The 57,671-nt window shown below is 46.7% G+C and carries 50 protein-coding genes, 3 tRNA genes and 2 pseudogenes; 26 read left to right on the forward strand and 29 right to left on the reverse strand.

Going from position 1 to position 57,671, the window contains the following annotated elements; genetic code table 11:
• Positions 1-95 precede the first annotated feature (95 nt).
• Positions 96-431: pseudogene (locus QUB52_RS09960) on the forward strand (M23 family metallopeptidase); the annotation flags it as partial.
• A gap of 62 nt (positions 432-493) precedes the next feature.
• On the opposite strand, the gene QUB52_RS09965 reads toward QUB52_RS09960, so the two are convergent.
• The 8 genes and pseudogenes from QUB52_RS09965 to QUB52_RS10000 form a co-directional block, all read right to left on the reverse strand.
• Positions 494-565 (reverse strand) — tRNA-Thr (locus tag QUB52_RS09965).
• 57 nt (positions 566-622) lie between these two features.
• Positions 623-707 (reverse strand) — tRNA-Tyr (locus QUB52_RS09970).
• Positions 708-997: 290 nt separating this feature from the next.
• Positions 998-1,984 (reverse strand): geranylgeranyl diphosphate synthase CrtE, encoded by a 987-nt coding sequence (gene crtE / locus QUB52_RS09975; protein ID WP_332973113.1) that lies wholly within the window; start codon positions 1,982-1,984, stop codon positions 998-1,000.
• 500 nt (positions 1,985-2,484) lie between these two features.
• Positions 2,485-3,891, reverse strand: coding sequence for a family 2B encapsulin nanocompartment shell protein (locus QUB52_RS09980; protein WP_332973083.1), 1,407 nt, complete (start codon positions 3,889-3,891; stop codon positions 2,485-2,487).
• A 148-nt stretch (positions 3,892-4,039) separates the two neighbouring features.
• Positions 4,040-5,449, reverse strand: coding sequence for a family 2B encapsulin nanocompartment shell protein (locus QUB52_RS09985; protein WP_265233250.1), 1,410 nt, complete (start codon positions 5,447-5,449; stop codon positions 4,040-4,042).
• Between the two features lie 86 nt (positions 5,450-5,535).
• The gene (locus tag QUB52_RS09990; protein WP_265233249.1) at positions 5,536-7,836 is read right to left on the reverse strand and encodes a family 2 encapsulin nanocompartment cargo protein terpene cyclase; all 2,301 of its coding nucleotides are present in this window, start codon (positions 7,834-7,836) and stop codon (positions 5,536-5,538) included.
• A gap of 131 nt (positions 7,837-7,967) precedes the next feature.
• Positions 7,968-8,125: pseudogene (locus tag QUB52_RS09995) on the reverse strand (IS1 family transposase); the annotation flags it as partial.
• A 38-nt stretch (positions 8,126-8,163) separates the two neighbouring features.
• Entirely contained in the window at positions 8,164-8,304 is a 141-nt protein-coding gene (locus tag QUB52_RS10000; protein ID WP_265233248.1) for a hypothetical protein, read from the reverse strand.
• 221 nt (positions 8,305-8,525) lie between these two features.
• On the opposite strand from QUB52_RS10000, the gene QUB52_RS10005 reads away from it, so the two are divergent.
• From QUB52_RS10005 to QUB52_RS10020, 4 genes are all read left to right on the forward strand, one after another.
• Positions 8,526-8,597, forward strand: a tRNA-Gly gene (locus tag QUB52_RS10005).
• A gap of 249 nt (positions 8,598-8,846) precedes the next feature.
• Entirely contained in the window at positions 8,847-9,251 is a 405-nt protein-coding gene (locus tag QUB52_RS10010; protein WP_265233247.1) for a hypothetical protein, read from the forward strand.
• A 4-nt stretch (positions 9,252-9,255) separates the two neighbouring features.
• Positions 9,256-10,521 carry a glutamate-5-semialdehyde dehydrogenase gene (locus QUB52_RS10015; RefSeq protein WP_332966231.1) on the forward strand — a complete coding sequence of 422 codons (1,266 nt, stop codon included), beginning with the start codon at positions 9,256-9,258 and terminating at the stop codon, positions 10,519-10,521.
• A gap of 529 nt (positions 10,522-11,050) precedes the next feature.
• Positions 11,051-12,163 (forward strand): fatty acid desaturase family protein, encoded by a 1,113-nt coding sequence (locus QUB52_RS10020; RefSeq protein ID WP_321161488.1) that lies wholly within the window; start codon positions 11,051-11,053, stop codon positions 12,161-12,163.
• Between the two features lie 177 nt (positions 12,164-12,340).
• Here QUB52_RS10020 and QUB52_RS10025 read toward each other — a convergent pair whose 3' ends face one another.
• On the reverse strand, positions 12,341-14,044 hold the full coding sequence (locus QUB52_RS10025) for a lipoxygenase family protein (RefSeq protein ID WP_265233244.1): 1,704 nt from the start codon (positions 14,042-14,044) through the stop codon (positions 12,341-12,343).
• 131 nt (positions 14,045-14,175) lie between these two features.
• Here QUB52_RS10025 and QUB52_RS10030 point away from each other — a divergent pair, with 131 nt between their 5' ends.
• A complete protein-coding gene (locus tag QUB52_RS10030) occupies positions 14,176-14,367 on the forward strand; it encodes a hypothetical protein (protein ID WP_332973084.1) in 192 nt (63 codons plus the stop codon).
• Between the two features lie 300 nt (positions 14,368-14,667).
• Here QUB52_RS10030 and QUB52_RS10035 read toward each other — a convergent pair whose 3' ends face one another.
• Positions 14,668-15,492, reverse strand: a complete 825-nt coding sequence (locus QUB52_RS10035) for an SWIM zinc finger family protein (protein WP_332973085.1) — start codon at positions 15,490-15,492, stop codon at positions 14,668-14,670.
• A 134-nt stretch (positions 15,493-15,626) separates the two neighbouring features.
• Positions 15,627-18,899, reverse strand: coding sequence for a DEAD/DEAH box helicase (locus tag QUB52_RS10040; RefSeq protein ID WP_332973086.1), 3,273 nt, complete (start codon positions 18,897-18,899; stop codon positions 15,627-15,629).
• Between the two features lie 325 nt (positions 18,900-19,224).
• Between QUB52_RS10040 and QUB52_RS10045 the strand changes: the two genes are divergently transcribed.
• Positions 19,225-20,142, forward strand: a complete 918-nt coding sequence (locus QUB52_RS10045; RefSeq protein ID WP_332973087.1) for a fructosamine kinase family protein — start codon at positions 19,225-19,227, stop codon at positions 20,140-20,142.
• Positions 20,143-20,177: 35 nt separating this feature from the next.
• Entirely contained in the window at positions 20,178-20,606 is a 429-nt protein-coding gene (locus QUB52_RS10050; protein ID WP_265233240.1) for a hypothetical protein, read from the forward strand.
• A gap of 281 nt (positions 20,607-20,887) precedes the next feature.
• Here the strand turns inward: QUB52_RS10050 and QUB52_RS10055 are convergent, their stop codons facing one another.
• From QUB52_RS10055 to QUB52_RS10075, 5 genes are all read right to left on the reverse strand, one after another.
• Entirely contained in the window at positions 20,888-22,588 is a 1,701-nt protein-coding gene (locus QUB52_RS10055) for an ABC-F family ATP-binding cassette domain-containing protein (protein ID WP_332973088.1), read from the reverse strand.
• A 294-nt stretch (positions 22,589-22,882) separates the two neighbouring features.
• The gene (locus tag QUB52_RS10060) at positions 22,883-23,179 is read right to left on the reverse strand and encodes a hypothetical protein (RefSeq protein WP_332973089.1); all 297 of its coding nucleotides are present in this window, start codon (positions 23,177-23,179) and stop codon (positions 22,883-22,885) included.
• The gene (locus QUB52_RS10065) at positions 23,166-23,459 is read right to left on the reverse strand and encodes a BrnT family toxin (RefSeq protein WP_332966239.1); all 294 of its coding nucleotides are present in this window, start codon (positions 23,457-23,459) and stop codon (positions 23,166-23,168) included. The genes QUB52_RS10060 and QUB52_RS10065 overlap by 14 nt, the downstream gene beginning before the upstream one ends.
• 34 nt (positions 23,460-23,493) lie before the next feature.
• Positions 23,494-23,700, reverse strand: a complete 207-nt coding sequence (locus QUB52_RS10070) for a hypothetical protein (protein WP_265233236.1) — start codon at positions 23,698-23,700, stop codon at positions 23,494-23,496.
• A complete protein-coding gene (locus QUB52_RS10075) occupies positions 23,697-23,831 on the reverse strand; it encodes a hypothetical protein (protein WP_332966240.1) in 135 nt (44 codons plus the stop codon). The genes QUB52_RS10070 and QUB52_RS10075 overlap by 4 nt, the downstream gene beginning before the upstream one ends.
• 99 nt (positions 23,832-23,930) lie before the next feature.
• Here QUB52_RS10075 and QUB52_RS10080 point away from each other — a divergent pair, with 99 nt between their 5' ends.
• Positions 23,931-24,101 (forward strand): hypothetical protein, encoded by a 171-nt coding sequence (locus QUB52_RS10080; protein WP_265233235.1) that lies wholly within the window; start codon positions 23,931-23,933, stop codon positions 24,099-24,101.
• 174 nt (positions 24,102-24,275) lie between these two features.
• Here the strand turns inward: QUB52_RS10080 and QUB52_RS10085 are convergent, their stop codons facing one another.
• The 3 genes from QUB52_RS10085 to QUB52_RS10095 form a co-directional block, all read right to left on the reverse strand.
• The gene (locus tag QUB52_RS10085) at positions 24,276-25,955 is read right to left on the reverse strand and encodes an ABC1 kinase family protein (protein ID WP_265233234.1); all 1,680 of its coding nucleotides are present in this window, start codon (positions 25,953-25,955) and stop codon (positions 24,276-24,278) included.
• A 298-nt stretch (positions 25,956-26,253) separates the two neighbouring features.
• Positions 26,254-28,476 carry a GAF domain-containing sensor histidine kinase gene (locus QUB52_RS10090; RefSeq protein ID WP_265233233.1) on the reverse strand — a complete coding sequence of 741 codons (2,223 nt, stop codon included), beginning with the start codon at positions 28,474-28,476 and terminating at the stop codon, positions 26,254-26,256.
• Positions 28,477-29,004: 528 nt separating this feature from the next.
• Positions 29,005-29,877 carry a hypothetical protein gene (locus QUB52_RS10095; RefSeq protein WP_265233232.1) on the reverse strand — a complete coding sequence of 291 codons (873 nt, stop codon included), beginning with the start codon at positions 29,875-29,877 and terminating at the stop codon, positions 29,005-29,007.
• A gap of 180 nt (positions 29,878-30,057) precedes the next feature.
• Between QUB52_RS10095 and QUB52_RS10100 the strand changes: the two genes are divergently transcribed.
• Positions 30,058-30,606, forward strand: a complete 549-nt coding sequence (locus QUB52_RS10100) for a LeuD/DmdB family oxidoreductase small subunit (protein ID WP_265233231.1) — start codon at positions 30,058-30,060, stop codon at positions 30,604-30,606.
• 59 nt (positions 30,607-30,665) lie between these two features.
• On the opposite strand, the gene QUB52_RS10105 is transcribed toward QUB52_RS10100, so the two are convergent.
• Positions 30,666-31,088, reverse strand: a complete 423-nt coding sequence (locus QUB52_RS10105; protein WP_332973090.1) for an NUDIX hydrolase — start codon at positions 31,086-31,088, stop codon at positions 30,666-30,668.
• Between the two features lie 142 nt (positions 31,089-31,230).
• Positions 31,231-31,662, reverse strand: a complete 432-nt coding sequence (locus tag QUB52_RS10110) for a DNA-binding protein (protein ID WP_265233229.1) — start codon at positions 31,660-31,662, stop codon at positions 31,231-31,233.
• 152 nt (positions 31,663-31,814) lie between these two features.
• Here QUB52_RS10110 and folD point away from each other — a divergent pair, with 152 nt between their 5' ends.
• Positions 31,815-32,690 (forward strand): bifunctional methylenetetrahydrofolate dehydrogenase/methenyltetrahydrofolate cyclohydrolase FolD, encoded by an 876-nt coding sequence (gene folD / locus QUB52_RS10115; RefSeq protein ID WP_332973091.1) that lies wholly within the window; start codon positions 31,815-31,817, stop codon positions 32,688-32,690.
• A gap of 145 nt (positions 32,691-32,835) precedes the next feature.
• Here folD and QUB52_RS10120 read toward each other — a convergent pair whose 3' ends face one another.
• Complete coding sequence (locus tag QUB52_RS10120; protein ID WP_332973092.1) at positions 32,836-33,600, reverse strand: class I SAM-dependent methyltransferase; 765 nt, start codon at positions 33,598-33,600, stop codon at positions 32,836-32,838.
• Between the two features lie 333 nt (positions 33,601-33,933).
• Between QUB52_RS10120 and QUB52_RS10125 the strand changes: the two genes are divergently transcribed.
• The 3 genes from QUB52_RS10125 (at position 33,934) to QUB52_RS10135 (ending at position 36,416) form a co-directional block, all read left to right on the forward strand.
• On the forward strand, positions 33,934-34,824 hold the full coding sequence (locus QUB52_RS10125) for a LysR substrate-binding domain-containing protein (protein WP_332973093.1): 891 nt from the start codon (positions 33,934-33,936) through the stop codon (positions 34,822-34,824).
• Positions 34,825-35,013: 189 nt separating this feature from the next.
• A complete protein-coding gene (gene crtE / locus QUB52_RS10130) occupies positions 35,014-35,943 on the forward strand; it encodes a geranylgeranyl diphosphate synthase CrtE (protein WP_332973094.1) in 930 nt (309 codons plus the stop codon).
• A 14-nt stretch (positions 35,944-35,957) separates the two neighbouring features.
• Positions 35,958-36,416, forward strand: a complete 459-nt coding sequence (locus QUB52_RS10135; RefSeq protein WP_265233224.1) for a divergent PAP2 family protein — start codon at positions 35,958-35,960, stop codon at positions 36,414-36,416.
• A gap of 95 nt (positions 36,417-36,511) precedes the next feature.
• Here QUB52_RS10135 and QUB52_RS10140 read toward each other — a convergent pair whose 3' ends face one another.
• Both QUB52_RS10140 and QUB52_RS10145 read right to left on the reverse strand, forming a co-directional pair.
• Complete coding sequence (locus QUB52_RS10140; RefSeq protein ID WP_265233223.1) at positions 36,512-37,015, reverse strand: YbjN domain-containing protein; 504 nt, start codon at positions 37,013-37,015, stop codon at positions 36,512-36,514.
• A gap of 183 nt (positions 37,016-37,198) precedes the next feature.
• Positions 37,199-38,104, reverse strand: a complete 906-nt coding sequence (locus QUB52_RS10145) for a ferritin-like domain-containing protein (protein ID WP_265233222.1) — start codon at positions 38,102-38,104, stop codon at positions 37,199-37,201.
• Between the two features lie 432 nt (positions 38,105-38,536).
• Here QUB52_RS10145 and QUB52_RS10150 point away from each other — a divergent pair, with 432 nt between their 5' ends.
• The 4 genes from QUB52_RS10150 to dtd all read left to right on the forward strand — a co-directional run bounded on the left by QUB52_RS10150 (position 38,537) and on the right by dtd (position 41,194).
• On the forward strand, positions 38,537-38,938 hold the full coding sequence (locus QUB52_RS10150; RefSeq protein ID WP_332973114.1) for a fasciclin domain-containing protein: 402 nt from the start codon (positions 38,537-38,539) through the stop codon (positions 38,936-38,938).
• 37 nt (positions 38,939-38,975) lie between these two features.
• Positions 38,976-39,116 (forward strand): hypothetical protein, encoded by a 141-nt coding sequence (locus tag QUB52_RS10155; protein ID WP_332973095.1) that lies wholly within the window; start codon positions 38,976-38,978, stop codon positions 39,114-39,116.
• Between the two features lie 321 nt (positions 39,117-39,437).
• Positions 39,438-40,607, forward strand: a complete 1,170-nt coding sequence (locus QUB52_RS10160) for a CobW family GTP-binding protein (protein WP_332973115.1) — start codon at positions 39,438-39,440, stop codon at positions 40,605-40,607.
• A 131-nt stretch (positions 40,608-40,738) separates the two neighbouring features.
• On the forward strand, positions 40,739-41,194 hold the full coding sequence (gene dtd, locus QUB52_RS10165) for a D-aminoacyl-tRNA deacylase (protein WP_332966246.1): 456 nt from the start codon (positions 40,739-40,741) through the stop codon (positions 41,192-41,194).
• Between the two features lie 74 nt (positions 41,195-41,268).
• Here dtd and QUB52_RS10170 read toward each other — a convergent pair whose 3' ends face one another.
• The gene (locus QUB52_RS10170; RefSeq protein WP_332973096.1) at positions 41,269-41,631 is read right to left on the reverse strand and encodes a DOPA 4,5-dioxygenase family protein; all 363 of its coding nucleotides are present in this window, start codon (positions 41,629-41,631) and stop codon (positions 41,269-41,271) included.
• A 71-nt stretch (positions 41,632-41,702) separates the two neighbouring features.
• Positions 41,703-41,879, reverse strand: a complete 177-nt coding sequence (locus tag QUB52_RS10175) for a hypothetical protein (protein WP_332966248.1) — start codon at positions 41,877-41,879, stop codon at positions 41,703-41,705.
• A 522-nt stretch (positions 41,880-42,401) separates the two neighbouring features.
• Here QUB52_RS10175 and QUB52_RS10180 point away from each other — a divergent pair.
• The 3 genes from QUB52_RS10180 to QUB52_RS10190 all read left to right on the forward strand — a co-directional run bounded on the left by QUB52_RS10180 (position 42,402) and on the right by QUB52_RS10190 (position 47,258).
• On the forward strand, positions 42,402-43,637 hold the full coding sequence (locus QUB52_RS10180) for a HetZ-related protein (protein ID WP_265233217.1): 1,236 nt from the start codon (positions 42,402-42,404) through the stop codon (positions 43,635-43,637).
• Between the two features lie 407 nt (positions 43,638-44,044).
• On the forward strand, positions 44,045-46,447 hold the full coding sequence (locus tag QUB52_RS10185; RefSeq protein WP_332973098.1) for a bifunctional serine/threonine-protein kinase/ABC transporter substrate-binding protein: 2,403 nt from the start codon (positions 44,045-44,047) through the stop codon (positions 46,445-46,447).
• Positions 46,448-46,538: 91 nt separating this feature from the next.
• On the forward strand, positions 46,539-47,258 hold the full coding sequence (locus QUB52_RS10190) for a PHP domain-containing protein (RefSeq protein WP_332973099.1): 720 nt from the start codon (positions 46,539-46,541) through the stop codon (positions 47,256-47,258).
• 182 nt (positions 47,259-47,440) lie between these two features.
• Here QUB52_RS10190 and QUB52_RS10195 read toward each other — a convergent pair whose 3' ends face one another.
• The 3 genes from QUB52_RS10195 to QUB52_RS10205 all read right to left on the reverse strand — a co-directional run bounded on the left by QUB52_RS10195 (position 47,441) and on the right by QUB52_RS10205 (position 52,679).
• Entirely contained in the window at positions 47,441-48,607 is a 1,167-nt protein-coding gene (locus QUB52_RS10195) for a CO2 hydration protein (protein ID WP_265233214.1), read from the reverse strand.
• A gap of 261 nt (positions 48,608-48,868) precedes the next feature.
• On the reverse strand, positions 48,869-50,383 hold the full coding sequence (locus QUB52_RS10200; protein WP_265233213.1) for an NADH-quinone oxidoreductase subunit M: 1,515 nt from the start codon (positions 50,381-50,383) through the stop codon (positions 48,869-48,871).
• Positions 50,384-50,804: 421 nt separating this feature from the next.
• Positions 50,805-52,679: an NAD(P)H-quinone oxidoreductase subunit F gene (locus QUB52_RS10205; RefSeq protein WP_265233212.1), complete on the reverse strand. Its 1,875-nt coding sequence runs from the start codon at positions 52,677-52,679 to the stop codon at positions 50,805-50,807.
• 625 nt (positions 52,680-53,304) lie between these two features.
• Between QUB52_RS10205 and QUB52_RS10210 the strand changes: the two genes are divergently transcribed.
• From QUB52_RS10210 to QUB52_RS10230, 5 genes are all read left to right on the forward strand, one after another.
• Positions 53,305-53,616, forward strand: coding sequence for a carbon dioxide-concentrating mechanism protein CcmK (locus tag QUB52_RS10210; protein WP_006635059.1), 312 nt, complete (start codon positions 53,305-53,307; stop codon positions 53,614-53,616).
• Between the two features lie 111 nt (positions 53,617-53,727).
• Positions 53,728-54,069: a carbon dioxide-concentrating mechanism protein CcmK gene (locus QUB52_RS10215; RefSeq protein WP_006635058.1), complete on the forward strand. Its 342-nt coding sequence runs from the start codon at positions 53,728-53,730 to the stop codon at positions 54,067-54,069.
• A gap of 284 nt (positions 54,070-54,353) precedes the next feature.
• On the forward strand, positions 54,354-54,659 hold the full coding sequence (locus QUB52_RS10220; protein WP_265233210.1) for a EutN/CcmL family microcompartment protein: 306 nt from the start codon (positions 54,354-54,356) through the stop codon (positions 54,657-54,659).
• 148 nt (positions 54,660-54,807) lie between these two features.
• A complete protein-coding gene (locus QUB52_RS10225; protein WP_265233209.1) occupies positions 54,808-56,457 on the forward strand; it encodes a ribulose bisphosphate carboxylase small subunit in 1,650 nt (549 codons plus the stop codon).
• A gap of 388 nt (positions 56,458-56,845) precedes the next feature.
• Positions 56,846-57,511, forward strand: coding sequence for a carbon dioxide concentrating mechanism protein (locus QUB52_RS10230; protein WP_332973100.1), 666 nt, complete (start codon positions 56,846-56,848; stop codon positions 57,509-57,511).
• Positions 57,512-57,671 lie beyond the last annotated feature (160 nt).

The following is a 57,671-nucleotide window of genomic DNA, read 5'->3' on the forward strand; positions in this document are numbered from 1 at the left end:
GGATTGCCGTTTATTCCTGTAGTTTTAGGACTGTGGACTAAAATTACCAACGTAGATGTCTAACATTGGCTACCTATAAGTAGCTTTGTCTAGGTTTCCACAGCGGGGTAGATTTTTTGACAGCGGAGGGTACGCAGGTTTTGGCGGCGGGCGGGGGGACTGTCGCCTTTGCGGGGCCGCAGGGGGATTACGGGAATTTAGTGGTGGTGAACCATCAGGCGGGGAAGCAAACGCGCTATGCTCATCTGAAAGATATTTCGGTGAAAGTTGGTCAAAAAGTGCGATCGGGAGAAATTTTGGCAACTGTGGGGATGACGGGAAAACGCGATACTCCCCAACCTCATTTGCATTTTGAAGTTCGGTACAATTCGGGTTCCGGTTGGGTGGCTGAAGATCCGCTGCTTTATTTGCCCGCTACTGTTGAAAGATAAGATGGACGGTTGAATTATTTATTCAACCGCCAATATTCTTCTGTATGCTTTGATTTAGTAAAAGCCCGTGATGGGATTTGAACCCATGACTTCCTCCTTACCAAGGAGGTACTCTACCCCTGAGTTACACGGGCATAAAAGATTAAAAATTTTAATTTAACATTTTTAATTTTTAACTTTTATTTAAATTGTGGTGGGCCGGGCTGGATTTGAACCAGCGTAGGCGTAGCCAGCGGATTTACAGTCCGCCCCCATTAACCGCTCGGGCACCGACCCATTTGTACCCACAGTTAAACAATGTAGCACCTTCATCTTAATTTTGCAACATTACATTTAAAACTCTAATCATTAAGTTCCGAACACATAAGCCAGTTAGCGGTAGAGGGGAAAATTGAATACCCTTTAAGGGGCAAAAATAACTTGTTTTTGGCTCTGCAACAGATATACCAGAATCTTTAGAGTCACGTATTCTGCCCGGTTGAGTTTTTTTTCTAGATGGCTCTGGTAAAATTGAGGAAACATTATTTCTAGATGGGGCCATTTAACAATTTCGACCCCATGTTTTTTTAACTCAAGTTGGATAAATCCGCCACTGGTGGGGCTTTTGACGGGGTTGTCACCACGTCAAGAGTGCGGCTAATAATAAAATCCGCGATCTCAATCAGAGGTTCAGCTTTTTCCCCAAAGGTTGCCAGTTCGGCCTTAGCCGCCTCTACCAATTGTCTAGCACGGCGTTCAGATTCCTCAATTCCCCACCAACTCGGATAAGTCACCTTTACTGCCTGCACATCCTTGCCAGCAGTTTTTCCCAACTCCTCTTGAGTCGCAGTAATATCCAGAATGTCATCAACAATCTGGAAAGCCAACCCAATATTCTGACCATAGCGAGATAACCGTAGCACATCACTAGGCGTTGCCCCAGCAAGCATAGCCCCACAAACCACAGAAGCTTCTATAAGTGCACCTGTTTTGTGAGTGTGGATAAAAGTAAGAGTTTCCTCAGAAACCTCTGAAACTCCCTCCGAATCAAGATCGACTACCTGCCCTCCCACCAATCCCGTCGCTCCAGCAGCGCGGCCCAAGTGAGCAATAACCTGCAACACCTGCTGAGGTGGTACATTCTGCGTTTTAGCGGCAATCAACTCAAAAGCATAAGCCAAAAGACCATCCCCAGTCAAAATAGCGATCGCCTCGCTATAAACGTTATGGTTGGTCAGTTGACCGCGCCGATAGTCGTCATGATCCATCCCTGTCAAATCATTATGGATCAGCGACTTCCTGTGGATCATCTCCAAAGCACAAGCCGTCGGCATCGCCATTTCCACAGTCCCGCCAATCAGTTCGCAGCTTGCCAAACACAGGATCGGGCGCAAGCGCTTACCCCCCGCCAACAGTGAGTAGCGCATCGCCTCATAGATTTTCTCAAGATCCGTGACGACGGGAACGGCACTGTCGAGAGCCATCTCGATATCCGCGCCCCGTTCGGCTAGGTAAACCGATAAGTCGAAAGAGGGTTCCGGTTGGGGCGAATACGTTTGATTTACCAATATCATTTCTTGTTTTTTTGTAATTGTTCTAATGTGAGCTAAATTGAGCCACCAGCCAGCCGCTTCACCGGACATTCAAGCCGTAGGCACTGGGAATAGAGCACTTCAATTAAGCATTCTACGAGCCTTGTGGCACATACGATGCTAACCCACATTCCGCACCCGCTTAGTATCACACAGTATAATTACTCACAACAATCGATTTTTAAAGTAATAAATTATGCCTTTCAAAAAGTTATTCACCGCAAATATGCGCTACAAAAGTATAATTTCAAACTTAATTACTCGATAAAAATAAGCAAAAACCGATTGTGATAGTTGAGGGTGCTGAATGTGGGTTACAAGCTCCAGCTACTGTAGTTCCTGAACTTGGAATATGCTGTAGTTTAAAAAGCTGGGCAACACAGGTTTTGGCATACCTAATCTTTGTGAGAACTGCTATAAAGCTTTAATTGCTGTTTGCTTGTGGGGTGGACTAATAGCACAAACACAAAATCAAGGAACGCTTAGCGCCCGATCGCCACATCTTCCAGAATACCAAGGGCATCAGGGACGAGGACGGCGGCAGAGTAGTAGGCGGTGACGAGATAGGAGGCGATCGCCTTTTCATCGATACCCATAAATCTCACCGATACACTCGGTTGATATTCGTCCGGGATACCCGTTTGATGTAGCCCAATTACACCCTGATCTTCCTCACCAGTCCGCAACACCAGAATCGAGCTGGTCTGGTTCTTGGTAATCGGGATCTTGTTACAGGGCAGAATCGGTACATTGCGCCAAGTAATTACCTTGGTTCCATTCATATCAATGCTTTCTGTAGAGATACCCAGACGGTTGCACTGCCGACTAAAGGCGGCAATAGTTTTAGGATGAGCTAGGAAAAACTTCGACTTCCTCCGACGGGTAATCAATTCATCCAAATCGTCAGGGGTAGGGGGGCCGCTGCGGGTGTGGATGCGCTGTTTCAGGTCAGCATTGTGCAGCAACCCGAATTCCCGATTATTGATCAACTCGTGTTCTTGCCGTTCCCGCAATGCCTCGACTGTCAGCCGCAATTGTTGTTCCGTCTGATTCATCGGTTCATTGTACAGATCGGAAACGCGAGTATTGACTCGCAACACAGTCTGGGCAATGCTTAACTGATATTCGCGGGGGGAGAGTTCGTAATCAACGAAAGTCCCTGGCAACTCGGTTTCCCCAACATGACCCGCAGACAACGCGATTAAAGCTTCACCATGCTTATTCTGTGGTTGTTGGGCACGAATCCTCAACTGCTCAACATGAGCCTGCAAAGCCTCTGACCGATCGATCGCTTCCCGAAACGCCTGTTGTGGTAGCGCCAATACCGTGCATCGGGTGACAGCCTTAATTGTGAACTTCCAAGTGCTTTCTGACTGCACCAACTCCCGATCGCCAAAATGGTCGCCATCCGCCAGCCCATCCAGCAGAGGCTCCTCACCATACTTGCCAACAACCGTCTTGTTGACCTTGCCATGAGCGATTAAGAACAAGCGATCGGCTGGCTGACCTGACTGCACGATGATGTCACCGGGCGCGAACTCCTGTTGCACAAACCTACTAGCCAAGGCGCTCAACACTCCAGTGTCGTTAAACCCTCGCAGCAATGGCAACTGACAAAGTTCTTGGGGAATCACCTCCACCACCGTTCCAGTGTTGCTGAAAGTCAGTCGCCCATCAGCCACGGTATAGGTCAACCGACGGTTGACTCGATAGGTGCCACCCTTCGTCTGCACCCACGGCAACATCTTCAACAACCACCGAGGTGTAATTTCCTGCATCTGCGGTGCAGATTTGGTGGTTGTTGCCAAATTTCTAGCGGCGGCTGTACCCAAACTCAGTTGAGATTGTCCGCTCTCAACATCAGAACCCGAATCATTAGAATAAGTCATTGCCTCATCCTCTAGTTACTAACAAAAGTGCCTGCTCAAATAATTAAGAGGTTAAGGCAATAACACTTTTGTCAATGAGTAATTACGTTCGATTTTAAGCGTAATTACTTATTGACAAAATTCGTTTACCTTAACCTCTCAGGAATATTTAGCGCCCGATTTCGACATCTTCGAGGATGCCGAGTGCGTCAGGAACTAGCACCGCTGCGGAGTAGTAGGCGGTGACGAGGTAGGAGATGATGGCCTTTTCACTGATGCCCATGAAGCGGACAGACAAGCTAGGTTGGTATTCATCTGGGATACCAGTTTGATGTAAGCCGATCACCCCTTGTTTTTCCATACCAGTACGGAGCAAGAGGATAGAACTGGTGCGGGCCTTGGTGACGGGGATCTTATTGCAGGGGAAAATCGGTACGCCGCGCCAAGCTGTCACTTGAGCGCCGTTCATATCTATGCTGGTGGGATACACACCCACGCGGTTGCACTCGCGACCAAAGGCAGCGATCGTGCGGGGGTGAGCTAGGAAGAATGCCGGCTCCTTCCATACCGTTGCTAGCAATTCATCCATGTCATCGGGACTAGGTGTGCCGCTAGCGCTGTGGATGCGCTGTTTGAGGTCGGCATTGTGCAGCAACCCGAATTCCCGGTTATTGATCAACTCGTGTTCTTGACGTTCTCGTAATGCTTCGACGGTCAGCCGTAATTGTTGCTCGGTCTGATTCATCGGTTCGTTGTACAAATCTGCGACCCGTGTACTTACTCGTAACACGGTTTGAGCAATGCTCAACTCATATTCGCGGGGAGAAAGATCGTAATCAACGAAGGTTCCTGCTAAGGGAGTCTCTTCAGCATGATCCGTCGCCACTTCAATGGCGGCTTCACCTTGAGATGTTTGGGGCTGACTCTGGAGGGCGCGGAACCGATCGACATGAGTACGCAATTCCTCAGACTGACCCATCAGTTGCTCAAATGCCTGTTGGGGCAGCGACAACACTATGGTTCTGGTAACAGCCTTGAGTGTGTAATGCCAGGTGTCCTCGGACTCTACCACAGTTCGATCGCCGAAATGGTCGCCGTCGGCAAGCACATCCACAACGACTTCATCGCCATACTTGCCAGCACCAATCTTGTTCACCTTGCCATGAGCAATTAGGATGATGCGATCGGCAGCCTGACCCAGCTCAACTATGATGTCGTCAGGGGCGTACTCCTGCTGCACAAATTGGTTCGCCAAGGCGGCCAACACATCAACGTTGTCAAACCCTCGCAGCAATGGCAACTCGGTGAGTTCGTGTGGAATTACCTGCACCGTTGCGCCAGTGTTGGTGAAAGTGACTCGTCCATCACCCACGGTATAACTCAACCGACGGTTGACGCGAAACACACCACCTTTTGTCTGTACCCACGGCAACAGCTTCAACAACCACCGGGATGTAATTTCCTGCATCTGCGGTGCAGATTTGGTGGTGGTTGCCAAATTTCTGGCGGCGGCTGTCCCTAAACTTAACTGGGGTTGTTGACCTTCAACATCGGGACTCGAATCATTAGAATATGTCACAATTTAATCCTCTACGTTTCTGGTTACTAAACAATTACTCGGTCTCACTAGACCGAATGCTCACAAAAAAAACACAACAGAAAAACTTATTTTCCTACAAAATGGTCGGAATTGTTTGACGAAATATTGCTAGAGCAACTGCTCGCGCCGACCAAGGATACAAGCCTTGCAGCCGAAGTCCCCAGTCCTGTCGGCCCGTTGAGCAGCCGCACTATTGGGGAAGCACTATTACGCAATTCAAATTCCTTGTAGCGGTCTACCGTTATATGCCACCTGAGTACGCCGCACATCCACTGTTCTAATTTCTCAACGTATTCGAGTAGTTTCTTGCGGGTACTTTCATCCAGGTTGAAATCATCGAACAGGGCAGGCAATTCAGTGGCAACAATGTGTTGAAACTGTTGCGCCCGCGCCGTCATCAGATTGTTCACAATCTCGACAGCCTGGGGGATATCGCAGTTGAGGAAATTCTGCACAACCAGCACGCAGTTATGGATTTCGCCCTCGAATTCGATTTCTTTCTGGTAGGAGAAGATATCGTTGGTGAAACAGGAAAAGTCGGCGGCGGAATTTTCCAGCGATCGCATTGGTCGGCTATAGTAAATTTCCAGCGGAATCTCGCCGCCCTGGGATAGTCGAGACAGGCTCATGGTCAAATCCGAGCCAAAGGTCTTTCGACGCATCTCAATATAATCGATCGGGTCTGGAATCCGATTTTGCACTTGGTTAGCCAGTTCCCACACCCAACTATCTGTCATATCCTGAATCGCGCGGCGGAACTCAGTCCGGGCGGTAGAGGACATCGGGCCAGCGGTGCGAGACCAAATATCTGCCAAGCCCATTTCTACTGGATTAGTCGGCACGGCGGGAGGTGTGGAGTCGTCCAGAGGCATGAACGCCCCTAGTCTGGCGTTGAACACTTTTGCCCCAATTAGATCCCGTTGGTTGCCGTAGATAGCCGGGAAGTAATCATCAGCATAGGTTCCCCAGACCAGCCAGCAGGCAGTCAGATTTAGCTCGTCGGCCGATCCTTTGGAATGGATCAAGGCCCCGCATAAAGCCACGTCAGCCACATCAAATTTATGGTCATTCCAGATGAAAGCATCGGGAATACCCGGTAGCGATGCCAGCATCCCCATCCGCCGCGCCCATTCCTTAGAATGCTTCCGCGCCGTATCCAGATTGGGATTCAGCGTGGTAGAGAAGGGCATATAAAACTTCGGCAGTTTCACTGGCCCGACAGGCTTGTATGGCGTATGAGTAAAGCTCTTGAACCTCCCCAAACCCAAGGTGGCGTATAACGATTCGATCCGCGTCGCCGATGTGCCTAGCCCTGTGGGCCCTCCCAGAGTTAGCGTAGGAGTCGAAGAATTATCCGCTTCCGTTTTGTTCATGTAGCGGCTGGATCTCATGTGCCACTCGTGACCCCCAGATTGCCAGTCCTGAAGTCCCTTGATATATAGCAGAACGCTTACCTGCTCTGCGGGGTCTATACCGTACTCCGCAAACAGGGAGGGCAACTCAGTGACAGCAGTGTTGTCGAACTGGTATAACCGCGAGCTTAACAGTTCGTTGGTCAGGTTAGCTGCCTCTTGGGTACTGATATTCAAGAAGCGCTCCAAAACCAACACGCAGTTGGAATTCTCCCCTTCTTCTTCGACTTCTCTCTGGTAGGAGAACAGGTCGTTGCGGAGATGCACCCCATCGGCAAAGGTGTCTTTCAGCACCCGCATCGGTCGAGTGGCGGCAATTTTCGCCGGAACTTCTACAAAGGCGGCGTGTTCCACCAGATTCGCAGACCAGGGGGCACCGCCCACTTTGCGCCGCATCTCGATATATTCGATCGGGTTGGCAATCCGATTCTGGTTGATATTGGCGAGTTCCCACATGGACTCTTCCAAGAGGTGCTTGGTACTCTCAAAGAAGCGCTTCCGCCATTCCACAGACTTAGTAAAAGCGGTGCGAGACCACAGGTTTGCCAAGCCGCGCTCTACGGGGTTGGTGGGAACGGGAGGGGTGTCGGTGGGGTACACTGGCATGAATGCTGGGAGTCGATCGAGATACTCCTTTGCCCCTGCCATATCTTGGCTGCGTTTGTAGATTTCTAGGAAGTGGTCGTCGAAGAAGAACACCCAGACATACCAGTCGGTTACTAGGTCAAGCTCTGTTGCTGGGGCATCTGGATGGGTATAGGAACAAAGCAAGGCGTAGTCGTGGGAGTCAAACTTGCGCTCATCCCAAATAGGCTCGCCTTGGGCTTCTTCTTCTGAGCCAAGTATCCCCATCTCGTAGGCCCAGGCCTTGGAATGCGATCGCGCTGCTTCCAGGTTTGGGTTGAGCCTCGCCGGCCAAGGCATATAAAAGTCTGGGAGTTTGAAAGGTTGCATGATCTGCGCTTCACCTTTTATGATCGGGTCTTCTTGTTGCTGTTTTTCTTCTGAATCCTGGTTAACGATACCCCAAAAAGGTCGTTGCTGAAACTATAATTGGCTAAGCGAGGCACTGTCCCATCCTTCAATTAGTGAAGCAGCAAGCGGAGCGATCGCTTCAACATCAAGGGCAGACTTGGAGTAGCACAAGGTCTTGCGATGCAACCGCGCCAAGTAGTGCCGCCACAGAGTGTTCTCTCCCTGGCGGGCGTGTCATATACGTCTTGCTCACAATCTGGTCTCCTTCTGAGCAATGCTTTCTAGGTTTTGCGTTCTATTCGTCTTTTAGCTGAAGGTGTAGGCTGATTGCAGCGCCCACCAGATGAGGAAGCCGATGCCGCCGCCAAGGACGATCGCCGAAATGGCGATCGCGATCGGGCTGTCAGCTCCCTTGAACTTCATGATTCCGCGATTTAAGTCTGACATGAGCAGTGTTCTCCCACAATTGCAGCTTGATTGTAGCTTTGCTTTCGGCGGATGACGGTCAAAAACAATGCAATTACTGATTTTTTTAAGAATCGGGCTGCTCGAATTTTAGGCTGGCAGAGGCATTGGGGCGCTTTGACTGGGTTTATGAAAAAAAAACTTACAAAAAAGACTTGACAAATCCCCAGAAGTGAGAGATTATATTTAAGTGCGCAGGAAATGCGGGTGTGGCTCAGTGGTAGAGCGTCACCTTGCCAAGGTGAATGTCGCGCGTTCGAATCGCGTCACCCGCTTTGAAAAATCAAGAAAATAAACAAAACCGGAAAGTATCGCAAGAAACTTTTCGGTTTTGCTTTGATAATGGTTAAAAATACCTAAGTTGATGGTAAAATTGAGTCCAGAACTTGCAAGTAGAAATTGTCGATCGGGCGATCGCTCGGAACAGGCAGTTACAAGTCTTAATTGGGCAGAATTGAAAAGTCTGATTAAGTAGATGTGTTAACGATTATTTTTGCAAAAACGCTTTTTTTATCCGATCGCCCGTGCCATCCCAAAAAGCTCCAAAGATTGACTTAAACGATGAGTACCCCTGCCCTTGCCGGCGGAGGGGTCGTCTCGTGCCGATAATACTGACAGAAGCCTTTGGCTGCAACCGTTGTCAGCAAATATTTGTGTTGGACGAAAGCGGACACGTGATCGAGCAACTATCAACAAACTATCCTTACAAGCAGGCTTGGCGATGGACTGGCGAGCACTGGAACAGAGCAAATCCGGGTTTGAAAGCCCACTACTTGCCCCTGGCCCTGGGGATGATTTTGGTGCCTATAGTGATTTGGTTGCCCCTGGCGCTACACTCGCCGGGCCCAAATGTTATTCTGTGGGCAATGGTCGCTGTGCTGCTAGCAATGCTGCCGGCGTTGATGGTATGGCTAGCTTACAGGCGTTAATTAAATGATCATAGAGGATTTTAGCCATTCATCAGAGGGGGCAAATGTCGCCCGCCACGCTTATCAAGCTTCTATGGAGTTGGCGGCGACAAAAAGTACGGATCGCGCTGCTGGTTTGCAGGCGATGGCGATCGCACTCAAACGCCGCCAAAATGACATTTTAGAAGCAAATACTCTGGATCTAGAAGCGAGTCGCGATATGGCGATTCCTGAGTTGATTGTGGAGTGGCTGAAGCTGACACCCGAACGGATTAAGACAACTGTCCAAATTCTGGAACGGTTGGGGGAAATGCCAGATCCGATCGGCAGGGTGATCAATGCTTCTTATCAGGTCGATCGCTGTCAGGTATACTGTCAATCGCTGCCGTTGGGGGCGATCGCGCTAATTTACGAGGCGTTTCCAGAGTTGGGGGCGATCGCGGCTGGCTTGTGTCTCAAAAGCGCTAACAGCTTGATTCTCAAAGGTGGCAGCGAAAGCTGGCAAACTAATGCTGTAATTGGAGAAGCTTTGATTTCGGCGATCGATGAGGTCGGTTTGCCGTCAGGATGTTTGCAGGTACTCCCGCCGGATCGGGGCGCTTCGATCCGAGATTTGGTCACTCAAGACCAATATCTCAATTTAATTATTCCCTACGGTAGACCGAGTTTGGTGCAGCAGGTGGTAAGGCTGTGCACAGCGCCAGTGTTGCGATCGGCAATGGGCAATTGTTACCTCTATTGGTCGCCGACTGGTAGTTTGGAGATGGCAAGGTGGATGATTTTGGACAGCCATCAAAGTGTCCCCGATCAGGTAAATGCGATCGAGAAAGTGTTGATCGATCGCAACCAAAAGCCTTCTTCCTTAGTCAGGCTGTGGAATAGTTTAAAAGAAAAAGGCTTTAAAATTAGCGCCGACGCGGATCTCGTCGCAGATTTCCCAGAGTTGAAGCTGGCGGAACCCTACGAGTGGACTCAACCTTATTTAAACAAAACCATCGCGTTTAAAGTTGTTGATAGTCTAGAAAGTGCGATCGGCTGGATCAACCGCTACAGCAGTGGCCACGCTGACTGCATCGCCACTGAATCTTACCTAGAAAGCCGCCAATTTGCTCTGGATGTGAACAGCGCCTCTACTTTTATTAATGCCTCGCCTCGGTTTTGGCGCTATCAAAATCAGGGAGATGCGATATTTTTGGGAATGTCCAACCAAAAAGGCTATCGTCGAGGATTGATCGGGCTAGATACGCTGACGACAATTAAAGAAATTGTTCAAGGTAACGGACAATTTTAAGGAGTTATGTTCTCCGGCTTAGCTGTTGAATGGAATTTAAGAGAGAGCATCTTTTTTAAACAAACTTTGTAGTGAGGAGTTCAGTCCTATCAGTCGGCTTTTAGTAAACAAAGACTAATAGCCGTACTACGAAAAAAAATTATTGTAGGCGATCGATCGGAGATGACATGAGATTCCAAATCTAGAGCAATAGGATATATTTTTGTGGCTTGATTTGATTTTCTATACGGCTGAGAATTAAAAACTTCCAATAATTACGTTTTTATGATATAGCAACTGCCACATCGGTGAGGACATAAATAACCGGAATGAATAGAGCCGATACCCGTCAAACATCAATAATTTGATTCCCATTATGCAACTGTCAACTGTCAACTGCTATATGTGTCAAACGTCTGGGTAACAGTTATAAATTTCACAAAATCATGATTTGCCAATCCTAAATTATCACAAAGTCGATATAATTAAAAAAGGAAAAACAATCTGACTGAAATTAGGGTGTAATTAGCAAACAATGAATTCAGAAAAAATGCTCATTTCTTCAGACGAGACAGTCGATCGCGAAACGCTAATTAATCAATCGACATACATTAAAAAATTGCGTCCGCTGCTGCCACCAGAGGCTTTTGAACCCGATCCTAGCAAGTTAACAATACTCTTAATCAATCTGGGAATTTTATTGTTGGGATGGGGGATTGCCGACTATCTCGATCGCTGGCCTGTCTATCTTTTATGGCTTTACTTACCTTTAGCCGCGATTATGGGCAATAGTATCATAGTTTTGCTATTTAGCTCCCACGACTTGATGCACGGTAGCGTTCAGAAAAAGTCTTGGCTGACTTATCCGATCGCCTTTTTAGGTCTAAGTATGCTATTGATGCCACCCACTCAGTGGAAATCCCTGCACAACCTCGTACACCACAATACCACAAATTCCTTAGCAGACCCCGATCGCAATTACCTGTACCAGCAACCGGATACTTGGGGAAAATGGATTCAAAATTTATTTGTACCGTCGGTAGAAGTCAATCCGCTGTGGTTGATTGTCGGAATGGCCGGATCGTGGACAGTGCATAACTTCCGCAACGTGTCCTCGGTGTTGTTATTCAACGATAAATCTGTGGATTACGTACCGGCTGCGTTTACAGTTAGTCCGAAAGATCGATCGACAATCGCCCTAGAATGTCTGGGAATCCTAGGAATTCATCTCAGCATCTTGTTTTACCTAGACTTTAACCCGATTAAAGTTACTCTGGCGTACATTTTGCCGATCGCACTTGGTCATGCAGGAGCAATGTTTTACATCTACACCAACCACATGGGTTGCCGGATGACCAGCATTAATGACCCGCTGATCAATAGTGCTTCGCTGCGAGTTCCTAAAATATTTGACCTGCTGCACTTGAATTTTTCCTACCACACAGAACATCACATTTTCCCCAGCATCAACTCAAACTATTACCCGATGGTGCAAGAATTGTTACAAATTCACTATCCCGATCGGATGAATTTAATTGATGCTGGAGAAGCTTGGCGGTTGCTTAGGGAAACACCCCGGCATTACAAAGATGAAGTAACCTTCACTGATTCATTAGGAGAAATGTCCGTGAATTGCAGTATTCTGGAAGAATACAAAGGCTGATTTAGTCATGTTTTAAAAGTAAGGTGCGCCCGCGCACCCACGGCTGGTACTTGATTCTTCAGTCCGTGAAGGCGGACTTCGTTTGACAAGAAGCGGTTTCAACCGCCGACTCTTTGTTTGTATAGAGGCGGTTTTAACCGCCGAGTAGGATCAGCGGTTTTTAACCCGGATTTGGTATTACATACTGATGCTATTGATCACTAAAGAAGGTTTGAGAGCAATATATGGCACTAATCGCTTTTTATTGTTGGCATCAATCTTCTGTTCTGCGATATTCAAATCTTGCTGGAACTGTCTGACTAACTGTTGAATGGGAGTTCCCTCAAAAACTTCGTCGAAGGTGGCACGGTAGAGTTCTCGGAAAGATCTATCGTAATAACCCAAACGGTCATATTTATAAGCTGACAAAGTAAACAGAATTTGCAGTTGGTCTGCCGCTCGTTTGTAGGGCGGAAGCAACTGTAGAAGCTTCTGTTCCGTCATTACTTCTGGAATATCTGGCTTGAGAATTGCCGGAATATCCCGGTAGGCAGCCAAAGGCATATTGGCGGCAAAACTCATGTATTGATGCTGGGTGTAATTCACAGCCGAATGCTGCGGCCCGCAGGTAAAAATCACTGTTGTGACAATTTCAATCAATTGTTGAACATCGTCAATGCGCTGTGGCATTCCTTTGACTTTACCCCCTGTATCTGAGGATAATTCTTGCGCCCAGCGTTGCAGTTCGCTATCCTCTGCAATTGTCTCCTTCGTCGGGTAAAAGTAGTTGAGATAGCCGGATACAAAGGTTTTAATTGCGTTCCAAAGCAGCAATCCATCATCTCGGTAAGGGTAGTGAGGTAGTTGAGTTGTGTTGTCCATTTCCCGATTTTTAAGTTCGGTTGGGAACGCAAATTGATCGAGACTCCAGGTAGTGCAAGCTTCTCTGCTGATTTCGATCGTTTCTGCCAAGGTTCCTGCCAGCAACTCATCAACTGGGCCTCCAGAACTGATCAACTGAGTGCGTGCGAGATTGTTGTTGGTCAACATGAAGCGGAAGTGGGGTTTGAGCAGTAAGCTGAGGGGATGATTTTCAGCTAACTGTCGGGCTGTGACGATCGCGATCGGTTCCATGACAAGATGGGTTCGACCTAAATGCGAGCTCATTTCGTGGTGATTGGCATCTGCTATCTGCACGCAGACTTTGGCAAACAACCAATCCAGGGGCGGATCGGATGGCGTGTAGATATGGCTGCCCGGTTTGGGGTCTAGTTGAATGGCAATGGGTGCCATTTCACCGCGATCGCGCACTCCCGTCCACCGCCAAGCGAAGAAAGCACGGGGTTTCGGCAAGTATTTCCTGCCCTTTTCATAGGTTCCTCCTTGAATTCGAGCAGGCGTGCGATAGTTTGGGTCAGTACCTGTGTAATCGGCAATGTAAATACTTTTTTCCCGTAACAGTGTGGGGAGCTCCAATAATGGCTGCGCGGTTGCCAGTTTTGTGACGATTTCTGCGCGGGGATCGCTGGGATCTAAGAGGCGGAGCACCAGCGGATTTGCCCCAGACAAGCGCTGTTCGGCAAAAGAGCGATCGGTTTGGTAAGTCTTTGCAACTTGAGGCAGCCGCAGCACGGGAAAGAAGTCTTTATAGTCTTGGAGTTCGTCGAGAGGATCTAGAAAAGATCTCGCCTGGACTGCCAACATATTTACAGGAAGTTCAGCGGTTGCTAGTATTCGTTCTCCAATATAGTCGCTCGAAAAATTCTCGATCGCTGGCACGCTTTTTAATAATGCCAAAGGTGATAAACTGTTATAGTCAAACTGATAAGCTTGTTGCTGGCGAGTTAAGTAATCGGTGCGCTGTTGTTTGTTCAGATCGTCTTGAGGAAGGGAAGGTTTCATGATTTTTACCAGTTATTAAATTTCACCCTTGTTTTTTAGTAACATATAGGTAAAAATTACCACTAAACGAGGATGGGATGAACTGAATTTTGTGACTATATAATAGAACTTGATACTATCATAATTCGTAGATGGTAATTGTGATCCGGACAGTTTCGACTGATGTTGCTGCTACCACTCGCAGCTCTCCAAGTACGGGGATTTTGGGATACTCAGTCAAGCTGCATCCCGAACTCAAAGCCATAGAGCAAAGCGAAATTTATCCTAATTCAAAGAATCTCTGCAACAGTAGCTTCGGTTTCCCTTGGTTCAAGTCAATCTAATGAGTTCATGTTCGGTTATCTAACGATAATGAATACCAAGAAAGTAAAATTGGAACAGTAGTCGTAGGGTGTGTCGCCACCAACAATCTCTAGCTACATATCGACAATTTAACAGCGACGCACCTGATCGCAATAGGTTCATAAAGAAACACAAAATTTATTGTGTAGCAATCTTTTGTCAAATTGGTATTAGTCTTTGCCTAAGACAGACTATTTGCGCCTTTGCGTCTTTGCTTAGAAGTTCATTCATACCGTGAATCAGCAATCAGAGAGCAACAGTAAAATAACGCCTCACGCCTACTACTTATTCTTTTTCACCCGCATATATAGCTCTTCCATCGCCTCAATAAACGAACCATCCTTTTGCCAAAACGGCGGAAAATCTCCCTGTTTCTTGACCACGATCGCACTTACGCCACTTTGCACCCCCACCTCAATCGTCTGCGGCAACCGCTTCGCACCGTGCCAAAACTCTCTCAGGCTAATTGTTTGCGCTTCATTCGCGATCGCCCGCGTGTAATAGGAATTAACCGCCACAGGGGCCGCTGCATCCGCCGTCAACTCAGCAGAAAGCGCCATTCCCAAAGGCGTTTTTGCCAATTCGCGGTGCAGCACTTCCTTAGAAAGTCCCCGTAATTCAAACAGTAAAAACGGATCTTTGTCCAATTCGGCCGCCACCAAATAATAAACTCCCGCAATATGTTTGCAGGGATTACTATAGTCTGGACAAGAGCAAGTCGTTTTAAAATCCTCACGGCTGCTGGGTAAAAGATGCAATCCGAAGGGTGAAAAAGCCTTTTCAATATTGTCGGGCATTTCGTTGAGCAACAGCCGGGAAATGAAACTGGCTTTCGATGCCATTTGGGCGATCGCCACTTTCCACTTTGCCTGACTAATCGGCTCAAACTCAATTTTAGTTTTGTACAGCGGCTCCTTATAAACCTCAAAATAAGGATTAACCGATCCTCTCACCTCTGCTATCACTAAGCCATCATTCATTTTAAAGCTTTTTACCTTACCATTTTTTGCATAGGAACGTCCCCGCCCCAGTCGTCCAGAATCGGTAAACTTTTCCAGCGCGCTGATAAATTCATTCCCCCACCAAGTCCGAGTAAATTGTGACATAAGCTGTTCTGCATTTAAATTGTATATTTCGATGAATCTCAAAAATCCCAATCTCCCCCTCTCCCCCTCTCCCAATCTCCCCCTCTCCCAATCTCCCCCTCTCCCAATCTCCCCCTCTCCCAATCTCCCCTCTCCTAATCTAAAACTGCATTTTTATTCAGCCTAATTAACTTCTTAAATGCCTCATTATCCAACTCAGTCAACCACGACTCATCAGCACCAATAATTGAGCCTGCCAATTGCTTTTTGTCCTCAATCATTTGGTCAATCTTTTCTTCTAACGTGCCAATTGCCACAAACTTATGCACAAACACATTTTTTTCTTGTCCGATCCGAAACGCCCGATCAGTCGCCTGATCTTCCACCGCCGGATTCCACCAACGATCGAAATGGAACACATGATTAGCTTTTGTTAGCGTAATTCCAACGCCGCCAGCCTTCAGTGACAAAATAAATACCGAAGGTTCTGATTCTGGATCTTGAAACTCTGAAATCATCCGTTCCCGTTTTTCGCGACTCGTTCCCCCGTGGATGTAATAAGTGTTATAATGTAAAGTCTGTTTGATGTATTTTTCCAACGCACTTCCCAATTCTGTAAACTGCGTAAATACCAATAAACTTTCGCCTTCAGCTTTCACTTCCTCAATCATTTCGATCAGCCGTTCCAATTTGTGCGATCGCTCCGGTGTAAACTCACTTCCATCCTGCAAAAACTGGCGCGGATGGTTGCAAATTTGCTTCAGCTTCAGCAGCGTCGCCAAAATCATCCCCTTGCGCTTCATCCCGTCAGCCGCGTCAATTTCTTGCTCTACCTCTTTCACAATGGCTTCATACAAGGAAGCTTGCTCGCGGGTGAGATTACAGTATAGTTTTTGCTCAACTTTGTCAGGGAGATCCTGAATAATTGACTTATCCGTTTTCAGGCGGCGCAGAATAAAAGGTTCTACTAATTTTTTCAGCGCTGCTGATTGCGTGCGACTTCCATGTTTTTGAATCGGTAACTCAAACAACTTCCGAAACTGCGCCTCTTTTCCCAAATATCCGGGATTGAGGAAATTAAAAATTGACCATAAATCCAACAAGCGATTTTCTACAGGTGTTCCAGTCAGCGCCAACCGATGGGTAGCCGGCAACTTTAAAATTGCCTTGGTTTGCGCCGCCTTCGGATTTTTAATATTCTGCGCTTCATCAATTACCAAGCGATGCCACTCAACACTGCTCAACAGCTTCTCATCTTTGCGCGCCAAAGTAAACGAAGTAATCAACATATCGCAATCTTGGACGGCGGCTTTAAATGCTTTGGCATCTTGCAAGCGCCCAGGGCCGTGGTGAATCAGCGATCGCAATTCTGGAGCAAATTTTTCCATTTCCTTTTGCCAATTGCCAACTACGGAAGTTGGGGCAATTAACAGCGTGGGTAAAACCGCATCTTTGCTATTTTTAGTAGTAGATAAAACTTCCCGTTCTTGCAATAATCGAGCAATTACCTGCGCCGATTTACCCAAACCCATATCGTCGGCAAGACAGCCATTTAATCCCAAGCTTTCCAAATAACTTAACCAAGAAACACCGCGCTTTTGATAATCCCTTAACTTACCCTGAAACCGTACTGGATCTGTAATTAATTCGAGCCTACTCTTATCGTGCAGCTTCTCCAACATATCCGATAAAGCTTGATCGCGCTCTACCTCCAACTCTTCACTAGCTTCTCCTTGGGCCGTCAACTTCATAAAGTCAATCAGGCTGACATCGGGATTCTCTTCGCGATGTTTTTTCCAAAACTCCAGCATCTCCTGCATTTTATCTTTGTCCAGTTCCATCCATTGTCCTCGGAACTGCACCAGCGGCGTTTTACTATTAACTAAGGCCTCCCATTCTTGTTCGCTAACCCGATCGCCTCCGATCGCCAATTCATACTGATATTCCACCAAGGAGTTCGCTGAAAACAATCCCTTACCCTTGATTGCAGCGCTTTTCTGACTGCTGCCCTTGACTTGCAGCCGAATCTTCGCCCGCTGTCGTCCCTTCGGAGTCCACCAAGCCGGCACAATCACCTTATATCCGGCATCTTCTAGTACCCAAGCGGACTCGCTGAGGAAGGTAAAGGCATCATCTAAGCTGAGGGAAATGTTAACAGGTTTGTCGGTTTCTAGTCCATTCCAAAGCTGGGGATAAATGCGCGCTGCGTAACCAAGATTTGTCAGCAAATGTTGCTCGAAGTTGTCGCCGAATTGTTTCTGTAACTGTTTTTGTTGAGTCGATCGCGATCGCCAATAATCCTGCAACGGCACCCGCACAGATGGATCTTGTTTTGCCGCCACCTGAAACTCTAGAACCCAAGGCTGTTCGGGGTTTTTGGGGGATTGCAATTGAAAGCAAAGGGAGAATGAGTCAGCAGATTGATTGCGGGTAATGCGATCGCGCCAGGTTTGCCATTGTCGATATTGCTCTAGGCTGACTTTCGCGATTTTTCGTGTTTGGTTGAGGCAGATTTGGAGTAAAGAATCCGCAATCTTATTTTCAAACGATGCTGGAATCGGGGTTTGAGTGACAATTTCGGCGATCGCACATTCTGAAAAATGCCGCAACAACATTTCGCGATCGTAGAACTTTGGCGTCATATCTGCTAGTTTGAGCTTGTTAAAACCCGACGCACAAACTAGAGGCATCCATTCAACATAGCGTTGTAAATCAGTTTCGTACTGCGCTGAAACAATTTCCCATCCCGGATAAATCTCAAAGCTTGGTGCAGTCTTGGCAGTTGTTTTAGTAGTTTTTGCAGTTTTTGCGGTTGTTTTTGTTTCATCGGCTTTCTTGCGCCCGCGCGGGGCTTTTGCGGCGGGTTCTGATGTTTCGATGGGTGCGATCGCGATCGGAGCAGTTTCTCGATAGCGCAACGCCGGAATATAATGATCTTTCAGAACAATTTGTTTAAAAAATTGGGTGTAGTGATACCAAAACAGCAAGTCTGAACCAAACTGAACTTCTGCTAAATCGTAGAGGGCGAAAAAATGCAAATCATTCAATACTTTAGTCAAAGTGTGGGTAGCGATGGGAATACAATCCACTTCCCAATATTCCAACTCAAATGTTTCGGGTAATTCTGTCTCTAAATATCGCGCTAACTCTAAAGAGGGTAACGGCTGCTTGTCGGCAGTGGGCAGTAAAAAATACCGAGGGGCGATCGCGTATTCTAGCCCCATAGCACTTGTATTGCTGACTGGTGACAGTTGAATCCCGGCTTCTTTCGTTAGAAACTCTGTTAACTGTGCCGTCTCCAATTGTCGGGGATGAGCCTTAGCACGCTGCTTTTTCTTTTCAGTAGTTTCAACCCAAAGACAAAACGTTCCAGCTTGAACAAAACTTTCTTCTGTTTGAGGAATCCAAGTGCCGTGGAGGATTTTCATAGGTTATACCAAATGCAACCTTTGGCAGCCTATCATATCATGAAATTAGATAAGACGGCGGTTGAAACCGCGCCTATACAAACAATGTCCCAGATCAGAGGGACTAAAGATAATAACATAATTTTACCGTGCTATCTTTAACCCGCGCACCATCCGGGTTTTGCTTGTGTAGACGCGCTTTCAACCGCCTAGTCTTCTTGACTGTGGCGTGAGTTATGGTGGCCCGGAGGCAAAGTTCGATCGACAAATTAACCAAAAATATCAACAGTAAAGTGTCCGCAGTCAGATAAACTAATGGCGATCGCCCTCAAGACAATTTGATGCTATGTGGGACAAAATTGCCGCGCACATCTCTGAAGCAACCGGAGAAACATTTTCCATCGACAACCGCCGTTCAGTCAGCGGCGGCTGCATCAACCAAGGCTATGCTATCAGCAGTAGTAAGCGCACTTATTTCGCGAAAATAAATCAAGCTTCCCAAGTCGCGATGTTTGAAGCTGAGACTTTGGGTTTGCAGCAAATGGGAGAAACTCAGACGATTCGCGTTCCTGAACCGATTTGCTGGGGAACTGAAGGCAATTCTGCTTATATTGTGTTGGAATGGCTGGATTTGCGAAGTGGCGGGGGCGAGATAGCTTGGTCAGAAATGGGGCGGAAACTGGCTCAAATGCACAAATACATCCCCCCGAATCCACCTTTGGCAATGGGGAGGGAAGAGCCTAATGATAGCTTGTGGAGGGGACGTTTTGGTTGGAGTGTTAATAATACGATCGGCTCAACTCCTCAAATTAATCAATGGACTGCTGACTGGGCGAAATTTTGGGCCGAACATCGGATTGGCTATCAGTTAAAGTTGGCTAATCGTCGGGGCGGAAATTTCAGTCGGGGGGAAAGCTTGCTAGCAGCTATTCCGAAGTTGTTGGATGGTTACAAGCCTCAACCTTCGCTGATTCACGGGGATTTGTGGGGAGGAAATGCGTCGGTAACTGCGGCGGGGGAACCGGTAATTTTTGACCCGGCTGCTTATTGGGGCGACAGAGAAGTCGATATTGCCATGACTGAACTATTCGGGGGTTTTTCCGCAGCGTTTTATCGGGGTTATAATGAGGTTTGGTTGCTAGATTCAGGCTATGAAAGACGCAAAATACTTTACAATTTATATCATATTTTGAATCACTTTAATTTGTTCGGCGGGAGTTACGAGTCGCAGGCTAATCAAATGATTAATAGAATTTTGGGTTAAGATTTCAATATTAATTGGATTAGAGCGAATCACAAATGAAGTTTTGGAACTGTTGCACCAAATTGGGATTTATAGTTTTGTTTTTGAGCATCATCAGGGCTGAGAATGCTTTAGCTGCTTTACCCTTACAGGTGGGTGTCTATCACGGCGGCGGTTCTCGATACATTCAAATTGCTGAAAAACAAAATAGAATCTGCTTCAAAGGCTTTTCTTCTAACGGAGTTACTGTGGCTTCCGTTACGACGGATACTAAACGCGAAAACTTCTACAAAATCAACGGATTTGACGGTACATTTCTGTTGCAACAAGATACAGATACTGTCTTATTCGGCCCGATAAATCAGTTGATGAAGTATGTGGCAGATTATGGTTTTTCTAGAAATTTAGATGATAATTTGCAGCAGTGTCTTAGTTCCGAAAAGCCTTTCTTTAAACAAAAATCAGGCGGCCGAGGCGTTCGCTAAAAAGCGTGCATTTATTTAGATGCTGTAGGGTGCGTCGCCCTCCATAATCTTTCAACCAAATCGAATATCTGATAGCGATGCACTCCTACAAGTGGTAGTTTAACTAATATAGTTTTTCTGAATTAAGGTGCGTCGCTGTGAGATTGTCGATCGGACTTTAATGAATTTCGATGTATCCGCACCCGACAGCTACATATTAGTAAGGACACGACATTGGCGTGTCCCGACAGCTACATATTCGTAGGGACACGGCACTGCCGTGTCCCTACCAGTCAAGTTATTTACTTCTGTTTAGCCGCCGCTTTCTTCTTCGCCTCCTTCTCGGATTTCTTAGCCGCCTTCTCAGCTTCAAGTTTGGCGAACTTTGCTAATTCTTTCTCTTCCGTTATTTTATCCAGATAGTAGTGGTAGTCTCCGAGATAAGTCCGAAAGTCCCCGTCGCGAACTTCTACTATTTTGTTAGCCACTTGGGAAATAAAATAGCGATCGTGCGAAACGATAATTACTGTGCCGTCGTAATTTTTAATCGCCTCTTCCATCATCTCTTTCGCGGGAATGTCGAGGTGATTTGTCGGTTCGTCCAAAATTAGCAAGTTCACCGGTTCCAGGAGCATTTTTGCTAAAGCTAGACGGGCTTTTTCTCCGCCGCTTAAAGCGCCAACGTGTTTGAATACTGTTTCGCCGTTAAACAAGAACCGCCCCAACAAAGTCCGAACTTCTTCATTTTTCCAGTCGGGTACTTCGTCGTGAATGGTTTGCATCACGCTTTTATTCAAATCTAAGGCTTCGGCTTGATTCTGTTCAAAGTAACCGGGAATGACGTTGTGGCCTCCCATTTTAACGGAACCTTCGGTGGGCGTTTCTAAACCCATAATCAGGCGCAGCAGAGTTGATTTGCCTGCACCGTTGGGGCCGAGAAAGGCAATTCGATCGCCTCTTTCAATTAATAAGTCTGCTCCCAAAAACAGGATTTTCTCACCGTAGGTATGCACTAAGTTTTCAATTATTGCTACTTCGCGGCCACTGCGGGGTGCGGGGGGAAACCGGAAATGCAAGGTTTTTAAGCCGCCGGTGGGGGCTTCGATGCGCTCGATTTTGTCTAACTGTTTCTCGCGACTTTTGGCTTGGGTGCTGCGTGTGGCGCTGGCGCGGAATTTTTCAACGAATGCTTGCTGTTTGTCGAGTTCTTTTTGCTGGTTTTCGTAGGCGTTGAGTTGGGCTTCTCTGGCTTCTGCTTTTTGCAGTAAGTATGAGGAATAGTTGCCGAGGTAGGTGCTGGAAACGCCGCGTTCGGTTTCGACGATTTGGGTGCAGAGTCGATCGAGAAATTCGCGGTCATGGGATACGATTACCATCGGGGTTGTCAGCCCTTTGAGGTAAACTTCGAGCCATTCGATCGTTTCTAAGTCGAGGTGGTTGGTAGGTTCGTCTAACAGCAGGATGTCGGGTTTTTGGAGAAGAATTTTGCCCAAACTCATCCGCATTTGCCAGCCGCCGCTGAAGGCGCTGACTAATCGATCGCTATCTTCTTGCTCAAATCCGATTTCTGGTAAAATTTTCTCGATTTGGGCTTCTAAACCGTAGCCGTTTAAGCCTTCAAATTGCCGTTGTAGCCGATCCATTTTGTTGATCGTGTCGTCGAGATTTTCTGGGGTGGCGGCTTCGAGATCTCGGTGCACCTCCATCAAAGATTGGTGGACTTCGTTAGCTTCGCTGAAGGCGCGCCAAAATTCTTCTTTGACGGTGCGGGTGGGATCGATTTCAAATTCTTGGGAGAGGTAGGCGATGTGGAGGCTGGCGGGGCGAATGACTTCGCCGGAGGTGGGTTCGATTTCGCCGGCGATGATTTTGAGTTGGGTGGATTTGCCGGCACCGTTAACGCCTACTAAGCCGATGCGATCGCCCGGTTTGACTTCCCAGGTGACATCTTTGAGTACGACGCCTGTGGGATAAATTTTACTGATGTGTTCGAGTCGCAGCATTGTTATCGAGACTGGGGAAGGGGAGGTTTAGCGGCGGATGGGATGCCGGCGCTGAGGTCGAGTTAATCTTAACAAATTTTAATTAAATTTAGACATTGATAAGATTTGGGTTTGGGAGGGCGATCGATTTGAGATTTTGGATTTTTGATTCTGGATTTTAGATTCTGGGCGCAGGGCTAGCGAGAAACCGGTTTTTTTAGGAAAATACTTGGCACCAAGCCCCAGATTCGCGAAAAACCCGGTTTCGAGGAGTGTGTGAGGGCGATCGCACTTGGGGAAGTTGAGGAAACAGGGCTATCGTGCTGTCTCAGATTGAATTTCTCGAATAATGGTTGAAACTTCTTCTTCTGAATCTAGATGTCGTGCCAAAACTTGGGCTGTTGCTTCTAGGAGGCGATCGCTAAACAATTTTGTTAAATCTTGCCGCAAACCTTGCCCAATGTAAAACTTGAGCAAAGCTGACAAAGGCATATCTCGATGCAGTGCTATTTTGTTTAGGGATTCTAAGGTATCTGTTGGGATTTCGATTGATACAGTTGTTGTTGGGCGCGATCGGACTTTTAATGTAAGTTCTTCTTCAGTGTTGTTCATATAATTTTCTTTCTGTACGGGTAACTGGACGTGCAGAAATTATGCGGATTCGCAGGCTGCGTTCTACATAAACCACTAGCAAGAGGCGTTGAGTAATAGAGTACCCTATAATAAAATCACGTTTCTCAGTCTCTGAACTAGCATCACCTTCCTTGTAGAAGGGGTCTAAGAAAACTTCGGTCGCTTCTTCAAAGGTAACACCATGTTTTTCTAGGTTGCTTTCTGCTTTGTTGTTGTTCCATTCAAACTGAATGTCTTGGAGGCGATACAAAGTATCCATATATGAATCTTAACACAGTCAAATTTAAATAATGTCATTTTTGGAGTAGCTGGGCATAAACATCATCCTCAGTATTATCCCAAATTGCATCTAGCGATACTCGGCTTGTCTGAAGCCAGAATTCAGACTCATCATCAGGTAGGAAAGTAACGAGAATCCTTGCACCTTCAGGAATTTCTATTGGTTCCAACAATTTAATTTTGCCTTGGCGAACGATCGCCCAAAGTGTCTTTAGCATCATAGGGTGAGTCCAGAATCGTTCGGGTTGTATCTCAATATATCGGATTCGTTGAGGACTTGCCCAATCATGACTGATAGTTCGATCGGGCGATCGCAATGAGGGCGATTCCCTACGGGATAGCTTAGCTTCACGAGTTTTGTGTTTGCTGGGAATTGACGAAAGGGCGATCGCTCTTCAACAGCCTTTTTGCAAGCAATTCGACAAGGTGGCGAAGAAGTGAGGAGAGAAGTGTGATCGCTTTTAGGAGTGAAAGGGCGATCGTCCGATCGCCCTTCACCACCTTTGTATCCGGTGCAACCATCAGGGGATTGCGGATAATCGCGGATGTTAATTCGGCTTATGTCACGACAGTGGCAGGTTTAAGCATTTTTAAAACAGACGGTGCTTTGACCAAGTTTTAACCAATTATCACTCGATCTAGGGCCACTTTTCCTAATTAGTATAACTCTCAGAAACGTTGTTCAATTTGCTGGAGTTATCTTTCACGTTGTTGGCGATATGTCATCACATTTTAGATGATGCTGAAGGGGAAAAACGCCAATTTTTGATTCCCAATTTCCCCTGCCCAAGTATATTTATTTTTCGGCTATTCGATCGAGTTTTTCCCTCAGCAACAAATCTAACAAAGAACGCAGCACAAACAAGCCACCACATCCGGCAACAGCAAAAGCTACGATCGCCCCCGTTTGATATCCGCCCACCAGCAGCACTGCACCCGTCAGTACCCCAAAACCAGTCATACAGGCAAAAATCAGAGTTTTTAAGGCTAAATTAATCCGTTTCAGGGCGCGATCGCTCTCCATGTTACGGACGCGAATTTGCAGCTCGCCATCTTCAATCCGCTGCTCCAAACGCTTCAGGAAAACTTGCGATTTGCTCGGCTGCTGCAACTTGTAGGTGATGAAATTTCGCGCTTGAAGAGCCAATTCTCCGATCGCATTTTTCCGTCCTTTACTTACCGCAATGGTCTTCACAAAAGGCTGAGCGCATACTAGGAAATTGTAGTTAGGATCGAGAGTTCTCGCAATGCCGTCCAGAGTCGTCAGCGACTTGACAATAAACATCATTTGTGCAGGCAAGCGAAACGGTTGTTGCTCGAACATGATGTACAGTTCGTTCTTGATTTCATTAAAAGCTTGAAAGTCGATCGGCTTATCAATAAACTTATCCAACAGAAAAGCAATCAGTCTCCGCACCGGCATCATATCCGGCATCGGCTCAACTAAGCCGATCGTAATTAAAGTATCGAGTACCTGATCGGTATCCTTTCTCAGCACAGCAAAAAAAGTCTTGACCATTTCGTCTTTAGCCAAAGACTTCACCTCTGCCATCATCCCGAAATCATAAAAAATTAAGCTGCCATCTTCTGTCACCGCTAAATTTCCCGGATGCGGGTCAGCTTGAAAAAAACCATCAATTAACAACTGCTTCAAGTAACAGGAAATTCCGAGTTGATTGAGCTTCGTAATATCTACTCCAATCGCCTCTAAGCTAATCCTATCATCTACTTTAATACCGGGAACATATTCTAAAGTCAGCACTTTTTGTGTCGTGTATTGCCAGTAAACTTTCGGGACAATAATTTGAGGGAATTCCTGAAAATTATGGCTAAAGCGATCGGAATTTTTCCCTTCTTGCACATAGTCGATTTCTTGATATAAAATCTTAAAAAACTCGTGATAAATAGATTCTAGGTCGTACTTGCGCGTCCAAGGCAAATGGCGATCGCAAAAACGCATCACTTGCCGCACCGCCTTCACATCCAAATTAAATAAACTTTCTAAACCCGGGCGCTGCACCTTGACAATCACATCTTCCCCGGTGTGCAGCCTCGCTTTGTGTACCTGTCCCAGACTCGCAGCAGCGATCGGCAACGGGTCAAAATCGCGGTACAAAGCATAAATATCCTTGCCTAACTCTGATTCTACAAGGGCGATCGCCTCTTCGGAACTAAACTCAGGAACCCGATCCTGCAACTGTTCCAACTCCTTGACGTACTCCAGCGGCAGCAAATCCGCGCGAGTCGAGAGAGACTGCCCGATTTTAATAAAAGTCGGGCCTAAATCCAGCAAAGTATTCACCAACCAATGGGCGCGAATTCTTCTAGTTTGAGCAGAATTATTTTGCAGCAGTCCATCCCACCACAAAAAAAACATAAACTTTGCCGTCGCAGCAAAAACGTCTATTTGTCGTGCCAGCGGCGAATATTTAGAACGTTGCCAACGCAGGAGTTTCGGTGCAGCTTTTGTGAGCATAATATTCGTCGCGATCGATTTTCGTGCACCGCAAAGATTTTAACTGGAAAAGGCAGAATTGGGAACCGGTGCTTCAGACCGACAGCAACACCGGCAAATGACACGCGAACTACCATAGAAGCAGAAACCGGGTTTTTTACGACAATACTGCATCAAAACCTTGAATTCCCAAATAACCCGGTTTCTTTGATATTGATGTGCCTAGGGCTAATGAATTTGGCTTGCAGGTGTCCTCGTCTCCGCCACGAGGCCAAGAAAGCGCAACTGCAAACCTCAAAAATCCAACGCCTTTGTTTAACTATTCTTCCCGATTAGAGACATCTGCTGCAAATTGGGGCAGAGTCAGAGTAAAACAGGTGCGCCACTGATCAGCAGTTTCAGAATTTTCTGACGGACTGCTAGAAACATCAATATTACCATTCAAGTGCTGTACTAAGCTCTTTACCAGAGCCAGACCCAAACCAGTACCCCGAATACCACTTTGGTCAGTCACACCAGTGCCGCGGCGGAACCTGTCAAAGATGTGTGGTAAATCATCATCAGAAATACCGCGCCCGCAATTAGAGACGCTCAAGAAAATAAGGTTGCTTGCTTCAGACACATCCAAAACTACCGCAGTCCCATCATCCGAGAAATTGCCAGCATTCGTCAGCAATTCCAGCAGAATTCGATTCAAGCTATCGAAATTGGTTTCGGACCACAACGAGCGCTCCGGTAAATTCACCACCAGACTTAATCCTTGATCCGCCCATTTTTTGTTAAAATCTTTAGCCAAATCCTGAATTAAAGGCTTGAGGTCAATCCTGATGCGAGACATAGGCGTTTGCTGAGAATCTAATTCTTTTAGCTTCAGCAAATCCTTAATCAGATTGATTTCCTGATTACATTCCTGATCCAGAATATCCAAATACAGAGTTATCTGCGCCGGCGATAATAATTCCCATTTCCGAAAGAGTTCAACAACTATCTTGATCTTCGTTAGAGGATGTTGCAACTGGTCGCTCGCGGCAGCAAGAAATTCATCTTTGAGCTGATTTAACCGTTGCAGTTGCTCTACTTGTTTGCGAGATTGTTCGTACAATATTGCCTGTACGTCAAGACTGTGCTTTAACTGAGCAGTTCGGTTTTCGACAAGAGTTTGTACTTGCTTGAGAGTTTGAGTTTGGATGATCGCCGTACTCAATTGAGCGGCGATTAATTCTACAACCTCTAATTCTTCAACTTGCCAGATCCGGGACGATGAGTGCTGCAAAACCAAGAATCCCAATACCGTGCCTTGTCCGCTTGTCCCTACTAGGGGAACCAACAAAAGGGCACTGATATCCTGTAGTTTCAAAATTTGTCTGATGTGTTCTGGTTGTTGCGCCAGCAGTTCGCGGGCGTCGGCAATCGCAAGGGATTGGGGAACCCGGTTGAATGCTTCCTGGCACAAACTAGACTCCGACATCCAAAAAGCAGGGAAATGATTTGATTGTGAGCTTGGTGTTGTGGATTTGGAATTAGCTGTTTTTTCCTTGGTTTTGGTTTTTGATGTCGAGCTTTTTTTGCCCGCATTGCTTGGTTCTATTGCTGGTTTATTTAGGTCTTTTTTCTGACTGGATTCGCAAACTAATTCGACCTTGGCTTGTGGCGTTTGATTGGGAGAGCGAGTTTTAAATAGAGGGTCTGTATATTTCAACAGCAGGATTTGACCTCTATCTACTTCCAGGGTATCGGCGGTTTTTTCAATTACTCGCTGCAAAATTTGATCGACTTCTGAATTCGTGTCGATCGCGGCAGCGACTCTGCCGAGGAGATTTTTGTATTTCGCTTGTCGTTGTAACTGTTGGTTTAAACTGGCAATTTCTTGAGTTTTTTGAATGTCAGCAATCGCGATGCCGATCGCCTCTAATGCTGCTTCTAGGCGCTGGCGATCGGCTGCTGACCACTCATGAGGTTGCGACTTACCAAGAACGATCATCCCATTTACAGCCCCTCCAAATCGCGCAGGCGCTGCCAAAATTGCCCGACAAGGCAGCGGTGTCACAGGGGAATTGGGCGATGAAGCTGCCGAAATCTCAAGATAGTCGGAGATGGCCACTATCTCACCGTCTGCTAGCACGTTTACCAGGACAGGATGTTCGAGCGATATGCTAGACGATGCTAATTTTGTGCTTTGGGAGTATTCGGGTGTTTGAGTTGCGTCCGCAGCGTTTGGTCGATCGCTCCTCTGAAGCCAGCAAGCATTCGGAATTACTACTTTCTGGTCAGCTACAGCAGCAACCAAACAGAAATCTGCCCCACAAGCAACCCCCAAAGTATTGGCTATTTGTAGCAGCAGGATTTCTCGATCGATGTTGGTCGCGAGAATTTGGTAAATTTGCTGCCCCAGAAGGGCAGGATCGACTTGGTACTGCATAAGACGATCCAGAAATTTTTGGACTGATACTGGTTCTGCGATTTGTGGTAGATGCAAAGTGCAAGACTCTGACGGCGATCGGTCGATCGAAGTAAAGTCTTGATTTCCCTGGTAATCGATCATGGCAACGAAGCCTTTATTTTAAAGTATTTGAGCTGGATCACGGTACAAATATAGAAACCTGTTCATAACATTCCAACCGACTATTATGATCCTGCTTTCTGCGTTCGCGCAGCCCGTCGGCGGGTAACTAAATCTGTAAAAGACTTACTCAGATCCGACCAAGTTCTATTTTGCTGTTTTCTAGCCTTGCATCTGTACGGGTTGAGCTTTAGCATCCTTGAGCAGTTGAGGATAAATCCTATTCCCACTAATTTTGACTATTATGAGTATGAAGCTTTTCTTCAGACCGCTTAGTGACACCCCTCTCCTGACTCTGTGATGTTTCTTATTTAAGTTTGTGATCCTGGTAAAATTTTATTGTGATATAAATCAGTCGATCGAGTGACTACGATCGCAAAAATTTAAACTAAAAAAAATTCTAGTCATCACAGATCTGAGATTTTTCGAGTTTTCTGTCAAAAACTCATCGATCGCAACTTCTAGAAACGCTGGGCGAGTTCTCTGGTTAAATTTATCCGACTTCCCTGCCTACTTATTTTGTGCTTCCTGTTGGGCTTTATCGCTATTTTGGCGGTAAAGTGCCGTCCGGTTGACAGCCGTTGCATAGCGGGGATGATTCGGGGACACGGCAGCCATCAAATCCGAAGCTTGCTGCCACTTAGTTGCTACTACTAACCAATTTTCGCGAGATTGAGCCGTTTTGCCGTCGGTGGCTGCTTGCTGGGCCACTCGTACTGCTTGTCCAAAAGGGTCAACAGCAGAATTAGCATTTTCTTTAAAAGTTTTCCCAGCAGGTGTCGTTGCCAAGGGAGTGGCACTGGCAACTGCTTGGCTGGTGGCTGTTGTGCTGTTTGGCACTTGAGAATTGAGTCCTTTGTAGATGGCGGCCGCCGCAGCGAGCAACAACACGGTCAAGCTGATGCCGCCGACGATACTGCGCTGAAATGGTCGCGGTTGCCGCATTGATCGAGGTGCAGCGATTCTCGGCAAAGCCCGCTTGCCTTGAGCTTGGCGTTCGTGATGGGCGGCGGCCAAACGCTTGAACAAATTCGGCTTTTTGAGTTTAATTTCTTGAGACCACAGTAATTGATTTTCTGGATCGTGGCTAATTTCTTCGAGCCACAGCAGTTGGTGTTCTCGCACCAGCCGGCTGTTGATGTTGACTCGGCGAATATTGCGGGGCGAGAGGCCTTCCAAAATTTCTCGAACTCGATCGACCAAACTAGACTGTTCGAGCAGTTGGGATGTTGCAGCTTCGCACAGTAGTTGCAGCACCCCATCGGCAAACACGGCTCTAGCCCTGACGCCTGCCTGTGCCAGTTCATCGTTCAGAATTTGAATAATTGAGGAAACCGATCCCTCGCGAGCTTGTCGAGCAATGTCATCTACTGGATTCGCCATAAAAATATCTTGATGCTTAGCAATCTGTATAACTGTTAATCTAAATGCTCGGATCTGATTTTCGCCTATACAGATTATCGCCGACATTCCCCGGTTAAAATGGACAAATGCAAATCTTGCATTACCAATCCGACATAAAAATATCACGGCAGCATCTGAGAAGCCAAGAGGAAATAAACTATGGGCAAAGTAATTAGCGGTCAAATTTTTGTTTTAGACGACAACATCGATACAGATCAAATTATCCCTGCCGAATACCTGACTCTGGTTCCCTCGAAACCGGACGAGTACGAGAAACTAGGCAGTTATGCGATGATTGGTTTACCCGATCGCTACGACAAGTTTATCGCGCCCGACGAACAGAAAACCCGGTATCCGATTATCATTGCCGGCGAAAATTTTGGCTGCGGTTCTTCGCGGGAACACGCTCCGATCGCTCTGGGGGCTGCGGGTGTCAAAGCGGTGGTGGCTTTGTCTTACGCGCGCATTTTCTTTCGCAATTGCTCGGCTACTGGCGAATTGTACCCGATCGAATCTGTCGATCGACTTTGCGACTTATTTGTCACAGGCCAGGAAGTGACGATCGACTTTGCGGGCGATCAAATCATCAACCACACTCTAAATGTTACTTACTCCCTCAAGCCTTTAGGAGATGTCGGGCCAGTAATTGATGCCGGAGGGCTATTTGCCTACGCACGCCAAACGGGAATGATCGCAGCTCGTTCTTAACTGCTAAAATCTGAAATGTAGGGTGTTCTTCGGCGCACCTTACAAATATCAGTAGAGCCTCAAATCGCATCAATAAAACTCAATAAAATGCGCTGGTGAGCACGGCCGAAAGGTCGCACATCTCCAGACTTTTCAGAATAGTATTTACCAGCCCGAATATCCTCCGTTGTCAACAACTGCATATCCCAACCTTCCTGCAAAACTAAATCCTTGACATCCGCACTAAGTTGTGAGTGAAAGACATGGCGAAGAACATCTCCTTCGACATCGTGACAGAAAAAAGAAACAGTTGCAGGAGCCCAGCTAATTTCCTCTACTAATTCCCGCATCAAAGCAACTTCCGCAGTTTCTCCGGGTTCCAAGTGTCCACCAAACAAAGCCCAATGTCCGGGATACCTAATATTCGGAACATCGTCCCGCAACTGGCAGAGAAACTTGCCGTCTTGGTATAAAATTGCGATCGCAACGTGAATTTGAGTCATAAAGAAGTTCGGCAACGGATTATGTAACGGATGTAACGGATTTCAGCATAAATAAACATACCCACAGCGCCCAAGTAGAATTACAAACTTTTGATTTTCATGAAATCGACGTACTTAATGATTGAAAAACAATAGCGTGTAGCTATTTTCCTTGATCAGCCACTGGAGTACGCTTGAGTTGTTCCATTTCCTCAACATAAACTTCACCTAAATCTTTACCAACCAAATCCTTCAGCTTAATACTTTTATAACGGACTTCTCCCTTCAGCAATACTTCATCGCCAAGCTTCGGCAAAGCTTGCTTAGTTAAAATCCAAATCTTACCAGTACCGTCTTGAAGTTGATAAGCCGCATTCCCCACAAACGGAGCGCGATTTTCCACCTTTCCCCGGAGATAAACTTCACCATCGACTTGCCGCTTTTGTTGAATGTCGCCAATACTAGCAACATTAAAACCAAGATTGAGTTGAGACATGGGTAAATTGCCACAACTGAGCAAACCGCTGGTAAGTATTAGCAATAAAGAGCCTATGGAGTATCTTTGAACCCAAACTTGCTGAATTACAGTAGTCATTTGTCAAATGATTTGAGATTTGAGATTGTGAGATACGACTTACTCTAACAGAATCCCAAGAGTCGATCGCAAGTCAGAAATTTCTCTAGTACAATCCTTGACGGCGATTAAGCTAAAATCTAAAATCGTCAGCCCCTAACCCAGAGTCTACAATGGATGCCAAAACTGCTCAAATACTAGATGGTAAAGCTTTAGCGACCAAGATTCAAAGCGAGCTGAGCGATCAAGTCCGCGCCCTACAGCCCCAGATGGGGCGTCCTCCGGGACTTGCGGTGCTGATGGTGGGCGACAACCCAGCCAGCGCGGCTTACGTGCGTAACAAAGAGCGTGCCTGCGCTAAGGTTGGTATAGCTTCCTTTGGCCAGCATTACCCAGCAAATGTGACTCAAGCGGAACTCGAACTTGCAATTCATGCACTCAACGAGGACGATCGAGTAGATGGCATTTTAGTGCAACTACCGCTACCAGAAAACTTAGATGCAATTTCGCTGCTGTACCAAATTGCCCCAGACAAAGACGCTGACGGACTTCACCCTATAAATTTAGGCCGCTTGGTGCGATCGGAGCAAGGTTTGCGCAGTTGTACTCCCGCCGGAGTGATGCGGTTATTACAGGAATATCAGATTGATTTGAAAGGAAAAAATGCTGTTGTTTTGGGACGTAGTATTTTGGTGGGTAAACCGATGGCGTTGATGTTATTAGAAGCCGATTGTACTGTTACTGTAGCTCATTCGCGGACGCAAAACCTAGAATCAATTACTAGCCAAGCCGATATTTTAGTAGCCGCGGTCGGCCGCACCGAAATGATTACAGCTAATATGGTTAAACCGGGAGCAGTAGTAATTGATGTTGGTATTAACCGTGTTGTCAATCCAGATGGTACTAGCCGTTTGGCCGGAGATGTAGATTTTGATGCTGTGAAAACAGTAGCCGGATTGATTACGCCGGTGCCGGGAGGAATCGGGCCGATGACTGTTGCTATGTTGTTGGAAAATACAGTTTCGAGTTATACGAAAAAAATGGTTTGACGCGCGAATAGCGGTAAGGTGCGCAGTGCGCACCCTACATAATTAGGTGCTGCGGTTTATTCAATAGCAAATTCGCTGAATAAAACCACAAATGACGGACGAAATAATTCGCTACTACAGAGGCTAAGTCTGCCGCCTACGCCGACTACTGCTTAACAGCAACAACCCGAATTCGGCGATAGTCTGCACTCCAATTACCGTCGTGGTAAAGGGCGGGCCGCAAACGTTCTTCAACTGTACGAATTACGTGCGATCGCACTTCCTGCGACAAACCCGACAAAAACCCGCCTGCAAACATCTCAATCCAATTTACCATACCAGCGCTGCCACCTTCTAGGGGAGTTGGGCGATCGAACAAAACCGCATAACTCACCTCAAAACCCTGGTTTTCCAGCAGCAGAGCATACTCGCCGATACTCGGAAAATACCAAGGATTAAGCGATTCAGGCTCCGAACAGCCAATTTCTGACAAAACGCTCAAAAGTGCACGGGCGATCGCTCCCACATTCCCCTTACCGCCAAACTCAGCAACAAAACGCCCACCCGGCCGCAGCGCTTTTTCCACACAATGAATCACAGCATCCGGCTGCTTAATCCAGTGCAAAACAGCATTAGAAAACACCGCATCTAACGGATCTTCCACTTGAAAATCCTGCGCATCCGCAGCCGCAAAGTTAATGTGAGGATAATTTGCTTGAGCCGTGGAAATCATAGACAAAGAGGAATCAATACCTTGAACAAAAGCACCACTTTGAGCAATTTTTTCAGTTAACTGTCCTGTACCGCAGCCCAAATCTAGAATCCGTTCTCCAGCCTTCGGAGCGAGCAAATCCAAAAGCGATTCACCGTACTCCCAAACAAAAGCATGATTTTGCTCATAAAGAGCTGTATTCCAAGAATCTTGTGACATTTGAAATTCCTCAATTTGTAAATTACAGAGCTTGAAACCGCTTCTATACAACCAAAACCCGGATGGTGCGCGGGTTGAAGAGTGTAGCGATAAACCGGGTTGCTGAGACAAGTGCGCGATTGGTTATTGAATTATTTACCAGCAAGCAAACCAATTGCATCCCCCTCAATAGGACAAAATCTAATATTTTCCAAAATCTCCGCTGATATCCAAATTAGCCATTGTTTAATTCTCAACTTCGCTTATTAATCACTGTATTAAATGCCATCATTAATGTCCAATATTTTTTTAATTCATAACTTATACTTTTAAAGTATTAATGCTTGAAGATGTATGGAACTGCGACATTTGCGTTACTTTATTGCCGTTGCAGAGGAACTGAATTTCACTCGCGCAGCGGAAAAATTGCACATGGCTCAACCTCCGCTAAGCCAACAAATTCAGCATTTGGAGGCAGAGTTGGGCTTTCAACTGTTTCGCCGCACCAAGCGGACGGTGCAGCTAACCGCTGCGGGACAGGTTTTTTTTGAGGAAGCGCAAAAAATTCTGCTACAAGTCGATCGGGCAATTCAACTCGGCAAACAGACAAGCCGCGGGGAACTCGGCCAACTGACTGTAGGCTTTGTGAGCTCGGCAGCACACAATATAGTTCCAGCCATCTTGCAGGCGTTTCGCACTCGCTATCCCGCAGTCTGCCTCGAATTGCACGAACTGACGACAAACGAACAGTTGCAGCGGTTACGGGAAGGACGAATTGATATCGGCTTCCTGCGCCCTCCGATCGAGGAAGATGGCATAAATTCAGAAATCGTTTTTCGAGAGCCTCTGATCGTGGCGCTGCCAGAAACGCATTATTTAGCCGATTCACGCGCTGTTGTGGAATTGCGATCACTCTCTGCCGAAACGTTCATCTTATTTCCGCGTTCCCAGGCTCCGGGACTGTACGATGCGATCGTCAGTCTTTGTCTGCAAGCAGGTTTTAGCCCGATCGCGGGTCAAGAAGCGATTCAAATGCAGACAATTATCAGCTTGGTAGCAGCTGAGATGGGGTTGGCGATTGTTCCGGCATCAATGCAAAATTTCCAGCGCAGCGGGGTTGTTTACAAATCTTTGCCAGAATCAACCTGCATGGTGGCGATCGCCCTAATTTGGCGCAGCCATCCCACGGAGGCGGTGCAGCGGTTTTTGGAAGTCGCCAGACAAATCAGCGGATTTGAGATTTGAGACTGTAGATTTTAGATTGACGGCTAATTTGACAAAGTTATCAAAACTCAAAGATTTTCTGTGCAACAACACCCGTAGAATAATTAATTGATGCTCGGATTTCGGGCAACCACTACCGTAAAAGTCGGCGCGATCCGACCAGAACGGCTCACAGTATCCCCAATCACATTCAGTACAAGAGAGCAAGGGATGGTATTTGCAACAACAGAAATGGATTCGTCCCAACCGGAATCCGCTTTCGACTTATCTAGTTACCTAGTCGAGCAAAAAAAGGCGATCGAGGTAGCTCTCGACAGTGCACTACCGGTCATCTACCCAGAGAAAATTTACGAAGCAATGCGCTACTCGCTGCTAGCGGGAGGAAAACGCCTGCGTCCAATCCTGTGTGTGGCTAGCTGCGAACTGGCTGGCGGCACTGCTGCTATGGCAATTCCCACAGCTTGCGCTTTGGAAATGATCCATACAATGTCGCTAATTCACGACGATTTGCCGGCAATGGACAATGACGACTATCGGCGCGGTAAACTGACGAACCACAAAGTCTATGGCGAGGATATCGCCATTTTGGCTGGCGATGGTTTGTTGACCTATGCTTTTGAATTTATCGCTACTCAAACTCAGAACGTACCCCCCCAACAGGTGTTGCAGACGATCGCCCATTTGGCGCGCGCATCCGGCGCTGCTGGACTCGTAGGCGGTCAGGTGGTTGACCTGGAATCGGAAGGAAAAACAGATGTTTCTCTGGAAACATTGAATTACATTCACGCTCACAAAACCGGCGCGCTGTTAGAAGCCTGCGTGGTTTGTGGGGGAATTTTGGGTGGAGCCTCAGCAGCAGATTTGCAACGGTTGTCTCGTTTTGCTAAAAATATTGGGCTGGCTTTCCAGATAATTGATGACATTCTGGATATTACTGCTACTCAAGAAGAATTGGGCAAAACTGCTGGCAAAGATGTTCAAGCAGGGAAAGTGACTTATCCTAGTTTGTGGGGAATTGAGGAGTCTCGGCGCCAAGCCAAACAGCTTGTTGCTGATGCTAAGGCTCAACTGGCAGTGTTTGGGAGTAAAGCCCAACCTTTATTGGGAATCGCGGATTTTATTACCAGCCGCAGTAACTAGAAATACTAAAGAATATGCAGGAAATTTGCAGCGGCATCTTAAACAATCATGTACTGATAGTTGCTTTGATCGCTTGTCTGTCGGCTCAAATCATTAAATTGCCGATCGAATTAATCAAAAATCGCAAGTTTAATCTGCGGTATTTGGTAACAACGGGCGGAATGCCCAGCTCTCACTCGTCTTTTGTGGGCTCTTTGGCTACGGGAGTCGGACAAACGATGGGATGGGAAAGTCCAGAATTTGCGATCGCAGCGATCTTTGCAATTATTGTCATGTACGACGCTGCTGGAGTGCGCCAAGCTGCCGGCAAACAAGCTCGCATCCTCAACCAAATTATCGACGAGTTTTTTGAAGAAGACCACAACCTGAATGAGGCTCGCCTCAAAGAGTTGCTGGGACACACTCCTTTTCAAGTGCTCGTCGGTTTGGGGCTGGGAATCGCTATTTCTTGGATCGCAGGGCCTGCATATTAGTTAACAGTTAACTAATGACTGTTAACTGTTAACTAATGACTGTTAACTAATGACTGTTAACTAATGACTGTTAACTACTGACTACTGACTAATGACTACTGCCCAAATTCTGCTTGCAGCAAGTCGTCGTTGTCGTCGGCGATGGTGGCGACAATAGTAATGGCGCGTGAAATTTCCCCAGCAGAGATTTCGGCGATCGCCCGATTGGATATTACCGCAACTTGGTTGTCAACGATCGCAAAATGAGATTCCAAAGTAGACAGCCAATTCATTTCTAGAAGTTTCCGCATTAATTCCGCTTCATTCTTGGCCGGCAACTGGAGCACAAAAGCCCAGACAGTCAAAGTATCATTTTCGGTTTCGCCCGTGAGTTGCACGAACACTTCAACACTACCGTACTTAAATTTCCAAAGATGTCCGCCAGCTTCATTTTGACCGACCATCACTTTTTGGTCTACAGCCATGCTGGCAATCACAGTTTCAATTTCTTCTGCATAGCTGACTGCTGTGGCTTTTTCGACCTGCTCAGAGGCGATCGCGCTTTCACTCGATAGGCTTTCTGCGGAAGCTGTTTGTGGGTTCGGCTCGCTGTTAGTCATGATTAATATTTAAACGGAAAAGTATTCCAATAATCTTTACCAATACAGTTTACTTCCTATTTAGGACTTACCAAAATAGGACTGATAGGATTTTGGATTAAAGAATTAGGCTTGACTTAAATAATTACTGGTTCCCAGACAGAGCCTCGGAACCCATGTCCAGAGGCTCTGCTTCGCCTATATCTAAGCCTTGGGCTTAGCGGCCGCGGGCTTCTTCTCAATGGGTTTTAATCCGTTGAGAAACATCGGCACAAATTTTTCCACAAATGCCTGGGGGTCTCGATTCCAGGCGCGTTGAGCTACATCGACTCTCGTCATTTGCAAGTCGGGGGCGAGCAGGGTTGCCGGCAAGCGTTCCATCAGGTATTGCGGACGTTCCCACAGGGGCATGGTGTTAGCAATATCCACTAGATGGGTGACGCGACGCAGTTCTGCCCCCAGCATGATATCCATTCCCGATGCAAATGCTGCTTGTTCGATCGCCACATACTTGCGTTTTGCCTGTTCCACCTTCTGGCGATGTGCGGGGCTCTTGGCAGCAATTGCGCCCAGCCAGCGGTTGCCCCAGCGGACGTGACCGGCTTCTTCGGGAAAAATCTTTTCGATGGTTTCGCGGATTTTGACGTTTTCGTCGGTTTGAGGAGCCTTTTTGAGGGCGTGGATGTGGGCAGAGAAATACTCGCATCCCCGCTTCTCGGTGACATTAATCGCGGCTAGGGAAGAAATTACAAAATCTTCGCGGTCTTTGGTGGGGTCTTGTTGCTCGCTGTCGAACAACCTTTCAAATTCGTCAATGTAGGAGACTCCCGGCGGCTTTCCCACCTTCTGGCCGATGTCTACCAGGAGGTCGGTAAGCCACATGGCGTGTCGCGCTTCGTCAGAAATGTGCCGGGAAAGATCCCGCACGAGTTCTGCCGGTTCGCCGTCTAGCTGTTCGATCAAGTCCGTGAGGTCTTTGCAACTGCGCTGTTCGCTGAAGCGGTAGCGGTTGAGGGTGATCAGGTGGATTTCGCGATCGCGCACCACTTGACTTAAAATCTCGCGCGCTCCCATGCCGTTGCGAAGCTTACGGGGATAGGCAACTGTCATGTTTGTATGTTGTTTTGTAAAGATACCTATATAAGTGTAACGCAGTTTTGAGGACAACCAATTCCCTCACCCGGCAGAAAAAAGTTGTTGTGCGCTCTTGTCAAAGATCGATGTTGAATGTGTTGTCAAGTTAATCAAAAAGGCGATCGCCCTAGATTTACTTTCCTGTATTTACGTTTAACACCGCAGTGGCGATCGCGAATTGTGCGATCGGCTGACTCATGTATTTAGAAACACATTGTTTTACAAAACATACTATTAAATCGGAATAATTTCATGTATCTTTAGATAGATATTGTGTGAATTATTTATATATAAAAAACCTGATAGTTTATATCAGAAAATCTGACTGACCTAGATCAAAAATTATGTAGCTAAATTAACTTTTTAGCGTTATATTGATTTACAGAATACAAAACCTAGGTGACTCACTTGGCTGATATCGTTGATACCGCAGTTGCGGCAGGCTCTTTTACAACTCTAGTTGCTGCCGTCAAAGCTGCTGGTTTAGTAGAAACTCTCAAAGGCGCTGGGCCCTTCACAGTTTTCGCTCCTACAGACGAAGCTTTTGCTAAGCTTCCCGCAGGTACTGTAGAATCACTGCTTAAGGACATTCCTAAGCTCAAAAAAATCTTGACTTATCATGTCGTTTCTGGAAAAGTTATGGCTGCTGATGCGGCTAAGCTGAAATCTGCGAAGACAGTTGAAGGCTCAGAAATTAAAATTGATGCTTCCAATGGCGTCAAAATCAATGATGCTACCGTTACCACAGCCGATGTTGCTGCTGATAATGGTGTCATCCACATTATTGATGCAGTCTTGCTTCCTGCGTAAGCACAGATTTAGATAGTGCAATACTATCTTGAGGGCGGTGGCTATTGTTAGCTACCGCCCTGTTTTAATTGATAAGAAGAAGGAAGAAGGAAGAAGGAAGAAGGAAGAAGGAAGAAGGAAGAAGGAAGAAGATATACACGGCAAGTTTTTTAGGGTTCCGTATTTTACTTTTAATTGAGTGTATTTATTTGGTTGCAAAATAAACAGTTTACCCCGCTAGATAATTAAAATTATTTTAAAACTATGATACAGCAGGGGAAATTGGTCGATCGCACGAAGCGATTGTCTGCCCCAAAATTGTCACTGCTGGATTTACCCAGAAAACAGGCTGTAAGCCAATCACCTTCGTACTCTGGGGCCCATTTGTGGTTCATGGGTAGATGCCATGCTTCCAAACCCAAAATTTATCCCAGAAACCGGGTTGATGGGGGCTGGGCTTAAATAAGATACAATGAGAAGCACAAGGAAAGTGCGATCGACATTATTTGACAATCAAGCTATGCAATCTACAACTCAGTCCGAGACAGCACCGGCGATGGACGCTCCCAAACACGGCTTACCCGTTACCATCATTACAGGATTTCTCGGCAGCGGCAAAACAACCCTGCTCAACCACATCCTGAGCAACCAGCAAGGTTTGAAAACAGCAGTTTTGGTCAATGAATTTGGCGAAATCGGCATCGACAACGAACTAATTGTCACCAGCGACGACAACATGGTTGAGCTGAACAACGGCTGCATCTGCTGCACAATTAACGAAGATTTGGTTAATGCAGTTTACAAAGTTTTAGAACGTCAAGAAAAACTCGACTATCTAGTAGTAGAAACTACCGGACTCGCCGACCCGCTACCAGTTGCTCTAACTTTTTTAGGCACAGAACTGCGCGACCTGACCCGTCTTGATTCGATAGTTACAGTCGTAGACGCAGCCAACTATAGCTTAGATTTGTTCAACTCTGAAGCAGCTCACAGTCAAATAGCTTACGGCGATATTATTGTCCTCAACAAAACAGATTTGGTTGAAGAAGCAGATTTAGATTTGTTGGAAGTTAAGATTCGCGATGTCAAACAAGGTGCTCGAATTTTGCGAGCAGTAAAATCGGAAGTTCCCCTACCGCTCATCCTCAGTATAGGATTGTTTGAATCAGGGAAATATTTCTCTGAGGAAACTCCTAGCAGTCACGAACATCACGATCATAGCGCTCACGACCATAGCGCTCACGGACACGAACATCACGATCATAGCGCTCACGATCATAGCGCTCACGATCATAGCGCTCACGGACACGAACATCACGACCATAGCTCTCACGACCATAGCCATCATGACCACTCCGACCATTTAGAAAATGACGGATTTACCTCAATTTCTTTCCAGAGTGACAAGCCGTTTTCTCTAAGAAAATTTCAATATTTCTTAGACAATCAACTACCAACCAACGTGTTTCGCGCGAAAGGGATTATGTGGTTTGAAGAAAGTCCCAAACGGCATATTTTTCACTTGAGCGGCAAGAGATTTTCGATGGACGATGACGAGTGGAAAGGTGAGCCAAAAAATCAACTTGTGATGATCGGTCAGGGCTTGGATACTGAGACTTTGCGATCGCAAATCGAAAACTGTCTCTGTATGCCTGCACCCAATCGCGGCAAAGGTTTCGGGAAAAACTAAAGCTTAAAAACTAAGCATAACAAACCTGTGCTAGCTAGAAACCCGGTTTATTTCGTCTAGACTTCGCGGCCAAAACCAAGAGTTATCCGAGAAACCGGGCTTTGTTTTTATAATTCCTCTTCTGATTTCCCATGCGAGTGATCATCCAGCGAGTCAAATCATCTCAAGTCCAAGTTAACGGTAAAATTGTCGGCAAAATCGGCTGCGGACTCAACTTGCTTGTAGGTATTGCAAACACCGATACCGAATCAGAACTCGACTGGATGGCTCGCAAATGTCTAGAATTGCGTTTGTTTCCAGACTCGGCTAGCGACGGCGGCCGCTGGGACAAGTCCGTACAAGACATCGGCGGCGAGTTGCTGGTTGTCAGTCAGTTTACGCTGTACGGCGACTGTCGCAAGGGTCGGCGGCCTTCGTTCGATCGCTCTGCCGCCCCAGAAGCCGCCGAAAAACTTTATGAAAAATTTGTCGAAAAGTTGCGCCACAGCGGCTTAAAAGTCGAAACAGGGCTGTTTGGAGCTCAGATGCAAGTCTCTATAGATAATGACGGCCCGGTGACTTTGTTATTAGAGAGAGAATCCGGGTGAATTGTTTGCAGACACCCCTGGCGGTGCTTGCGAGAGCAGTGTTTGCTCTACATATAGCAATCAGAGAACGATGACTACAAACTCGCGCTGGTGGTTTTAGGTCGCAGGAATTCGACATTCAACTCTAGTTTCTTTCCCAGCCACAAAGAATGTGCCGTGTGGTCTTCAACATCGTCGCCTGTTTCGGGATGAACGAGAATATCTAGTTCCTCGCGATGAAGCATTAACCAGGGAACGACTTTGCCAAACTGCTGCGGTAAAAATGCAACTTGATACATCGCTTGGGGGTGGGGGCCAATGGGTTTGTCATGCCAGCGCCCGAGCTGTACCTCAAACCGACTCAATCCTTCACGCACGCGGGCCGCAGCATCGCGGCTATCAGTGTCGAAGTAAATATGGGCGTGAAAATCAACAATTTCGATGGTGTCTTCTTTCATGATTTGCAGTGGGTGATTGAGCCGACATCTGCACAAAACGGCTGTTAACTTTAGGTTAACTTGACTTGCGCTCAAGTGCGAAATTCAGCCAGCAGTGTTGTTCGCACTCGCGGGCCGTAGCTTTGATTGGGGCGAGTGCGATCGCATCTTCCCCCAACAGCCGACAGCACTTTCGGTTCCATACCGTACACATCTCGCAGCACATTATTGACATGGGGAAACGCGAAATACTCCGTCAGTTTCCCCATGAGGTGATTGAAAGGTTGATATCGGTGGCGGTGCACGCCCTACACAATACTGTGCTTCTTCCTTCTTCCTTCTGCCATAAAAACAAATTTGCAGATTAACCGGGTTTCCCAACTGCTGCGGCGTAGGTTCTGAAGATAGTGCAGTTCGCTACACTCTGCCGACTCTCAATTCCGCAATCTCCAACGCCGAAAACCCCCTCAAAAGACCAGTTGGTAAATTGTCCACTCAGCGGCCCCGGAACACCGTCCATCTTTGTCGCGATCGCCGTACCATAATTACAGCTCAGAATGCTTGTACAGTAAGGATTTAAGGGTAATAAAATATATCTCCCACAGCCAGCGCTTAGAATCAAATTCAGTAGCCAAAAACTGTTGCATGAGAGAGTGGAACACTGGCATCACTGTGCCTATCTGTATTTCCCTATATTCAATACATAGAGAGTTGAATCAGCACAGCAAGCGAAACCGCGAGCAACTGTCGCCTCACTCCCTGCCCGCTTACGCTACTACCGGATAAACGCCATGACTGTCAAAACTGCCACCAACACCGTCAACTGCAACACCGCTTCTAACCTCAACTTCATTCCGGCCACCTCCGAACAAACCGCCGAAATCAATACAGTGTCGAGCATTGATGTTCTGGCTTTGGCTGAATTCGCCCTCAAAGAATTGCAAGCGGAAATGAAAAAATCCAGCCGCAGCGCTCAAGCAGTGGCGATGCGGATTGCCAAGGAAGTCGAACGGATTTGCCAAAAAAGCGATCGCATCCAAGTTTCCGGCGAAGTTGAAGCTTGGCAAATCACCTTGGCTGAACACCGGTTGCAAAAAACTCTACAATTCTATCGCCTCGGTTCCAAACAAGGCCGCGTCGAACTGCACTCTCACCTCGCGGCGATGATTTACCGTCATGTTGCTTCTTTTCGCTCGAACTTGAATTTCCAAGCTCGCTACAACATGATTGAAGACTTTTTGCAAGGCTTTTACATCGAAGCTTTGCGCGCTTTCCGCCGCGAACACCAACTGGATCTCAACTACACTCCCCACACGCAGCTAGAATTGGCTGAGTACATGGCTTTCACCGAACAATACGCCAAACGTCAAATCGGTTTACCCGGCCGCAATCGCCAACGCCTGATTGTGCTCCGCGCTCAAGGATTTGCTAAGGGCCAACCTCCCGAAACTGCGATCGACATTGAAATGGCTGTAGAATCCGGCAAGGGAGAAGATGCGGAAATGTACAGCCGTTCTCCGGCGCTGCAACAAGTCCGCGAACAAATGGTTTCGGAAACTGTTGATCCGGCTGATGCTGTGTTGCGCGATCGAGTTGTCGCTGAATTGATCGCTTATCTGGAAGCCCAAAATCAGCCCGAATGTGTGAGTTACTTAATGTTGAAATTGCAAGACCTTTCGGCTTCGGAAATCGATCGCGTTCTCGGTTTATCTTCCCGCCAGCGCGACTACTTGCAACAACGGTTTAAGTACCACGTCGAAAAATTTTCCCGTACTCAAAACTGGAAACTGGTTCACGAATGGCTGGGTGCTGATGTCGATCAAAAGCTGGGAATGACTTCGGACAAATGGGAAGCATTTCGTGCTCAACTGTCGCCAGAAATGCAGCAACTGTTAGAAATGAAGCGGAATCAAGAATGCGACAAGGCGATCGCCACTGCGCTCAACTGCACTCCCAAACAAGTTCAAAAACGCTGGGCACAACTGTTGGATCTGGCAAGCCAGACTCGCAACAGCAGCCAAGCTTAATGGGTGATCCAACATGAACGCAACTGTTTTCTTGAGTTTGGAAAATGCGATCGGGTGTGGCACCGGAACCGGAATGCCCGCCCCGTCGTCCGCTCTCAAATCTCCAAATGGGGATGCTAGATTATGATAGATTTTGAGCTAATTAAATATATTAAAACAGCACTAATTTTTCTTAATATTTATGATTCCCAGGTAATCCATGGGAATTTTTTTTTAGAGTAGGAACGGGCTTTCTGGCCCGTTCCACAAAAATTCAATGTTCTTGTGGAACGGGCCGGAGAGCCTCTTGTTGAGAAGGTTGAAACATATGAGTTTCAACCACAAAGTCCCATAAATGAAGTAGTGAACCCAGGTTTTGTATTATAATTAGCATCAACGATCGCGCCCCAAGAGAAACTATAAAATTTATGTGTCTCAATCCCGGAGATATACTGGCTGAACGCTACAGAATTATTGCTCAATTAGGACGGGGAGGGTTTGCTAGAACCTACACGGCTAACGATCTAAGCAGACCCGGAAATGTGTGCGTTGTCAAGGAAATTCCTTTTCCGTCATCGAACGATCCGCGCGTTTTAAGAATGGCAAGGCGGCAATTTGAAAGGGAAGCTAGCGCTTTGTACAGTCTCGACAATCACTCGTGCATTCCCAAATTATCCGCTGACTTTGAAAAAAACGATCATTTTTACTTAGTTCAAGAATATATTCAAGGACATCAGCTTAAGGAAGAACTCACTTCAGGCAAACAGTGGACGGAGGAGAAAGCGATCGCCTTGTTGCGAGCAATTCTGGAAATTTTAAAGTTAGTCCATAAAGAAAATATTATTCACCGCGATGTTACACCTTCTAACTTAATTCGGCGAAAAACAGATAAACAAATTGTTTTAATTGATTTTGGGGCTGTCAAAGAAATCAGCACTTTTACCACTGACTCTACAGGTGAAATAACATCCCAGGCGATCGGCACAAGCGGTTATATGCCTGCCGAACAATACAATCCCCGGTCTGTCCCGCAACCATATAACGATATTTACGCCCTAGGAATCATCGTGATTCAAGCTCTTACCGGGAAGGTTCCCACAAATCTCCCGCAAGACCCCCAGACTTGTGAAATAGTCTGGGATTACTCCACGTCCGATCGCCCTGCGGTACAAGTGAGCGACCGTTTCAAAAATATATTAACCCGGATGGTGCGCTTCCACTTTCAAGAGCGCTACCAATCTGTTTCTGAAGTTTTGCAAGACTTGGAGGCGATCGACAAACAGCCCAAGTCACCCAAACCTGTGCGCTTTCGCTGGCCGCTGTTAGGCGTTGCGGGAATTTGCGTCGGATTGGCGATCGTACTTTTAATCCCCAGAATTTCCCCGCTAATCCCCAGAATTTCCCCGCCACCAACGCAGCCTACACCCTCCGCTGATGGTGTAAGTTCCGGTGAAAAACTCCTAGTACAAACCTTCGCCATTTGGCCAAAACAAAGGGGAATTAATGAATTTGCAGACTCTAATTATTCAGAAGCTTTAAAATTGCTCAAACAGTCCTGGCGAGAAGACCGCAGAGACCCAGAAACTTTAATTTACATCAACAATGCTCTGCTAAAGACAATCAAGGCAGACTATTACACGATCGCAATTGTTGTTCCCATCCGCAGAAAGGATGACGGCAGCATTCTTAACGCCAATTTAGCAGAAGAACTGCTGCGCGGCATTGCTCAAGCTCAAACCGAAGTAAATTTAGGTCTCCTCGCTGCAAATGACAGCAATAAAGATTTTCCAGGTCAAGGATTTCTCGAACCAAAAGCTATCAAAGGAAAAGGTCTCAAAGTCATCATTGCGGATGATGGCAATATCAAATCCTACGCAGTTCAAAGGGCAAATTACCTAGTCGCTCAGCCAGATATTCTAGCAGTCATAGGACACTACACCAGCGACATGACCGTGGCAACAGTAGATATTTACAATCAAAATAAACTGGTCGCCCTTTCTTCGGGAAGCACAACAGAAGAACTAACACGCAAACCTCGTAAATTTTTCTTTCGGACGGCTCCGACAACTAGCATAGAAGCTGAAGGTTTAGTAAATCAACTGCTCTCAGTAGGTCAGAAAAAAGTTGCAGTTTTTTACAATCCCAACAGTCCGTTCAGCGCTTCTTTGTGGGAAGAATTCAAAAAGCAATTTGAAGCCCAAGGAGGTTCGACTTTTAGACTCAGTAATTATTACGACTTATCTAAAAATGATTTCAACGCTAAATCAGCAATCAAAGAAGTTGAGAAAACCGGAAAAACGGCGATATTGGTCATTCCCGACGGTCAAGTTACTAAGGCTGTAGAAAATGCGCTAGAAATGATTAAAGCTAACGGCGATCGCAATTGGATTGTCGGGCCCTGGACGCTGTACGAGCCGAGAACGCTAAAAGTAGCAAAACAGCTAAAATCCATTGAAAAACTGGGCATATCCGTGTTTTGGCATCCGACAATTAGTTTTGACAAAAAGTTTCCAGTCAACGCTGAAAAATTGTGGGGAGGCCCGGTCAATACTCGATCGGCTTTAACCTACGATGCAGCCAAGACGCTGATAAAAGCCCTCGAAATGCAGCCAGAACCCAGCCGCGAAGGAATGCAAAAAACCTTAGCCTCTCCTGATTTCAAAGCTGACGGAGCCACGGGTATAATTGAGTTTGACTCGACGACTGGAAATCGCAAAAACCCTCCGAAACGAGTGGCGCATATTGTTCTGTGTTCTAGAGAACAATTTGGTCTTACCTTTGTGCCGATCGAATTTCCCACAGCCGCAGCCGCAGGCTTAAAATGCGACTAACGCTTTGCAGTGCCTGTGGGTATCAGCCCCCAACATTTAAACAAAAAATTAGATATAGTGAACAAAGCTAGTTTTTTTTATAATAATGCTTATGGCGGTCAATCTCGCTCCCTCCACCAGTTCTAGCCTCAAACCAGAAGCCCAGAATATCTGGGCACTCAAACAAGTCTTGCAGACAATTGATGCCGATAGCTGTCCGGGTTCCTATAACTTCCATATGCACACAGTTTACTCAGACGGGCGATTGCAGCCTGAGAAATTGATGGAACTTGCGATCGCAGGTGGTTTGAAAGGCTTTGCTATCACTGACCACCACAGCGCCAAAGGCTACGTTCAAGCTCAAATTTGGCTGGATAATTGGAAACTAAACCATCCCGACAGCACTACCGCAGCACCTAGTTTTTGGACAGGCGCTGAAATTAATGCGGCATTGCTCAACAACGATGTACACATTCTCGCTTACGCTTTCGATCCGGAACATTCCAGCCTCAAACCTTACTTGCGAGGTAAAGGTACTGAAGGCCACGCCTCTTATGCCGCAGCCAGGGTAATTGAAGCGATTCAGGAAGCAGGAGGTTTAGCAGTTCTAGCACATCCTTGCCGGTATCGATCCACAGCAGATAAACTAATCCCAGAAGCAGCCCGTCTTGGCATTGACGGTGTAGAAATTTACTATGCTTATGCTAATCCCAATCCTTGGAAACCGAGTCCCAAACAAACTGCTTTAGTCAAAGATTTAGCTGAAACTTATGGTTTGTTGGGAACTTGCGGAACTGATTCTCATGGCCTGAGTCTTTTAGTCCGAATCTAGATAATTCGGGAATTGGGAATTGGGAATTGGGAATTGGGAATTGGGAATTGGGAATTGGGAATTGGGAATTGGGAATTGGGAATTGGAATGACAAATCTCAACTGTCAACTGTCAACTGTCAACTGACAACTGACAACTGACAACTGACAACTGACAACTGTCAACTATCAACTGACAACTGACTACCGTTCCGGGAACAACTGACAAGCCCTGATAGTTGGCTGATTTGCCCAATCCAAGCGAGAATTTGGAAATCGATCCATCCAAGCTTCCAAATAAGCTCGATTAGCCTTTTTTTCCTCTGGATCTGAGGTGTTCATCGGATGAGGTGCTAAACCAAAAATAGTCGCTGTCGTCACGCAAAACATCGACTTCTGAAAACTTTGGCAAATTTGCACGCGCACATCATCTTCGCCGCGACAGCTAGTGCGGTAAACTTCTTGCAAATAATCCGGCAGAAAATGCCGCATATCTTGCATCAATTGAGTCGGCGGAATCCCTGCACCTCCGATCGGCAAAGGGTCAGCAAATAAAGCCCCGTAGCCAAAATCTTTTTGTTCTTCGGGGATTTGGTGCGCTTGGGCGTTGTATGAAACTACTCCAAAAAATGCTGTTCCACGAAAGAAAATTGCCTCTACATAAGGCACTGCTACATCTGCTAAAAATGTCAAGCCCGCCGAGGCTGGAATGATATCGTAGTCTCGATCGCCAATCTTGACGCTGTAGGTGATTGGTAGACTGGCGGCACCCACCAAACCTGCTAAGGTAAAATCAACTACGTCAGCGATCGACTTAATTTCCCCGGCTTCGTAGCGATCGGACATATCAATAAATAAATCGCTCATTACCCGCCAAAACTGACCAAGCCCGGTGTAGTAAGCCAGCATCCGCACTTGTTCCGGCAAAAAATTAGGGAAAACTTTGTGCAGTCCCTGCATGAAAAAATTGCCTTTTAACTTAGCTGCGATCGCCTTTTCGACCAAACTGCTAAATTCCGGGGAATCCAAATAAGTGTCCAAACCCCCACCGCCGTGCCAAAGCATGGTTCTCATCACATACTCAGCATACTCAAAATTAATGCGGTCGTGCCACAAATAGCGGATTAATTTCGGTCGATTCACTTCTCCGTTGAAATATTTAAAAAACGGGAAAAGCACTAAAAATTGTTCTTCAGCGATGTAGTTAAGATTGAGGGAGTAGGCATCTAGAACCACACCGTAACTTTTGAGAATGCCGACTACTTCTACTACATTGTCCGTTGATTCTGGAAGCAAAGCTTTGCCTGACTCCAAGATGTCAATGTAGGCGGATAGAGGATGGGCAGAGGGTTTTAATACGGTACTTGTCATTTGATTTGAACCTTAATTGAATAACTGTTTTCCTATCAACCAAATCAGAATTCAAAAGAATGTTTGGGAGCATCTGTGTTTTGCATTAAGAGTGCTGTCCCCGCTCGCGAGCGGCAGTAAATGCACGCGATCGGGGACGCTCGCACTGTAAAATAAATGCTTTTTGCAATGCCGGAGATGCTCCCAAATGTTTGTAGTGAGGACTTGAGTCCTCAGAAGTTTATAAAGACGGAAGTCCTCACTACGAACCTATGGAAGATTTCACTCCAAGTTGTGAGCAACTTGTTGAACTTGCGCGGGCACAGCCGATACTAAGCCGATCGCAGTTTTCTCGCTCAAAGCCACTAAAACACCAGGCTGCACTCCCATGATGGCGATAATTACTGCTAAAACCAGCGAAGGAATACGATCGCGCCACCGCACTTGTGGCAAATTCACCACCAAATCGGAAAGGCGACCGAAAAAGGCACGGTTGACCATAATTAAATAGTAGACTGAAGTTAAACCAGTGCCGATCATGCAGAGCAAAGTTTGCACGGGAAACACTGGTAAACTGCCCCGAAATATCAAAAATTCAGCAATAAATCCCGCCAACCCCGGAATGCCGGCACTCGCCATCACGCCAAGGATCATTAAACTGCCAATCATCGGCAAACCGCGATCGGGATTGAACAAACCTTTGAGCACATCGATGTTGCGACTGCCGGATTTTTTGTAAACAATCCCGACACTCAAAAATAGCAGCGCCGAGATTAAACCGTGGCTAACCATTTGCAACACAGTTCCCAGCATACTAATTGGAGTAGCTGCGGCGCTGGCCAACAAAATGTAGCCCATGTGGGCGATCGAACTATAAGCTACAATTTTTTTCATATCTTTTTGGGCGATCGCGCAACTAGCCCCGTAAAGCACACTCACCACCGCCCAACTCGCCAACCAAGGTGCAGCCACCGCCCACGCATCGGGGAACAAACCCAAACCAAAGCGCAGCATCCCGTAGGTTCCCAACTTCAACAGAACCCCCGCTAACAGCACAGAAACAGGAGTCGAAGCTTCTACGTGAGCATCCGGCAGCCAAGTATGAAAAGGTACCAAAGGAATCTTAATTCCAAAAGCCAACAACACCCCAGCCAGCAACACAAGTTGCCTCACCAAAGGTAAAGGCAATCCACCTTGTAAATGCGATGCACCCGCTGCACCAACCATATCGAAACTAGAAGCACCGCTGAGCCAAACTACCCCCAAGAAAGAAGCCAGCAACACCATGCCAGAAAATGCAGTATAGATTAAAAACTTAGTAGCAGCATAACCCCGGCGCTCGCCGCCCCAAATCGCAATTAACAAGTAAAGCGGAATCAATTCTACCTCAAAAAACAGGAAAAATAGCAGCAAATTTTGAGATAAAAAAGCCCCCGTGACTCCACCACTAATTAACAGCATCAAAGAATAATAAAGTCGAGGTCTGCGGATAGAGTCATCCGTAGCGTAAATAGCGACCCCTGTCAGTAGAGTATTTAAAATCACCAAAGGCAGAGACAAACCATCAACGCCTAGATTGTAATTCAATCCCAAAGCATCGAGCCAAGGAACAAATTCCGAAAACTGCAACTGACTCGTACTGATATCAAATTGAGCAGCTACAATCACCGAGAGAATAAAAGTCACGCCCGACATGACGAGAGAGGCATTCCGAACTACTTTAGAACTTACCGCACTGGGCCAGAACCCAATTAGAGCAGCGGTCAACATTGGTATCCAGATTAAAGCACTGAGCATCAATTAAAACTTCCCTTGTTACGCAGCTTTGATAACTATATTTAACATTAACGCAAAGCAACTGCATAAAAAAGCGATCGGTCAATTTTCTTGTTAAGATAGATGCCAATGTCTCGGTAATCGTCCTATAACCTTAAGTATTAGCGATCGATAAGATTTTCCAATTAAATGGGAGCATCTCATTTATGCAAAAAATATTTTTTCTGGGAGTGCGATCGTCCCCGAAGAGCGAGGTGTATAATACTCGCGAGCGAGGACGATCGCACTACGACACAATTTCACTACCCGAAATTTTACCCGGTGGGAAAATTCCGGTTGCACAATTGTGACCGATTGACATTAAATAAAACTAGAAAAGAAGCAGACAAACTCAAAACAATTCATCTGCGTTTATCCCCGTTCATCTGCCGACATCTGCGGTTCAAAACTGCCAAACAATCAGCCCCAACAACGCAGTAATCCCCGCCACAATAGTCAACACATAAAACTGTGACTGACCGGTGCCACTGTACTTCAACCCTTCGCCGCTGAAAATTGTGGCAAAACCGAACAAATTTACCGCCCCATCTACCACGTACTTGTCAGTCCAAGCGCTGAGTTTAGCAATAGAAGCCACGGCCCAAACCACAGTCAAGCCGTAAACTCGATCGATATAAAAGTCGTAAGCCAACAAATCCTGCACCGCCGGCAGCGGCAGCCGTACCGGTCTAGGTAAAACCCCGTACCAATAAATCGCCACCCCAATCCCAACGCCAATCAAGCCAGATAGCATTAAAAGCGGAACATTTAGAGTCTTCAACAGCAAATTTAAAGTATCAAAATCCCAGGTTTTCGCCCAAGGCCCAGTCCAACTAATTAACAGTTGCCACCGTTGCAAAATCCAAGGCACTAACAGCCCGATTACGGTCAAAGTTACCATCGGTAATGCCATAGTCCAACCGACTTCTGGAGCTCTGCGAGTTTTCGGCTGCGGTTTTCCGGCAAACACTAAACCGAATACGCGAGTTAAATTTAGCGCTGTTAAACAGTTAACCAAAAGCAATACAACTACCAACCACAAGGGCACTGTCCAAAAACCGTTGAGCCAGCGCCGCATCGCCCAAAAGTTACCCATCGGTAATAGTGCTACCATCCCCGCAGCGCCTACTAAATAAGCCATTGTCGTGGCAGGCATCTTTGACCACAACCCTCCCATTTCTGTTAAATCTTGAGTGTTGGTTGTGAGAATAATTGACCCTACGCTCATGAATAATAGTGCTTTGGAGATCGAGTGCGCGAACAGCAACAGCAAAGCAATGTCTACTTCATTGAGTCCCACCGCGATAAACACTAAACCCATAGAAGCGCTGGTAGAATGCGATAAGGCTCTTTTGATGTCGATTTGGGCGATCGCCACCAAGGAAGCGCCAACAGCCGTCACCGCACCCAAAACGACCAACACCACACCAGTCACCGGCGACAGCGCTAAAACAGGCTGAAGTTTAATCAAAATATAAGCGCCAGCACCTACAACAACCGTATTCCGCATAATCGAAGCCGGGTTTGGCCCTTCCATCGCCTCGTCCAGCCACAAATGGAACGGAAATTGAGCGCACTTGGCTGTAGGTGCAGCGATTAAAGCCAAACCTAAAAGAGTCGCTACCAAAGGAGACAAAGTGGCAGTTTCCGCCCATTTTTCTAAATCGGAAAAATTCAAACTTCCCGCTAAAGTAGAAAGCGTCACTACTCCCATCAGCAGCGGTACGTCTCCTACACGCTTTGTTAAAAACGCATCTCTAGCCGCCGTTACTACCAGCGGTTGAGCGTACCAAAACCCGACTAGCAAATAAGTTGAAAGCGTCAGCACTTCCAACAAAGCGTAAGTTAGCAGCAGCGAGTCGCTAATGGCAATGCCACTAATTGCTCCTTCAAAAAAACCGAGCAGCCCAAAAAATCGAGCTAGCGCCCAGTCTTTTTCCATGTAGCCGATCGCGTAAATTTGTGCTAGCAAACTCAGAACTGTAACTAACTCCATTGCTCCGACGCTGATGGTGGAGATTTCGATGGCAAAAGACAAATTTAAGTCTGCTGCTTGCACCCAGTGTACGAGCAACTGTTGGGGGGGTCGATCCCAAGTTGCTCGAAAAATAACCGATCCGTGGATGAAAGCCAACACAGTCATCAGCAAATTGAAGTAAGCTGCGGGTCTCGGCCCTGTGGTGCGAACGGTTCCTGTAGACCACGGCAATGTTAAAATTGCGCCAATTAAGCCATATAAAGGCACCCACCAACAGGCTTGGAGGAGAAATTCGGTCATTTAATTGATCCTTGAAATTTTAAATTACTCGCTGCCTCGATCCAAAGGCAGTTCCGGGCGATCGCGCCACACCGTAAAAATTTGACTAAACCAGATCTTAATAGTTCTGGCAAAATAATTTGCACCTAAAATTCACTATACATGAAAGCATCAAAACTGAGAATTTTCTCCCTACAAAATTACAAGCTTCTCAGAATCAGCACTCACAGAAAAAATGCCCGCCGATTGGCCCAGACTGTCTTTTTTGCCTATTTATTGGTGATCCCTCATGGGAAATCCCCAATTTCATCGACACTGATCGGTCTCGCCTTCACTTACCGAACTCTACCTTACAGGTATTTGTACTCACTTGACTGCAAGCTGGCCGCCCGCATCTACTCCGGCATATATTAAGATTATTAAATAAATATTAAATTATTTTAAGTAACATAAAAAATTTTAATTTTTGTTATTAAACATTATGATGTTAGTTTATATTGTCAAGGTGGACAGATTCCCCTATTCTATAAGGATAGGAAGCTTTACACTGCATTCCTAAATAATGTGGGCCTCCCCGTCCAAATTTTTAGATTTCTCAAAGATTTGTAACGGTAATGCCACTAATCCTCAACTTGGAGATTCAAAAATGTCAATTGCCGTGGGAATGATTGAGACAAAAGGTTTTCCCGCTGTTGTGGAAGCTGCCGACGCTATGGTCAAAGCTGCTCGCGTTACCCTCGTGGGCTATGAAAAAATCGGCAGCGCCCGCGTCACCGTAATTGTGCGCGGCAACGTGTCGGAAGTCCAAGCCTCAGTGGCAGCAGGAGTGGAATCCGTCAAGCGGGTGAACGGCGGAGAAGTCGTCTCTACCCACATCATCGCTCGCCCCCACGAAAACCTAGAATACGTTCTACCCATTCGTTATACAGAAGCAGTAGAGCAGTTCCGAGGCTACTAATTTCTTAGCGCGCTGAAATTTCGTTTGACCAAAAGTTGGACGAAAAGCAGTGCGATGATCGTCAAAAATTTACAGTTTAGTTACCCAAATATTCAATCAGGAGTAAAACCAATGGCAATTGCAGTTGGCATGATCGAAACTTTAGGCTTCCCCGCAGTGGTAGAAGCTGCTGACGCGATGGTCAAAGCAGCCCGCGTCACCTTGGTCGGCTACGAAAAAATCGGTAGCGCTCGCGTTACAGTCATTGTCAGAGGAGATGTCTCGGAAGTGCAAGCTTCCGTCGCCGCTGGAGTAGAGTCAGTGAAGCGCGTTAACGGCGGACAAGTGATGTCCACCCACATTATCGCCCGCCCTCACGAAAACTTGGAGTACGTGCTACCCATTCGCTACACCGAAGCTGTAGAACAGTTCCGCGAAGGCGTGAGCGGCATTCGCCCCCTCAACAGATCTTAAGATAGGCACGAGGCTGTTAGGGGCGTTTGGTAATTAAAAATTAAAAATCACAAATTAAAAATCGCGATATTTTTGATTTAGCATTTTTAATTTTTAATTGAGGTGGGCATGAGATATTGGTTATTAGTCATAAGTCACGAGTCATTAGTCATTAGTCATTAGTCATTAGTTACTAGACGAAAAACTCTAAAATGAAGACATGAGACTGAATAAAGCTAATTGAAAAAAGACAAGTGACGGCAAAAGAATGACAATTACCAATTACCTATTACCTATTACCTAAAATGCAAATGGCCAAAGTTCTCGGCACAGTTGTCAGTACCCAAAAAGAGCCGACGCTGAGAGGATCGAAATTTCTACTGCTGCAATTCATCGATCAAGAAGGTTCGCCAGTTCCCGGATATGAGGTAGCCGCTGACTGTGTGGGCGCTGGTATCGATGAATGGGTTTTAGTGACCCGCGGCAGCGCAGCCAGGATAGCCCCAGGCAGCGAAAATCGTCCGATCGATGCTCTAGTAGTAGGCATTATAGATACTGTCAATGTAGAAAATCGCCTCATTTACAGTAAAAAAGACGACCCATACCGCTAGTTGACAGTTGACAGTTGACCGTTGACAGTTGGCAGTGAACAGTGAACAGCTAATAGCTAACAGTGAACAGTTGACAGTGAACAACTAACAACTAACAACTAACAAAGAACAACTGACAATTTTTTTTCAGTTTAGGAGAACTTAATTTATGGCAGTCCGCAGCGTTGCGGCTCCCCCGACGCCTTGGTCGAAAAACTTGGCTGAGCCGAAAATTCACGACACCGCCTACGTACATTCCTTTTCTAACATTATTGGGGATGTACATATCGGTTCAAATGTGATGATTGCCCCCGGGACATCTATCCGCGCCGATGAAGGCACTCCGTTTTATATCGGAGAAGGAAGCAACATTCAAGACGGAGTAGTGATTCACGGCCTAGAACAAGGCCGAGTCACAGGAGACGATGACAAATCCTATTCCGTATGGGTGGGGAAAAATACTTCCCTCACCCACATGAGTTTAATTCATGGCCCAGCCTACGTGGGCGAGGATTGCTTTATCGGCTTTCGCTCTACGGTGTTCAATGCCAGAGTCGGCAACGGCTGCATTGTCATGATGCACGTATTAATTCAAGATGTGGAGATTCCCCCAGGTAAATATATACCTTCGGGAGCCATCATCACTAATCAGCAGCAAGCCGATCGCCTGCCAGATGTTCTTGATTCAGATGTTAAATTTGCGACCCACGTCATTGGCATCAATGACGCTTTGAGAACGGGTTATCGCTGCGCTGACAACATCGCTTGTCTAGCACCAATTCGCAACGAGCAAGCTAAAAACTCAAATATCACTCAAATGAATTATTCTACCCAAACCGGCACCCAATTGAGTTCTTCTCTAGCCGATAGCATCCGCAATTTACTAGCGCAAGGATACAGCGTGGGAGCCGAACACGCCGACGCGCGCCGCTTCCGCACCGGTTCTTGGCGCACTTGCGGCCCAATTTCCTCAACCCGCGAATCTGAAGTAGTCGCGGCTTTGTCAGCTTGCATGGCTGACCACCAAGGAGAATACGTCCGCTTGATCGGGATTGACACCAAAGCCAAGCGCCGCGTACTAGAAGAAATCGTCCAAAGACCCGGAGACAATGGCTCTAATGGTTCTAACGGTTCTAGCGGTGCGAAAACTTACCAATCTAACGGTAGCGGTAAAGTTGCACAAGCTTCTGCGTCAAGTGGCAAATTGAGCGACGCAACAGTGGCTCAAGTTCGCGGCTTGCTAGCTCAAGGCTATAAAGTGGGGACGGAACACGCCGACGCGCGTCGCTTCCGTACTGGTTCTTGGCAAAGTGGGGCTTCGCTGCAAGTCAAAAACGAATCTCAGGCGATCGCTGCTTTGGAAGCTGTGATGAAGGAATATACGGGCGAGTATGTGCGCTTGATCGGAATTGATCCGAAAGCTAAGCGCCGCATAGTTGAAGAAATTATTCAGCGTCCCGATGGCCCGGTTGCTCAATCGGCTAAGTCGGCTGCAACATCGGGATTCAAACCAGGGAAATTTAAAGAAGCTTACACAGGTGCGGTCGCCAGCAGCGGCATCTTGACCGGCAAGACGATCGACCAAATCCGCAACCTGCTCTCCCAAGGCTACAAAATTGGCACAGAACACGCCGACCCGCGCCGTTTCCGCACCGGTTCCTGGAGCAGTTGCGCGCCGATCGACTCCAACCGCGAATCCGAAGTAATTTCGGCTCTCGAAAGCTGTATGACAGAACACAGCGGCGATTACGTCCGCTTGCTCGGTATCGACTCCAAGGCCAAGCGCCGCGTACTCGAAGAAATCATCCAGCGCCCTTAAGAATGCCTGGTAATTAGCTTGTTTCTCCCGTTAAGTGCTCGCGTTGGGCTAATGGGAGAACCAGCCCTGGGATTCAAGTTTGGTTTGAGAGAGTTAGACAACTCGATTGAGAATTTTTGGGCAAACTTTAGGATTTTCTCAAACTTTATAGAAAATCTTAAAGCCCGAACAAAACTTAGGCAAAAAAGGTTTGATGCGTTACTTATATGGGTAAGGTACGCAGTGTTAATCCTGCGTAATTAGGTTTAGATTCAGTCTCGATGGAGCTTTTCAGTATGAGTAAATTCTCGCTTGTTTGATGGATAAGGTTAAATTTTCTTTCGTCAATAAAACCCATAAATTAAAGTCCTTTTATCTAAAAAAATAGCTCCTTTCATGGTAAAGTTGAATGTATTTATCGCCACTGCAATTAAGTAGCAACTCTCAGATTTTGATGAGTGGCGATGTAGTTGTGAATGAGGGTGCGGCGATCGCCCCAGGAGTCATCCTACAAGCAGATCCGGGAAGTCGGATCTCGATCGCCGCCGGTACCTGTATCGGCATGGGAGTAATCCTTCACGCCCGCGAAGGTACTCTCGAAATCGCAGCGGGCGTGATTCTGGGTGCAGGAGTGTTGGTTGTAGGTGCGGGGACGATCGGCGAAAATGCCTGTATAGGCGCGGCGACAACCCTAATTAATCCTTCTATCGACAAACTGCAAATTTTGCCAGCAGGTTCTCTGATCGGAGATACCAGCCGCCAAGTACCAGCAGAAGCAACCGCAGAAACAGCACCGGCACCGGAAACTCCCGAAGCCAGTACGCCACCAGTTGAACCGCCAGTCGATCGACCGATTGAGCCAGAACCCGCCCAAACACCGCCTCAAACACCGCCGGAGACGGCTCCAGAACAGCCTTCAGACGCTGCCTCAGACCAGCCCCAACCAGCAGATACCCCAACTATTCTGTACGGCCAAGCTCACATCAATCAGTTGCTGGGGACGCTGTTTCCGCACCGACAAGCTTTTAATAGATCGCAAGAAAACGGTCAAACTTTATCGGGCGGTTCTGGATAGCCCTCATTTCGGCAAAAGGCAGCTATGCTGAAGGCAGAATCAAAAAATATAAATAGGTAATCTTATATTATTGGTAGCTCAGCAATTTTTAAGGCTTTGCTGCAGAAATCTGTGTCTGGCAGCTCGTGCAGTCTGTCTTGTCATCTGAGAAACTAAAATT

The organism is Microcoleus sp. A6-C6, assembly GCF_036705955.1.
GTDB lineage: Bacteria > Cyanobacteriota > Cyanobacteriia > Cyanobacteriales > Microcoleaceae > Microcoleus.

Excerpts from the sequence above, each read along its gene's own strand:
- crtE (WP_332973113.1), bottom strand. The coding sequence starts at position 1,984 with ATGATATTGGTAAATCAAACGTATTCGCCCCAACCGGAACCCTCTTTC.
- QUB52_RS09980 (WP_332973083.1), bottom strand. The coding sequence starts at position 3,891 with ATGACTTATTCTAATGATTCGGGTTCTGATGTTGAGAGCGGACAATCT.
- QUB52_RS09990 (WP_265233249.1), bottom strand. The coding sequence starts at position 7,836 with ATGCAACCTTTCAAACTCCCAGACTTTTATATGCCTTGGCCGGCGAGG.
- QUB52_RS10000 (WP_265233248.1), bottom strand. The coding sequence starts at position 8,304 with ATGTCAGACTTAAATCGCGGAATCATGAAGTTCAAGGGAGCTGACAGC.
- QUB52_RS10015 (WP_332966231.1), top strand. The coding sequence starts at position 9,256 with ATGATCATAGAGGATTTTAGCCATTCATCAGAGGGGGCAAATGTCGCC.
- QUB52_RS10020 (WP_321161488.1), top strand. The coding sequence starts at position 11,051 with ATGCTCATTTCTTCAGACGAGACAGTCGATCGCGAAACGCTAATTAAT.
- QUB52_RS10025 (WP_265233244.1), bottom strand. The coding sequence starts at position 14,044 with ATGAAACCTTCCCTTCCTCAAGACGATCTGAACAAACAACAGCGCACC.
- QUB52_RS10030 (WP_332973084.1), top strand. The coding sequence starts at position 14,176 with ATGGTAATTGTGATCCGGACAGTTTCGACTGATGTTGCTGCTACCACT.
- QUB52_RS10035 (WP_332973085.1), bottom strand. The coding sequence starts at position 15,492 with ATGTCACAATTTACTCGGACTTGGTGGGGGAATGAATTTATCAGCGCG.
- QUB52_RS10040 (WP_332973086.1), bottom strand. The coding sequence starts at position 18,899 with ATGAAAATCCTCCACGGCACTTGGATTCCTCAAACAGAAGAAAGTTTT.
- QUB52_RS10045 (WP_332973087.1), top strand. The coding sequence starts at position 19,225 with ATGTGGGACAAAATTGCCGCGCACATCTCTGAAGCAACCGGAGAAACA.
- QUB52_RS10050 (WP_265233240.1), top strand. The coding sequence starts at position 20,178 with ATGAAGTTTTGGAACTGTTGCACCAAATTGGGATTTATAGTTTTGTTT.
- QUB52_RS10055 (WP_332973088.1), bottom strand. The coding sequence starts at position 22,588 with ATGCTGCGACTCGAACACATCAGTAAAATTTATCCCACAGGCGTCGTA.
- QUB52_RS10060 (WP_332973089.1), bottom strand. The coding sequence starts at position 23,179 with ATGAACAACACTGAAGAAGAACTTACATTAAAAGTCCGATCGCGCCCA.
- QUB52_RS10065 (WP_332966239.1), bottom strand. The coding sequence starts at position 23,459 with ATGGATACTTTGTATCGCCTCCAAGACATTCAGTTTGAATGGAACAAC.
- QUB52_RS10070 (WP_265233236.1), bottom strand. The coding sequence starts at position 23,700 with ATGATGCTAAAGACACTTTGGGCGATCGTTCGCCAAGGCAAAATTAAA.
- QUB52_RS10085 (WP_265233234.1), bottom strand. The coding sequence starts at position 25,955 with ATGCTCACAAAAGCTGCACCGAAACTCCTGCGTTGGCAACGTTCTAAA.
- QUB52_RS10090 (WP_265233233.1), bottom strand. The coding sequence starts at position 28,476 with ATGATCGATTACCAGGGAAATCAAGACTTTACTTCGATCGACCGATCG.
- QUB52_RS10095 (WP_265233232.1), bottom strand. The coding sequence starts at position 29,877 with ATGGCGAATCCAGTAGATGACATTGCTCGACAAGCTCGCGAGGGATCG.
- QUB52_RS10100 (WP_265233231.1), top strand. The coding sequence starts at position 30,058 with ATGGGCAAAGTAATTAGCGGTCAAATTTTTGTTTTAGACGACAACATC.
- QUB52_RS10105 (WP_332973090.1), bottom strand. The coding sequence starts at position 31,088 with ATGACTCAAATTCACGTTGCGATCGCAATTTTATACCAAGACGGCAAG.
- QUB52_RS10110 (WP_265233229.1), bottom strand. The coding sequence starts at position 31,662 with ATGACTACTGTAATTCAGCAAGTTTGGGTTCAAAGATACTCCATAGGC.
- folD (WP_332973091.1), top strand. The coding sequence starts at position 31,815 with ATGGATGCCAAAACTGCTCAAATACTAGATGGTAAAGCTTTAGCGACC.
- QUB52_RS10120 (WP_332973092.1), bottom strand. The coding sequence starts at position 33,600 with ATGTCACAAGATTCTTGGAATACAGCTCTTTATGAGCAAAATCATGCT.
- QUB52_RS10125 (WP_332973093.1), top strand. The coding sequence starts at position 33,934 with ATGGAACTGCGACATTTGCGTTACTTTATTGCCGTTGCAGAGGAACTG.
- crtE (WP_332973094.1), top strand. The coding sequence starts at position 35,014 with ATGGTATTTGCAACAACAGAAATGGATTCGTCCCAACCGGAATCCGCT.
- QUB52_RS10135 (WP_265233224.1), top strand. The coding sequence starts at position 35,958 with ATGCAGGAAATTTGCAGCGGCATCTTAAACAATCATGTACTGATAGTT.
- QUB52_RS10140 (WP_265233223.1), bottom strand. The coding sequence starts at position 37,015 with ATGACTAACAGCGAGCCGAACCCACAAACAGCTTCCGCAGAAAGCCTA.
- QUB52_RS10145 (WP_265233222.1), bottom strand. The coding sequence starts at position 38,104 with ATGACAGTTGCCTATCCCCGTAAGCTTCGCAACGGCATGGGAGCGCGC.
- QUB52_RS10160 (WP_332973115.1), top strand. The coding sequence starts at position 39,438 with ATGCAATCTACAACTCAGTCCGAGACAGCACCGGCGATGGACGCTCCC.
- dtd (WP_332966246.1), top strand. The coding sequence starts at position 40,739 with ATGCGAGTGATCATCCAGCGAGTCAAATCATCTCAAGTCCAAGTTAAC.
- QUB52_RS10170 (WP_332973096.1), bottom strand. The coding sequence starts at position 41,631 with ATGAAAGAAGACACCATCGAAATTGTTGATTTTCACGCCCATATTTAC.
- QUB52_RS10175 (WP_332966248.1), bottom strand. The coding sequence starts at position 41,879 with ATGGGGAAACTGACGGAGTATTTCGCGTTTCCCCATGTCAATAATGTG.
- QUB52_RS10180 (WP_265233217.1), top strand. The coding sequence starts at position 42,402 with ATGACTGTCAAAACTGCCACCAACACCGTCAACTGCAACACCGCTTCT.
- QUB52_RS10185 (WP_332973098.1), top strand. The coding sequence starts at position 44,045 with ATGTGTCTCAATCCCGGAGATATACTGGCTGAACGCTACAGAATTATT.
- QUB52_RS10190 (WP_332973099.1), top strand. The coding sequence starts at position 46,539 with ATGGCGGTCAATCTCGCTCCCTCCACCAGTTCTAGCCTCAAACCAGAA.
- QUB52_RS10195 (WP_265233214.1), bottom strand. The coding sequence starts at position 48,607 with ATGACAAGTACCGTATTAAAACCCTCTGCCCATCCTCTATCCGCCTAC.
- QUB52_RS10200 (WP_265233213.1), bottom strand. The coding sequence starts at position 50,383 with ATGCTCAGTGCTTTAATCTGGATACCAATGTTGACCGCTGCTCTAATT.
- QUB52_RS10205 (WP_265233212.1), bottom strand. The coding sequence starts at position 52,679 with ATGACCGAATTTCTCCTCCAAGCCTGTTGGTGGGTGCCTTTATATGGC.
- QUB52_RS10210 (WP_006635059.1), top strand. The coding sequence starts at position 53,305 with ATGTCAATTGCCGTGGGAATGATTGAGACAAAAGGTTTTCCCGCTGTT.
- QUB52_RS10215 (WP_006635058.1), top strand. The coding sequence starts at position 53,728 with ATGGCAATTGCAGTTGGCATGATCGAAACTTTAGGCTTCCCCGCAGTG.
- QUB52_RS10220 (WP_265233210.1), top strand. The coding sequence starts at position 54,354 with ATGCAAATGGCCAAAGTTCTCGGCACAGTTGTCAGTACCCAAAAAGAG.
- QUB52_RS10225 (WP_265233209.1), top strand. The coding sequence starts at position 54,808 with ATGGCAGTCCGCAGCGTTGCGGCTCCCCCGACGCCTTGGTCGAAAAAC.
- QUB52_RS10230 (WP_332973100.1), top strand. The coding sequence starts at position 56,846 with ATGTATTTATCGCCACTGCAATTAAGTAGCAACTCTCAGATTTTGATG.